Raw genomic sequence first — 54,451 nt, 5'->3', positions numbered from 1 at the left:
CGTGGCGGGGGGCGACCCCCGGGACCCGGGCGCCCGCGCCCGCATCGGCGTCACCCCGCAGGCCACCGGACTGCCGCAGACCCTCAAGGTCCGCGAGGTCGTCGACTTCGCCGCGGGCCACCACCGCGATCCCGTGCCGCGACCCGAACTGCTGGAACGGTTCGGGCTGACCGACCTCGCCGGCCGGCAGTGCGGCGGGCTGTCCGGCGGTCAGCAACGCAGGGTCGCGGTGGCGCTCGCCTTCGTCGGGCGGCCGCGCGTCGTGCTCCTCGACGAACCGACGACCGGGCTCGACGTGCCGGCCCGCCTGTCGCTGTGGGAGGCCGTGCGCGGGTTCGTCGCCGACGGCGGCACGCTGCTGCTGACGTCGCACCACCTCGAGGAGGTCGAGGCGCTCGCCCACCGCGTGGTCGTCGTCGACCACGGCCGGGTGCTGGTGTCCGGCACGGTCGAGGAGGTCCGCGGCCGCACCGAGGTGCGCCGCGTCCGCTTCCGCGCCGACTCCGTCCCCGACGACCTGCTGGTGGGCGCGGAGGTGCTCGTCCGCGACGGCGACCGCGTCGAACTCCTCGTCCCCGACGCCGACGGTCTGGTCCGCGACCTCGTGCGCCGCGAGGTCTCCTTCCGGGACCTGGAGGTGGCGACGGCCTCGCTCGAGGAGGCGTTCCTCGCCCTCACCTCCGGGGCGACGACGCCGGAGGAGGTCTCCCGGTGACGCACGCCGCCGCCCCCTCGCGCACGGTCGGTCCCGCCCGGCTCACGTGGTTGCACACCCGCTACCAGGTGCTCGAAACCCTGCGGGTGCCCGTCGTCGTCGTCAGCACCGCGGTGTTCCCCGCCCTCATCTTCACGGTCTTCGTCGTGCCGCAGGCGGGGGCGATGAGCCCCCTCGCCGCGACGGCCGCGACGGCGCAGCTCGCGGTGTTCTCGGCCATGAGCACGGCCCTGTTCACCCACGGCGCGGGGATCGCCGAGGACCGGGCGCTGCCGTGGGACACGCACCTGCGCACCCTGCCCGTCGGTGCCGCGCCGCGGTTCCTCGCGCGCGTCCTCATGGGGGCGTTCTTCACCCTCCTCGGGCTGGTGCCGCTCGTCGCGCTCTCGGCCCTGCTCACGGACGCGACCGTGTCCGTGGCCCGGTTCCTCGAGGGCCTCGTCGCGCTGCTCGCCGCCGGTGTCCCGTTGCTGGCGCTGGGGTTGGCGATCGGCTACTCGCTCCCCGCCAAGGCCGCGCTGGCGCTGGCGCAGGTCGTGCTGCTGCCGCTCGCGTTCGCCGGCGGGTTGTTCCTGCCGCCGGAGACGATGCCGGACTGGTTGCAGTCCATCTCCGTCTGGACCCCGACCCGCGCCGGACGCGACCTGGTGACCAGCGCCGTCACGGGGCTGGACGTCGGGACCCGCGTCGTGCCCGTCCTCGTCGGCTGGGCCGTCGTGTTCGGCGCCGTCGCCGTGTGGGCCATCCGCCGGGACCAGGGCCGCCGGTTCCGCTGACGCGCCGGCGCGAGGGTCACTGCGGTTCGCGCGCGACCCCGCCGTCGCCGCACGTCGTCCCCCGCCCCGCCTGCACCCGCGGGTCGTCGGCGGACAACCCGGTGCCCACCGTCGTCCGTGCGCCGTTCTGCGCCACGGAGTGCTCGGCGCTCACGGTCACCTCGGTGCGCGTCACCGTGAACGTGTTCCCCGAACCCGCGACGGCGTTCTCCCCGAACAGGTGCAGACCGTCCGCCTCCGGCCGGCAGGTCAGGCCCGTCCCGTAGTCCGTGAACCCCAGGCTGAACGAGTACGGGTCACCCGTGACGCCGCGCACGACGCCCAGGCTCGGGCCCTCGACGCGGTAGACGTACAGCTCGACCGAACGTCCGGTGTCCAGGAACACGACCGGAGCCCCGGACGCGAGGACGGCGGCCGTCGCCGACGCCGCCTGCGGTGCGGCGGAGGTGAAGCCCGTGAAGACCGTGCCGTGCGACGTCGTCGTGACGCCGAGGTTTCGGTGCCCCTCGGCGTCGTCGGCGATCCACACCGTGTCCGGTCGCCCGTCCCCGTCGAGGTCGACCGTCGTCGCGGTACCGGCCCCGTCGGGAACCCCCGCGGTGGGTCCCGCGGACCGGGTGGTGGAAGTGCTCGACGGGGACGCGCTCGACGGGGACGCGCTCGACGGGGACGAGCTCGTCTCCGAGCCCACGCTCACGGACGCGGTGTCGGAGCACCCCGCCACCACCGCTGCGACGGCCAGCGACGCCAGGGCGAGTCCTCGCGTGCGAGCGGTGCGCATGTCGTCCTCCCGTGTCCTCGAGCAACGGTTCCAGTGTGCTCCGCGACGCGCGTCCAGGCACCCGGGGCACCCCTGGGGGCGGAGGGAGTGTCCTCCACGGGGGACCAGCGGGGTGGGAGGGTGGTGGGGTGAGCGAGGAGAACGTCCGCACCGACCGGCTCGTCCTGACCCGGCCGGTGCCCGCCGACCTCGACGACGTGTTCACCCTCTACTCCGACCCGGCGGTGTGGGAGCACTTCCCCAGCCGCCGCCACACCGACCCCGCGACGACGCGCGGACTGCTCGACGCCGTCGACGAGAGCTGGCAGCTCGTGGGGCTGGGCAGCTGGGTGGCGCGCGACGCCGACGGGGCCCTCGTGGGCACCGGGGGGTGCGACCTGCGCCTCGGCCTGGCGTGGAACCTCGGCTACCGGCTGGCCCGGGCCTCCTGGGGCCAGGGGTACGCGCAGGAACTCATCCGCGCCGCCGTCGCCGCCGCCCGGCGGGTGCGGTTCGACCTCCCGATCACGGCGTACCTGCTGGAGCACAACGTCCGCTCCAAGGCCGCCGCGGAGCGCGCGGGCTTGCACCTCGTGTGGCAGGGGCCGGACGCGGGGAACCCCGATCCGGCCGCCGTCCGCCTGCTCTACGCCGACCGACCGCTGAGCACGGTCGTCGTGCGGGAACTCACCGCGACCTGACGCGCGGGGCGCGGGGCCGCGCCCGCACGTGCATCCGTTCCCCCTGCCGACCGAACAGGACGAGGCACTCCGTCGGGACCGTGCCGGGGTTGCTGACGCGGTGCGGCAGCCGGGTGTCGAACTCGGCCGCCTCCCCGGCCGCCACGACGAAGTCGTCGTCCCCGAGGCGCATCCGCAACCGCCCCGCCATGACGTAGATCCACTCGTACCCCTCGTGGACGTTCTGCTCGTCCGACTCCTCCCCCGCACCGGGGTCGAGCACCTGCTTGTAGGCCCGCAACCCACCCGGGGCCGCCGTGAGCGGCAGGTACGTCATCCCCCGGTGCACCGTCCGCCGAGCGGCCCGGGACGCCGGACGCGCGGGGCGCACGAGTTCGTCGAGCCCCACCTCGAAGTGCTCGGCGAGCGGCAGCAGGAGTTCCAGGGTCACCTTCCGGCCGCCCGACTCCAGCCGCGACAGGGTGCTCACGGAGATCCCCGTCGCCGCGCCGACCTCGGCGAGCGTGCGGCCGGCGTCCGTCCGCAACCGCCGCAGCCTCGGCCCCACCGCGGCGGTCGTCGCCGCCACGTCGTCCACCGCCACGTCCTCGAGTCTCCCGGTCACACCGGACATCCGACCCCGTCGTTGCCGGATCGGCAAGCGAGCTGGTCGTCGCGGTCGTCCCCGGGCGACCCTCCTGCCATGCCTCGTCCCGTGCCTGGAACCCCGAACCCCGACCTGCTCGACGTCCTCGTCGTCGGCGGTGGCGCCGCCGGCCTGTCCGCCGCCGTCGCCCTCGGCCGCGCCCGGCGGCGCGTGACCGTGCTCGACGCGCAGAACCCCCGCAACGCCCCCGCGCACGGCGTCCACAACTTCCTGACCCGCGACGGCGTCGACCCGTTCGAGCTGCAGCGCAGCGGTTCCGAGGAGGTCCGCCGCTACGGCGGGACGGTCGTGGCGGCCACCGCGACCGGTGCGACCCGGAACTCCGACGGCTCGTTCACCGTCGTCGGCTCCGCCGGGGAGTTCCACGCCCGCCGCCTCGTCGTCGCCACCGGGCTCGTCGACGACCTGCCCGAGGTCCCGGGCCTGCGGGAGCACTGGGGAGGTGACGTCGTCCACTGCCCGTACTGCCACGGGTACGAGGTCGCCGACCGCGCGATCGGCGTCCTCGCCACGTCGGCCCTGTCGGGCCACCAGGCCTGGTTGTTCCGCCAGTGGAGCGCCGACCTCGTGTACTTCTCGCACACCGCTCCCCCGCTGACGGCCGAACGCCGTGCGGAACTCCTGGCCCGCGGAACCCGGATCGTCGACGGGGAGGTCCGCGAGGTCCTGGCGGCCGACGGGCGGGTGCGGGGCGTCCGCCTGGCGGACGGCACCGTCGTCGACCGCGAGGTCCTCGTCGTCGGCGCGCCCGTGCGCGTGTCCTCCCCCGTGCTGGACGACCTCGGGATCGTGCGGGAACCCGTCGTGGTGGGCGGCGTGGAGGTCGGGGACCGCTACCCCTCCGGCCCCGGCGGCGAGACGAGCGTGCCGGGCGTGCACCTGGCGGGGAACGTCACCGACCCGCAGGCGCAGGTCGTCACCGCCGCCGGCGCGGGACTCCTGGCCGGGGCCGCGGTGAACGCGGACCTGATCGCGGAGGAGACGGCGGCCGCCGTCGCCACGTTCCGGGCCTGAGCCCGTGACGTGCGGGCAGGAGAACGCGCGACTCGTCCCCACGCCGTTCGAGCCCGGGTTACGGTCGGAGGGAGGACGTCACGAGGGGGTGCGGGGTGCGGCGACGGTGGTTGCTGGCGGCCGGGGGTGCCTCCGTGCTCGGCGTGGGGACGGTGGGCGCGACGATGCTGCCGGACCGCACCGAGGCCGCACCGCTGCCCCGGCTCCTGTCCGGACCCGGGTGGTACGACGCCGACCCGCGGGCCGAGTCGGCCTGGCTGGCCACGGGCCGGGTCCCCGGCGACGCCGGCCCGTACGGCGGTCTCGTGCGACGGGCGCTGCTCGACCTGCGGGCGCTGACGGGCCCGGACGGGGCCGTCGCGGCCGGCCCGGCGCCGTCCTGGGCGTACGCCTGGCCGCGCGACTCGGCCTTCGCGGCCGCCGCGCTGGCCCGCACGGGACACCTCGACGACGCCGACCGGATCCTGCGGTTCCTGTCCCGCGTCCAGCTGCCGGACGGCGGTTTCGAGGCCCGCTACCTGCTCGACGGCCGCGGCACCCCCGACGACCGCCGCCGCCAGGACGACGGGGCCGGCTGGTCGCTGTGGGCGCTGCGGGCCGCGCTCGACGCCGACCCCGACGCCGCCTCCGCCCGGGACCGGGCGCAGGAGCACCGGGGGCTGCTCGAGCGCGCGCTGGAGTTCACCCTCGACCGGACGGCCGACGGGACGCGGTTGCCGGACCCCTCCCCGGACTACTGGGAACGGTCCGAGCGGCTCCTCACCCTCGGGGCCGTCGCGCCGCTGGTCGCCGGCCTGCGCGCGGGCGCCGCCGTCCTGTCGCGGCTGCGGGACCGCCGACGCGCCCGCACGGTCTCGGCGGCCGCCGGGACGCTCGCAGGACTCGTCCGCGAGCGCTTCGCGCCGGCGGGGTGGACCCGTTGCGCCGGGGGGCGCGGTGACGCCGTGGACGCCGCCGTGACGTTCTGCCTCCCGCCGTTCGCGCCGCGGGCCGACCACGACGTCCTGCAGGCCCTGGAGGTCTACGAGGTGGCCGCGCGGCGGCCGGCCGGTGGGCTGGCGCCCGGGGCGGGGTGGCGTCAGGACGGGATCTCCTGGACGCCCGAGACGGCGCTCGTCGCACTGGCCGCGGCGTCGTGCGGCCGCACCGCGCAGGCCGAGGCGTGGCTGACCTGGCTGGGCGCGCACCTGACCGCGTGGGGCAGCCTGCCGGAGAAGGTGCTGCCGGACGGCTCCCCGGCCGGTCCGGCGCCCCTGGGGTGGACCGCGGCGTGCGTCGTGCTGGCCGTCGACACGCTCGGCCGCGGGTGAGGGGCACCGCTGCTCCACAGGTGATCAAGGCGCGTGAAGGTCTTGCGCACGGTTGCACCTTGCGTGTTAGCTTCCCCACGGCTGCAGCTCACCGCAGCTCCTCGATCGTTCTGAACGCCCGCGGAGTGTGTTGCGGGCGTCGCGCCGGCCGGGTGACCGGTCGGCGTGGCGTTCCACTCAGCCCGAGTCCCGCAGACGCGTGGGACTTGACCGACTGGAAACGTGTTGGAGAAAGCATGGCTCAGGGCACCGTCAAGTGGTTCAACGCCGAGAAGGGCTACGGGTTCATCGAACAGGACGGCGGCGGCCCCGACGTCTTCGTGCACTACTCCGCCATCGGCGGCAACGGCTACCGCTCGCTGGAGGAGAACCAGCGCGTGGAGTTCGAGGTGACCCAGGGCCAGAAGGGTCCGCAGGCCGAGTCGGTCGTCGCGCTCTGACCTGCTGACGGCAGTGCACGCGAAGGGCTCCCACCCCGTCCGGGTGGGAGCCCTTCGTCGTCCCTGACGGGGTTCACGGGCTCCCGGACGGGTTCCGCGCACCGGGACGCCCTTGCAGGAACCCTCCGATCCCCCGCGTGACGACGACCACCGCGACGGTCTCGGCGGCCAGCAACCCCACGAGCACCAGCAGCTGGACGCGGGCCGCCTCCCAGGGGCTCGCCCCGCCGAGCAGCAGCCCCACGAACGCGCCGGGCAGCGTCACGAGCCCCACCGTCCGCGTCTGGTCCAGCGCCGGGGCGAGGGCGCGAGCCGCCGCGGTCCGGCCCAGCGGAGCGACCGCCTGGGCGGTCCGGGCCCCGATCGCCAGCCAGCCCTCGACCTCGTGCCACCCCGCGTCGACGTCGTCGAGCATCCGGCGGCCGGCGAGCGTCGTGGCGGTCATCGACCCGCCGATCAGTTGCGCGGTGAAGGGCACCACCTGCAGCACGTGCGGCGGCAGGGCCCCGACGGCGAACACGATCCCGGCCGCGCTCCCGGCGCCCGCGCCGATCGCCAGGACGGTCACCGGCCACACCCGCCGCACGCCGACGCCACCGCTGCCCAGCCGGCGCGCGGAGGTCCAGCTCGCCACCCCGAGCGCCAGTGCGAGGTAGAACGGGGCGAGCGCGGGCGTGCGCAGCACCAGCCCGAGCACGAGGCCCACGACGACGATCTGCACCACCGCCCGGAGCACCGCGGTGACGACGTCCCGGCCCTGCCGGATCCCGCCCAGGGCACCGACACCGACGGCGACGCCGGCCAGCAGCACCACCGCCAGCGCGACCGGCACCACCGAGCGGTCCACGTCAGCCCCGCGCGCTCACGAGGAGCTGACCCGCGCCAGCACCTCCGGGGCGCGGCGGTCCAGGACGGCCCCGCCCTGGACGATCCCGACCCACGGCAGGACGATCCCCGTCACCAGCCCCACGGGCAAGGCGATCCAGCCCACCCACGACGGCCCGACGAGAGCGACGACGGCCGGCACGAGCGTCGGCAGCGCCAGCACGGTCGTCGCGGCCGACGTCCCGAACTGCACGCCGACCGTGGCGGCCGAGGCGCCCTTGGGGGTCTGGAACGGGTTGGCGCCCGGCGCCGGGGCCGGGTACGGCACGAGGGCGCTGGCCACCGAGGACACCCCCAGCGAGGCCCCGAACAACGCCAGGCTCACCCCGACCACGGCGGGCAGGAGGTCGCCGCGACCGGTCAGGAGGCACCCGGCGACGCCGGCGACGAGCAGCAGCGGCAGCTGCCACAGCCCGGCCGCGAGGACCCGGCCCGCGCGGTCGTCGCGGCCGCGCAGCCCGGTCGCGACGTGCAGGGCGAACGCCGAGTGGTCGTACGCGACGTCGTTGTGCAGGGACCAGCCCATGACGAAGGCGATCGCCGGGCCCGCCGCCACGGGCCAGAGCCCGACCGAGCCGCCCTGGGAGAGCGGGAGCACGACGAGGAGCAGCGGGATGACGACGAGCGAGGCGGCGCTCACGAGGTAGCGCGGGTCCCGGCGCCAGTAGCGCGCGCACCGGACGGCGACGGCGGTCACGGGCGCCCACACCGGGGTGTCCGGCAACCGGTCCAGGAGCGGGTGGCGGCGCTCGTCGGCGGGCGCCGAGGCCGCGGCCTGCCCGGCCGGTCCGGTCCCGGCCGGTCCGAGGGCGACGGCCCAGACGAGGACGACGAGCGCGAGGACGACCAGCGCCAGGAGCAGCCGCAACGCGGCCAGGCCCCAGCGGCCGGCGGCCGCGTCGGCGGCGGCCGCCACCCCGTAGCCCGGCGGGGTCCAGCCGGCGACCCCCGCCACGGTGCGGCCCAGCCCGGCCAGCCCGGTGCTCGCGCGGCCGACGACGACGTTGAACAGCGGCCCGAAGGACACCAGCAGCAGACCGCCGAGGACGACGAGGGCGTCCCGCGTGCGACGGCGGCGCAGCAGCGCCGCGGCGGCCGTGGTCGTCATCCGCGAGGCGGCCACCGCGGTCAGCACGGTGACCGCGAGCGCCGGGACCGCGAACGCCGTGGCGGCCGGCGTCCTCGAGAACGTGACGACCGCCCCGGCGCCGAGGAGCACGGTGACCGCGCCCGGGAGGCCGAGCAGGCCGGACACCAGCAGGCCCGGGACCAGCCGGCGGCGTTGCACCCCGAACGTCGCGAACCGGGAGGGGTCGAGGGTCTCGTCGACGCCGAACGCCACGAGCGGGACGAGGGCCCAGCCGAGGACGAGGAGCGCGCCTCCGCCGACGACGACCGGCCCGGCCACGTCGGTCGCGCTGAACCGCAGGGCGACGAGGCCGGCGCCGACGAGCGCGACGACGCCCGCGGCCCACACGGCGCCGAGGACGAAGGCCACGACCTGCCACGGGCTGCGCCGGAACCCGTTGCGCAGCAGCGTCAGCTTGAGGCGGACGAACGTCCCGACGCCGGGCTGCGCCGTCGCGGGGGCGGGTTCCGCGGTCGCGGTCACCGCAACCAGTCCAGCCCGGTGACGTCGCGGGTCCCGCCGACGAGGTCGACGAACCGCTGTTCCAGGGTTCCCGTCCCGCGGACGGTGGCGAGGTCGCCCGCGGCGAGCACGCGGCCGCCGGCGATGACGGCGACGTGGGTGCAGAGCCGTTCGACGAGGTCCATGACGTGGCTGGACAGCACGACCGTGCCACCGCCGCCGACGTACCCGGTGAGGATGCTGCGGATGGTCGCCCCGCTCACGGGGTCGACGGCCTCGAAGGGTTCGTCGAGGACGAGGACGCGGGGCGCGTGGACCAGGGCGCAGGCGAGCGCGACCTTCTTCGTCATGCCCGCGGAGTAGTCGACGACGAGGGTGTTGCCGGCCTCGGTGAGACCGAGGGCGTCGAGGAGTTCACGGGAACGTTCCTCGACGACCGCGCGCGGCATGCCTCGCAGCAGGCCCGAGTAGCGCACGAGTTCCAGCCCGGAGAGGCGGTCGAACAACCGGACCCCGTCGGGCAGGACGCCGAGGGCGCGTTTGGCTCCGACCGGGTCGGCCCACACGTCGGCGCCGGCGACGAACGCGCGGCCGGCGTCGGGGCGCAGCAGCCCGGTGGCCATCGACAGCGTGGTCGTCTTGCCCGCCCCGTTGGGGCCGACGACGCCGTAGAAGGAGCCCGCGGGCACGTCGAGGTCGAGGTGGTCGACGGCCACCTTCTCGCCGAAGCGCTTGCACAGGCCGCGCAGGACCAGCGCCGGTTCCGCGGCGGTCACCGGACACCCCCGCGCGCCAGCCGGTACCGCAGGTCGGTGCGGACGGCGGGCCACTCGGCGGCGGTGATGGAGAACACGACGGTGTCGCGCAGGGAACCGTCGGGCAGCACCTGGTGGCTGCGCAGCACCCCGTCCTGGCGGGCGCCGAGGCGCGCGATCGCCGTGCGGGACTGGTGGTTGTGCCAGTGCGTGCGGAACTCCACCGCGATGCAGCGCAGGTCCTCGAAGGCGCGCGTGAGCAGCAGGAGCTTGGTCTCGGCGTTGATCCCGGTGCGCTGGGCGCTCGGCGCGTAGAACGTCGAGCCGATCTCGAGCCGCGGCACGTCGGCCTGCACGTTCATGTACGTGGTGGCGCCGCAGACCGCACCGGTGTCGAGCCGGCGCACGGCCCAGGGCGCCATCACCCCCTCGCGCTGCAACCGCAGCCGCCGCTCGACCTCGGCGTCGACCTGCTCGGGCGCGGGGACGCTCGTGTACCAGGTGCGGTGCAGGTCCCCCTCGGCGACGACGGCCCGCAGGCCCTCGGCGTGGGCGGCCGACAGGGGCTCCAGCGCGACGCGCTCTCCGGACAGGGGCACGGGGGTCGCGATCTCGCTCACCCCGCGACCCTACCGACGCGACGCTCCCGCCCTACCGGTCGATCACTTGAGGAACTTGCGCAGCTTCTTGCGGTTCGCGGCGTCCCACGCCTCCTCGACGTCGTGGAAGGCCACGGCGGAACGGACCTCCTCGAGCGCGTGCAGGCGCCCGAGGACGAAGGCGCCGGAACCGAACTCCTCGACGAGACCGGCGAGGAACTCGCGGGCCAGGACGGTGTCGGCGTGCTCGTCGAGCAGGTCGAGCAGTTCCTTCAGGACGTCGACGTACTCCTCCGCGGCCTCGCCGACCTTGGGGGCGACGACACCGGCCGCGTCCCGGGCGGCGGCGACGGCGTCGCGCAGGCGCGCCAGGGCGTCGGCGTCGTCGGCGGTCACGTGGTCGACGTCGTGGTCGATCTCGAGGTCGGTGTCGAGGTCGACGTCCCGGTAGGCGTCGCGCGCGGCGCGGTGGGCGTCGGCGACGAGGGGCAGCAGCACCTTGCGGGCCTCGCGGCGGGCGGCCTTGAGGGTCGGCGGGTCGGCGACGAACGCCTCGAGCGTGGCGACGAGGTCGCGGTAGCGCTGGGAGTCCAGGGCCTCCAGCACCGCGGCGTGCGCGGCGACGGCCCGGTCGGCGAGGACGGCGCGGACGCGGTCGGCGACGACGGCCGGGTCCCCCGTCCCGGAGCCGGCCGTGTGCCCGGCGGCCTCCTCGTCGAGGTCCTCCAGCAGCTTCTCGGCCAGCACGTCGAGGTCCCGGACCGGCGTGGTGACCCCGGTGATCCACGCGAGCTCGGTCCGCAGCTCCTCCGTGGCGCCCTCGGCGAACAGCGGTGCCGTCGTCGTCAGGACGCTGTGCAGGCGGCGGGCGGCGATGCGCAGGGAGCGGACGGCGTCGGGGGCGTCGATGCGGGCCAGCGGGTCCTGCGACAGGAGCCAGCCGACGTCCTGGGCGAGGCGGGCCAGGACGACGGCACCGGCGCTGTCGTCGACCGACACGGCGTCGAAGCCGTCCTCGTCGTCGGGGCCGTCGAGGACGGTGCGCAGCTGCGCGGTGCGGTCGGACTCCTCGGCGCCGAGGGCCTCCCACGCGTCGGTGATGGCGTCCAGCAGGTCGCGGCGACCGTCGACGACCTCGACCTGCCACTCGGCCCACGTCTGCGGGGAGGAGTCCTCGGGTGCCAGGGCGCGCGCCTGCACCTGCCGGGTCGTCAGCCGCGCGACGACGTCGCCCTCGGCGTCGAGCAGGTCGCGCTGCCGCGCGCTCGTCGACAGCTCCAGGACCGGGCCGAGCGAGCGCCCGCGGGCCGCGGCCCACGTGAGCCGCTGCAGCGCAGCCGGTGCGGTGCGGACGGCACGACCCAGCGCCTGGCGGACCTCGTGCGTGCGGGGGCCCCGGCCCGGCAGTTCCAGCACCCAGCCGCGCGGGGCCGGGCTCGTGCGCTCAGCGGTCTGGCGGCGCACGGAGACACCGGCGGCGGCCAGCGCGAGGTCGCTGGTGTCCCAGTGCGTCTCCTCGCTCGTGACCTCGACCTCGGGGCGCACGTCGGCGACGCCGGGCAGCTCCCCGCCGCCGGGCGCCGACTCGAGCGCCGACTCCGGTGCCGACCCGGGGGTGGGCGCGAGGTAGGTGCGGGTGAGGGCCAGGCGAGGGGACGGCATGGGCAAAGACCTACCACGGAGGGGTGAACGGACCACCATCGCTGCAGGTCAGGGGCTCGTCAGGGCCGGGGTACCGGAATCACCGGCGGTCCAGGCGCAGGACCCCGTCGCGCCAGACGCCCTCGCTGCCGTCCTCGAACGTCGTCGTGCGCTCGAGCAGTTCCTTGCGGGCGACCGTCCAGTCCTGCGACGGCAGGGCGAGCGTGGAGAGGAGTTCGTCCGGGTCCGGCAGCGCGACGTCCGCGCCCGGGAAGTCCTCCCCCAGCGGACCGAGCTGCTCGGGGCGGCTGACGTGCCCGACGACGAGGAGGGACCCGCCGGCCGCGACGGCCTCCGCGGCCCGGCGCAGGACGGCGGCGCGGTCGAGGAAGGCGTAGGAGTGCAGGAAGGAGGCCGCCACGAGGTCGAAGGTCCCGTCCGGGAAGGAGACGCCGAGGTCGTGCCGCTCGAACCGCGTGCGGTCGGCGACGCCCGCCTCCTCGGCGTGGGCGCGGGCCCGGTCCAGGGCGGTGCCCGAGACGTCGACGCCCGTCACGCGCCACCCGCGGGAGGCGAGGAACAGGACGTCGCCGCCCTCGCCGCAGCCGAGGTCCAGGGCGGTGCTGGTGGTGGTGTCCGGCGTGAGGTCGGCGGTGGCGTCCACGAGGGCGGCGTTGGGGCGTCCCGTCCAGACGTGCCCGCCGTGGGCGGCGTACATGCGCTCCCACAGTTCCTCGGCGTCGCGGGCGGTGGGGTCGAAGCGGCTCATGCCCCGATCCTGCGCAGGCACGGGGCGGGCGTCGAGGACCGTTGCCGCTCCGGCAACGGGCGCCGGACGTGACGCGGCTCGCGTTGACGGGCCCGGGACCCCGCGTACACTAATGATTCATGCGCGAACAATCGTCTGCGCCGGATCCCCGGGACGCCCGGACCCCGGCCCGGCTGCGCCGGCCGACGTCGAAGAACAAGTGGGTCGACCTCTTCCTGGACGCCGTGTTCAGCTTCACCGGCCCCGCGCAGGTCTCGCACGAGGAGGGCCCCCAGCGCGGCCCGCGCACCGAGGCCGAGGCGCAGGCCGGGTACGCCCAGTGGGAGCGCGTCACGCGGAACGGCCACACCTACCTGGTGGAACGACCGGCCGACCGCCCGGCCGAGCGCAAGGACCCCCAGAGCTGAGCCGCCTGCCGGGCGATCGCCACCCCGTCGACCGACCCCGGCAGCAAACGCACCTCCAGCACGTCCGGCCCCGGCCGCACTCGCAGCACCCGCGTCACGTCGACGTCGGCGTACTTCGTCACCGCAGTCCGTGCCGCCGCGGCGCGCAGGGACTCCCAGTCCGGCCAGTCTCGCCCCACGAGGTCGACGAGGTCGGCGGGCAGCGGTCCCAGCCGGCGGCAGTGCGGGTTCGTCGCGAACCGCCGGTGCAGGTCCTCCCGCGCCGCGAAGAACTCCACGACCTGACGGAACCGCGCGACGTCACGGAAACCCGCGGCGTCGAGGTTCACGTGGACGGCCGCCTCCCGCGGCACCGAGAAACCCAGGTCGCGAGCCGCTGCCAGCAGTTCCTCGAGGCGTTCGTCGTGGCGGTCGGTGAACGGCGGCGTCACGAGTTCGCACGGACGTTCACGTTCCCCCGGCAGGGGTGCGGCGAGGGCGATCGTGGCCCCGGCGGAGTCGTCGAGCCGGTGCACGCCGGCGACCTCGACCACCTGCGAGCCGAACACCGCCGCGACCGGGGTGAGCACCGACCCGATCCCCTCCGCCGGGTCGGCGTACCGCAGGACGAGGCGCAGCAGCCGCGGGTCGTCGCTGAGCACGCGGAACCACCCCGGCCGCGCCGGTGCGCTCGCGTCGAGGTCGGCGACGATCGTGGTGTCGTCCACGAGGGAGCAGCGCAGGTTCCCGGCGTCGTCGACGACGTCGAACGCGGGTGTCAGGTGCCAGAACGCACGGACGCCCGGGGTCGCGGAGGACTCGGTGTCCACGTGGAACCGCCGGACGACCCGTCCGCCGCAGCGCCGGGCCAGGTCGACGGCGAGGTCGAGCCTGCTCGCCCCCCGAGGGGCGAGCAGCTCGACCTCGAACCCGGTGCGGGGCAGCTCGTTCAGGGCGCCACCGGCAGGGTCTCCCCGGCCAGGATCCGCTGCCCCGCGGTGACCTTGGCCTCGAAGGGGTCGACGTTCCAGACCGCCGCCAGCGCGACCGCGTCGTCGTAGTCGTGCCCCGCCGCGAAGAACGCGTCCACCGCCGCTGCGGACCCGTCGTCCTCCACGGGGGCCGGTTCCGCGACGGGGCTCGAACCCGGGGCGACCGGCAGGGTCTGGCCCGCCGCCAGCTTCCGCCCGGCCTCCGCCTTGGCCTCGAACGGGTCGAGGTTCCACTGGGCGCCGAGGACGACGGCGTCGTCGTAGGTGTAGCCCGCGGCGAAGTACGTCTGCCGGGCGGCGTCGTCGGCCGGCAGCGGGGCGGCGACGGGTTCCGCGACGGGTTCCGCGACGGGTTCCGCGGCGGGTCCTGCGACGGGTTCCGCCGCGACCGGCACGGGCCGGTCCGTCGAGGAGTCGCGGGCCTGGGCGTAGGCGCTGCCGCCGGCCAGGGCCAGGCCGCTCGCGACGACGGTGGCCGTGACGACGCGGGCGGCGCGGCGCTGGGCGGGGGTGCGGTGCGGAGTTTCGCTCATGCCCGTCCAGACGACGGGGCGCCGTCCTGGGTTGCCCGCCGACGTCACGACGTCGCCGGGATCTCGGCGCCCGACAGCAGGAGCCGACCGCCCTTGACCTTGGCCTCCCACGTGTCCACCTTCCACAGCTCCGCCAGTCGCTCCGCGTCGGCGTACCGGTACTCGTCCAGGAACCGGTCGACGGCCGTCATCTCGGCGGCCGCCGCGGCCGCCTGCGGGTCCGGCGTCGTGGGGACGGGGACCTCGGGCGAGACCGGCGGCTCGGACGGGGGTGGGGACGGGGGTGGGGACGCGGACGGGGCGGCGGGGGTCACCGGCTCCGGGGTCCGGCCGGCCCACCCGGCCCACGCCGCCCCGCCCGCGGCGACCACCACCGGGACGGCCACGAGGGCCCGCCGGCGACTCACGCGCCGCCGCCCGCCCGCACGCGCCGAGGCGACGAGGTCGTCCGGGGCCCGCACCTCCCGCACCGCCTGGTCGAGCTCGCGCCGCAGCCGCTCCTCCCAGGCGCTCAGCTGGTCGTCCACCGTGCACCCACCTCCTCCCCGACGAGGGTCCGCAGGGTCCGCAACCCCTTGGACGCCTGGCTCTTGACGGTCCCGCGCGACACGTCGAGCTGGTCGGCGATCTGCTCCTCGGACCAGTCCTCGAAGTAGCGCAGGACGATGACCGCGCGCTGCCGCGGCGGCAGGGCCCGCAGCGCCTCGACGACCCGGGACCGTTCGGCGCGCGCGGCGGTGCCGTCCGCCACGGGCTCGCCGTGCCAGTCCTCGAGCTCGACCTCGCGCGGGCGCCGGCCCCGTTGCCGCCAGCGGTCGGTGACGCGGCGCGCCAGGGCCGTGCGCGCGTAGGCGTGCGGGTCCTCGATGCGCCGCCACCCGACGTACATGCGTTCCAGCACGTCCTGCAGGAGGTCCTCCGCGAGCACGCGGTCGCCCGTGAGCAGCAGCGCGAGCCGCAGCAGGCGGTCGCTGCCGGCGCTCACGAACTCCTCGAACTCCTCCCCCACACCGGGGAGGACGACGGGGGCGGCCGTCCGGTTGCCTCTCCGGTGCACGGATCTGCGCTCAGAGGAGGACGGCCAGGCCGAGCCCGAAGGCGGCCGCCGTGACCGTCGCCCCCAGCGTCCCGAGCAGGTTCAGGAGACCGAGGCGCACGGAGCCGTCCCGGGCGAGGCGCACGGTGTCCGTCATCGCGGTGCTGAACGTCGTGAACCCGCCGCAGAACCCCACGCCGAGCACGAGCCGCCACTGCGGGTCCGCCCCGTTCAGCACCAGCCCCGTGAGGAAGCCCAGGACGAGGGACCCCAGGACGTTGACGAGGAGGATCCCCCAGGGGAAGCGCGACGGCCACCGCGTGCGGACCGCTCCGTCGAGGACGAACCGGGCCGCCGCCCCCAGGCCGCCGGCGAGGGTGAGGAGGAGGATCACCGGGCCCTCCGCGCGGCGAGCGCGATCCCCGCCACGACGGCGAGGAGCCCGGCTGCGAGGGAGACGAGCACGTACCCGGCGGCCGTCCCGACCGATCCGGTGCTCGTGAGCCGGTCGACCTCGACGGCGAAGCTCGACCACGTCGTCAGTCCGCCGCAGAACCCCGTCCCCACCCCGAGGCGCCAGCGCAGCGCGGCGGGGGTCTCGGGGCCGCGGCGCGACAACCGTTCGAGCAGCAGGCCGAGGACGAAGGACCCGACGACGTTGACCGCCAGCGTCGCGAGGGGGAACCCGTCGGCGGCGGGCACGACCTCCGAGACCGCCCAGCGCAGCAGCGTCCCGGCCGCACCACCGGCGCCGACCAGCAGGACGAGGCGCGGATCTCGGTGCGGTGCCCTCACGCGCGCCAGGTTCCCACAGGCCGGTCCGACCGGACCGTCCCCTGGGCCGCGGGACGACGGAGCCCCCTCCCGCGGGCGGCGGGAGGGGGCTCGGTGGACGGGTGGCGGTGCCGGTGGGCCGGTCAGGAGGGCCGGTCAGGTGGGCCGGTCAGAAGGGACGGTCGGCCAGCGGCCAGCCCCCGGCGGCCAGGTGCGAGGAGACGCGGGCGACGTCGGCCTCGGACGGGTCGTCGAGGGTCGCCGCGTTGACGAGGCGCTCGACGTCGGCGACGGTCGTCACCTCGCCCTGCCGGGCGAGGCCGACGATCTCGGCCGCGATCTCGCGCACCTCGGTGTCGGTGAGCTTGCGGCGCAGCAGGCCGAGCAGCACGACGTAGTCCTGCTGCGGGACGCCGCTGGGGTAGCCGGCGCGCAGCCAGTCCAGGACGCGACCGGCGAGGGTCGGGGAGGTCATCAGGCTGCCCTCACTTGTCGACGATGGTCGGGTAGACGTGCTCGAAGCTCAGCGCCTTGCCGAAACCGCTGGCGACGATGAACGTGATGCCGAGGGCCACGGCCGCCACCACGACGGCGAAGCAGACGACGGCCAGGACCTTGCCGACCGGGTGGCCCGGGGCGTGGTCCGTCTCGGCGTCACCGCCTGCGCCGTAGGCCATGGCCCGGACCCCGGCGGAGAACAGGACCGGCAGGCCCGCACCGAGCACGAGGGCGGCCAGCAGGATCTTCCAGAGGGCGTCCCCGACGAGGACGAGGTTCTGCGTCACGTGCGTTCCTCCTGCTCGGGTCAGACGGCAGCCGGGGTGCGCTCGGCACCCGCGGTCGCGTCCCACTCGTCGTTGACGTTGTCCGCGTGGACCGGGTTCTTGCGCGAGTGCCGCATGACGACGACCGCGAACCCGAGCAGCGCCAGGCTGATGACCAGCGCACCGACGACGCCGCCGCCGAGCGTGTGGCCGATCCACCACATGAGGGCGCCGACGAGACCGGCGGCCGGGATGGTGGTGACCCAGGCGACGACCATGCGTCCGGCGACCCGCCAGCGGACGGTGGCCCCGGGCTTGCCCAGGCCGGAGCCGAGGACGGAACCCGTCGTCACGTGGGTCGTCGACAGGGCGAAACCCAGGTGGCTGGAGATGAGGATGACCGCGCCGGAGGACGTCTCCGCGGACATGCCCTGCGCCGGGGAGATCTCCACCAGGCCCTTGCCGAGGGTGCGGATGATGCGCCAGCCGCCGAGGTAGGTGCCGGAGGCGATGGCGAGGGCGCACGCGGCCTTGACCCAGAACGGGACCGACCCGGTGTCGCTCCAGTGCCCCGAGGCGATGAGGCCGAGGGTGATGACACCCATCGTCTTCTGGGCGTCGTTGGTGCCGTGGGCGAGGGAGACGAGGGAGGCGGAACCGATCTGGCCCCACCGGAAACCCTGGTCGGTGAAGCGCTGCGCGACGCCCGAGACCACGCGGTGGACCATCCAGGTGCCGACGGTCGCCACGATGCACGCGAGCACCGGGGACGCGATGGCCGGGATGATGACCTTCCCGACCACGCCGTCGATCTTGCTGCCGTCGCCGTTCCAGTTCACGCCCGCCCAGCCCAGGCCGGCCACGGTCGAGCCGATGAGGCCGCCGAACAGGGCGTGCGAGGAACTGGACGGCAGGCCCACCAGCCACGTCAGCAGGTTCCAGACGATGGCGCCGACGAGGCCCGCGAGGACGATGAGCAGGAGGGCGGACCCGCCGCCCTGGAGGAGTTCGGGTTTCGGTGACCCGTCCTTGGCCTGGATCTTCACGACGGCGTTGGTGACGGTGAGGGCGACCTCGACCGACAGGAACGCTCCGACGAGGTTGAGGATCCCGGAGAGAGCGACAGCCGTCTTGGGCTTGAGCGCTCCGGTGGCGATGGAGGTGGCCATCGCGTTGGCGGTGTCGTGGAAGCCGTTGGTGAAGTCGAACGAGAGAGCGACCACCACGACGAGCACGAGGATGACGGTTGCGGTCTCCACGAGGAGAAGGCTGCACCCGTTCCGGGGGCCCCGGGGGCCGGGATCCGGGTTCCCGGGGAGAGTTCACCGGCTGTTCACCCGGGTCCGGGAACTCCGGGTGAACGGCCGGCTGCGCGGTGACGTCAGAGGGCGGGAGTCTCCGGGCGGCGGTCCGCCTCGAGGATCGTCCGGGCGTGCACGACGAGCAGCGGGTCGGGCTGCCCGACGACCTCGGTGTCCTTGTCGGTGTAGTCGAACCGCGCCAGCACGTGACGCATGGCGGCCAACCGGGCGCGCTTCTTGTCGTTGGTCTTGACGACCGTCCACGGCGCGACGTCGGTGTCCGTGCGTTCGAACATCGCCTCCTTGGCCGCGGTGTAGTCGTCCCAGCGGTCCAGACTCGCGAGGTCCATCGGCGACAGCTTCCACTGCCGCACCGGGTCGATCTGCCGGATGAGGAAGCGCGTGCGCTGCTCGGCGCGCGTCACCGAGAACCAGAACTTCACGAGGTGGATCCCGTCGTCGACGAGCATCCGTTCGAACAACGGGACCTGCGCTGTGAACCGGTCGTACTCCTGCGGGGTGGCGAACCCCATGACGCGTTCGACGCCCGCGCGGTTGTACCAGGACCGGTCGAACAGGACGAACTCCCCGGCGGCCGGGAGGTGCTGCACGTAGCGCTGGAAGTACCACTGCGTGGACTCGCGCTCCGACGGTTTCTCCAGGGCCACGACCCGCGCCCCGCGGGGGTTCAGGTGCTCCATGAACCGCTTGATGGTGCCGCCCTTGCCGGCTGCGTCGCGCCCTTCGCACAGGACGACGAGCCGTTCGCCGGACTCCTTGAGCCAGCGCTGCAGCTTGAGCAGTTCGATCTGCAGGAGCCGCTTGTCGTGCTCGTACTCGGCGCGGCCGAGCCTGGCGTCGTAGGGGTAGTCCTCCCGCCAGGTGTCGACCGCACGGCCGTCGGCCAGCAGGAGTTCGGGTTCGTCCTCGTCGTCCCGGACGGACATGCCCAGGTCAGGGGTCAGCTGCACGGCCAGCATGGAACTCCCGGACGGGCGTCGCGGGAGGGCGCCGAGGTGGCCGGTGGGTGAACACGGGGCGAACTCCTGCCTGCCGACGCGGTCTCACGCCGCGTCCTCGCGGCGGTCCTTCGCGAGCAGGAACCCACCGGCCGCGACGCCGGCGAGCAACGGCAGGCCGTGGACGTCGTGCAGGACCACGCTGGCGACGGAGGCGGCGAGCGTCACCACAGCGGCGGTGCGCACCCGGGGAACGAGGACCGCGGGCAGGACGCGCGCCGCCGGGGAGAGGCTCCACGCGACCAGGACGCCCAGGAGCCCGGCCGCTCCCACGGACGACCCGGCACCCCGGGGGAGCCACGCGTACCCGACGGCCTCCCCCAGCAGGCCGGTCACGACGAACAGCCCCACGACGGTCCGGCCGCCCCAGAACCGCTCCACGACCGCCCCGAGCCCGAGGGTCAGCGGCCCGAGGACGGCCCACTGCCACGGCGGGTCCTGGACGACGAGCGGGGTCGCGACGCGCCACCACTGCCCCGCCGCCAGAGCCGGAGGGTCGCGGCGCAGCGCCTGCAGGAGTTCGGGGTGCACGAGCTGGGCCACCCAGCAGGTGGTCACCACCAGCACGAGGCCGAGCGTCGCGACGGGTGTCCCACGCCCACTGCGGAGTCGAGGGTCGTCCGGCGTCGTCACCGCGGCTCCTTCCCGTCCTGGTCGCCGCCCCCTGGCACCCGGGCGGGTCCTCTCGCCAGGATGGCCCGGACCCGGCGGGCACGGACCGCGCCGGACCCGCGGATCCGCCGGGAGAACCCTGGGACCCCGCTGAGACGCGGCGGCGCGGGTCGCCGCGGGGCAGCCCCGTCCACGGTCGGAGCACCCTCTAGATTGTCCTGACATGGAACCCACCACGCCCGGCGAGGACGACATCAACTTCCGGACGCGGAAGTGGGTCCGGCCCGAGGACCTGAACGCCAACGGCACCCTGTTCGGCGGCAGTCTGCTGCGCTGGATCGACGAGGAGGCCGCGATCTACGCGATCCTCCAGCTCGGCAACGGCAAGGTCGTGACCAAGTACATCTCCGAGATCAACTTCGTGTCGTCCGCGCAGCAGGGCGACCTGGTCGAGATGGGGCTGCGCGCCACCCGCTTCGGGCGGACGTCCCTGACGATGCGCGCCGAGGTGCGGAACATGATCACGCGCCAGAGCATCCTGACCATCGAGAAGATCGTCTTCGTCAACCTCGGCCCCGACGGGCAGCCGCTCCCCCACGGGTACTCGACGATCACCTACGACCGCGACCGGATCCCCAGCACGATGACGACGGCCTGACCTCGCCGACGCTCGGCGCGAGCCGGGCGTGGGGGCGGCGTGGGACCGGGCGTGGGGACGGTGGGGGCGTCGCGATCACGACCGGCGAGCCGGTCCCACGGGTGCACCCACGTCGGACCGGGCGTGGGGGCGGACACGAGCGTGGGACCACCCGTGGGTGTCCCCTCGACGTCGTCAGGGCGACGTGATCGGGACACCCACAGCTCACTCCACGTGGTGACACCGATGGGTGTCCCCGGGCGGTGCCCCCGGAGGTCCCCGACGTCACCCCACCGGACCCGACCCCACGACGTCGACCCCGCGGCTCCGCAGCCCGAGGCGGTCGGCCTCGAGGTGGGCGAGGAGGCGGTCGCGGGTCCCGCGGGCGTGCTCGCGCACGAGCTCCACCGCCCGGTCGGCGTCGCCCGCCCGGACGGCGGCCAGGATCTCGAGGTGCTCGCTGCGCGCCTGCTCCCGGGACGCCCCCGACCGCACCTCCAGCCACCGCGTCCGGGCCAGCCTGGTCAGCGCCCCCTCCACGGCGTCGGCGAGGAAGTCGTTGCAGGACAGCCGGGCCAGGGCGACGTGGAATTGCGCGCCGTCGCGCAGACCGGTGTCGGCGTCGTCGGCGGCGGACTCCGCGAGCACCTGGACGGCGTCGAGCCCGGCAGGGGTGGCGCGTTCGACGGCGAGGGCGACGGCGCCGCACTCGACGACCTCGCGGTGCTCGACCACGGCGCGCACCTCGTCGAGGTCCAGCGGTGCGACGCGCCAGCCGCGGCCGTCCCGGACGGTCAGCCCCTCGTGCGCCAGCCGCACCAGCGCGGCGCGCACGGGCGTCCGGGAGGCGCCGGCCAGGGACTCCAGGCCGCGTTCGCTGAGGGCCTGCCCGGGCAGCAGCTCCATCGTCAGCACGGCCCGGCGCAGCACCTCGTACGCCTCACCCACGACGTCCTCCCCCTCGACAGAAGTGGTATACCAAGTTGGCATGCCAACCTACACCGACGTCGCCGTCCCGCGGGCCGCGTGGCGGATGCTCGGTCTCGGCGTCGCCGCGCAGGCCGCCGGGACCTTCCTCGTGAGCACGCCGGTGTACCTCATCCCGCTCCTGCACGAGCGCGACGGACTGTCGCTGTCCCGGGCCGGGACGCTGGCCGCCGCCCCGACCTTCGGGATGGTCCTGACGCTCGTCGCGTGGGGTGCCCTGGCCGACCGGTTCGGTGAGCGCTGGGTCATCGCCGGCGGCCTGGGTCTGACGGCGGTGGCCGCCCTGGTCGCCGCCCCCGTCGACGACCTCGTCCTGCTCGGCGTGCTGCTCGCCCTGGGCGGTGCCGCCTCGGCGAGCACCAACGCCGCGAGCGGGAGGGTCGTCGTGGGCTGGTTCCCGGCACGGCGGCGCGGACTGGCGATGGGCGTCCGGCAGGTCTCCCAGCCCCTCGGGGTGGCCGTCGCCGCCGTCGTCGTCCCCCCGCTCGCCGCGCGCCACGGCACCGGCGCCCCGCTCCTGCTGGCCGGTGCCGGACTGCGCGTCCTCGCCGTCGCCTGCGCCCTCGGCGTCCGGAACCCGCCGCGGGCCGCCCGCGCGGAGACGACCACGACCCCGAACCCCTACCGCCGCGACGGGTTCCTGTGGCGCGTCCACGCCGTCTCGCTGCTGCTGGTCGTCCCCCAGTTCACGCTGTCGACGTTCGGGCTCGTCTGGCTGACCGTCGGCCTGGGCTGGGACCCGACGGTCGCCGGGGTCCTCGTGGGCGCGGCGCAGTTCGTCGGCGCCGTCGGCCGCATCGCCGTCGGAGCGCTCAGCGACCACGTCGGCAGCCGGGTCCGCGTCCTGCGCTGGGTCGCGGTCGCGGGGGTGCTGGCCCTGCTCGTGCTGGCGCTCGCCGGAGCCACCCACGTCCCGCTGCTCACGGGTGTCGTGCTCGTCCTCGCGACGACGATCTCCGTCGCGGACAACGGTCTCGCCTTCACGTCCGTCGCCGAGGCGGCCGGCTCGCGCTGGTCCGGCCGGGCCCTGGGGGTGCAGAACACGGGGCAGTTCCTCGCCGCGTCCGCGGTCGGACCCGGGATCGGCGCGCTCGTCCCGCTCGTCGGGTTCGGCGGCGCGGTCGCCGTCGTCGCCCTGGCCCCGCTGGCGGCGCTGCCCCTGGTCCCCCGCCGCGACGCCCACGCCTGAGCACCCGGGGGCGTCGGGGAGGATGGGCACCGTGGAACTCCTCGGTGACGCCGTCCTGCACGGCGGGGACCGCGCGACGCTGCGGCTGGCGCGCGAGTACCCGCACTCCGTCGCGACGCTGTGGACGGCGCTCACGGACCGGACGCTCACCCGGCTGTGGTGGGCCGACCTGCGCGCCGACCTCCGCCCGGGCGGTGAGTTCTCGCTGGAGTGGCTCACCGGCCCCCCGGGGGAGCTGGAGTGGTGGCCCGGGCAGATCACCGCGCTCGACCCGCCGCGGCTGCTGGAGCACACGAACTCCGAGCACGGCCTGCTGCGCTGGGAGCTCGAACCCCTCGACGCCGGCGCGCTGCGCGCCCGCACCCGGTTGCGCCTGACGAACGACCTCGAGGGCGAGGACGCCTGGGTCCCCATGTCCCTGGCGGCCTGGCACCTGCACCTCGAGCAGCTCGAGGTGGCGCTCGACGGGGGTTCGGTCGACTGGAGCGCGTGGGGGACGGCGACGAACCTGCGACTGCGGGAACTGCGCGCGGCCTACGCCGCGCACCTGCCGCGCTGACCGGTCACCGGGGTCAGTGCACCAGCTTGAGCCCCACGACGCAGCCCACCAGCCCGAGGATCAGCAGGACCTTCACGAGCGAGACGGCCTCGACACCGGTCGCCATGGCGTAGCCGACGGTCAGGGCGGCCCCGATGCCGACCCACACCGCGTAGGCCGTCCCGGTGGGGATGGAGCGCATCGCCCACGCGAGACCGACCATGCTGAGGACGACGGTGACGCCGAACACCACGGTGGGCCAGGGGCGGGTGAAACCCTCGGACTTGCCGAGGGCGGTGGCCCACACGGCTTCCAGGACACCGGAGACCACGAGCACGATCCAGGACACGGGGAATCCTCCCCCACCGTCTTGTCGCGGACCGGGTACGGCGGGCTCGTCCGGGCGCCGGGTTCCGGCACTGCCACCACGGTAACCCGGGAACACGCCGGGGTCACCTCAGGGCAGCAACCCGTTCTCGTGCGCGAAGACCACGATCTGCACGCGGTCGCGCAACCCGAGCTTGCGCAGGATCGCCCCCACGTGCGTCTTCACCGTTGACTCCGAGGCGAACACCCGGGCCCCGATCTCCGCGTTGGACAACCCCCGGGCGACGGCCTCGAACACCTCGCGCTCCTTGGCGGTCAGGGTCGCGAACTCCGGCGGGGCGGGCGCCGGCGCGACGAGGTTCCGCTCGAGCAGCTGCGCGAGGTTCCCCGGCGACAGCACGGCGTTCCCGGCGTGGACGGTGCGGATCGCGTCGGCGAGCTGGGCCGGCGTCGTGTCCTTGAGCAGGAAACCGCTGGCGCCGTGGCGGATGGCCGTCGCCGCCCGGTCGTCGAGGTCGAACGTCGTCAGCACCACGACGCGGACGGGACGCTCGCGACGGGCGACCCGTTCGGGCAGGAACACCTGCCGGGTGGCCTCGACGCCGTCCACCTCCGGCATCCGCAGGTCCATGAGCACGACGTCGGGACGCAGTTCCTCGACGAGCCGCAGGGCCTCCAGCCCGTCGCCCGCGCTGCCGACGACCTCGATGCCGTCCTGCGCGTCGAGGATCACCTGCACGCCGGCGCGGAACAGGTCCTGGTCGTCCACCAGCAGCACGCGGATGGCGCCCGGGCCGCCCGTCACGAGCGCACCGGAACCCGCGCCGTCGCCGTGAAGCGCGTGCCGTCACCCGTCGTCGACAACCGTCCGCCGACCCCCTCGAGCCTGCGGCGCATGCCCTCCAGACCGCGGCCCCCGCTGCGCGGGGCGGTGGGTGCGAGCGGGATCCCGTTCGTCACGGACAGCTCCAGCTCCTCCCCCACCCCCTCGGGCCACCGCTGCTCCACGACGAGGGGGACGGCCCGGTCCCCGTGCTTGAGGGCGTTCGTCAGCATCTCCTGCAGGACGCGGTAGGCGACGGCCGCGAGGTCCGGCGGCAGCGGCCGGGGAGTTCCGCCGCACCGCGACTCGACCGGGAAACCCGTCGACCCGGCACTGTCCACCAGCGCCTGCAACCGCCCGGGCGGGACGGGCGTCGAGGACAGCACGGCCTGGACGTCCTGCAGGGACGAGCGTGCGGTGCCCGCGATGGTGGCCAGCGTCGTCTTCAGAGCGGCCGGATCCGTGTCGGGCAGGAACTGCCCCGACTCGGCCTGGGCGAGGATCACGGCCAGGGAGTGCCCGACGACGTCGTGCACGTCGCGCGCCATGCGCGCCTGCTCGTCGCGCAGCCGGGCGATCTCGTGAGCCTGCGCTGCTTCCCGTTGCGCCCGAGCCGATTCCCGTTCCGCCAGCTCGCGCTGACGACGGGAGACGGTCGCGTTCCCCGCGAACCGCAGGGCCAGCCCGCCGAACCAGGCGGCGGCCAGCAGGAGCAGCGCGACCGGCACGGCCGCGAGGAGGGAGAGGCTGAGGCCGTCCTGCAGGTTCCGCACGCCCTGCACGACGACGATCCCCGGTGAGTAACCGGTCGCCAGCACCGCGAACCCGCCGACGAGCACCCCGGCCGGGATCGAGGCACCGCTGAGCGCCAGCACCACGCGGTTGCCCCAGCGCGCGCCGGCGAAGGCGACGTAGGCCAGGAGCAGTTCGGTCAGGAGCACCGGGTCGCCCGTCGCGAGGTGGAGAGCCCCCGTCGACCAGACCAGCGCCAGCGCGACCCCCGGCAGCGGCCGGGCGAGGACGACGCTCACCGCGACCAGCGCGACGAACACGGCGCTGGTGGACTCGTACCCCCAGGTGGCGCGCAGCGAGAGTTCCGCGGCACCGATCCCGGCGCCGACGACCCCGGCGAGCAGGTCGGGGACGTGGTCGCGCCAGGACCACCGCGCTCCCCCGCCGGGCGCCGGTCCGTCCTCGACCCCGGGCGTGGAACCGTGCGTCACCCGGCCCACCCTAGGGGTTCCGCCGTCCAGGACCGTGGGGTCGCGAGGGCGTCGTGGACGAGCCCGGCGAGCAGTTCCGGGTGCGGGACCCCGGCCGCGGCGAACATCAGCGGTGCGGCGGAGTGCTCGGTGAGGCCCGGGGTGCTGTTCACCTCGTTGAGGACCACGCCCTCCTCCCCGTCGCTCGGCAGGAAGAAGTCGAGGCGCACCAGCCCCCGGCAGCCCAGCGCGTCGTGCACGCGCAGCGCGGCCGCGACGAGTGCGGCGTGGACGGCCTCGTCGAGGACCGCGGGCAGGACGAACCGCGCGCGTCCGGAGTACTTGGCCTCGTGGTCGAACACGCCGTCGCGCAGCACCTCCTCCACGGGGGCGACCGTCCGCGACCCGTCCGCGCGACCCAGCACCGCCACGCAGACCTCCCGGCCCACGACGAACTCCTCGACGAGGACGCGCTCGTCGAACGCGGACGCGACCGCCAGCGCCGCCGGCAGGTCGGCCGGGTCGCGGACGAGGGAGACCCCGAGGCTCGACCCCGCCGTGACGGGTTTGACGACGACCGGCCCGGTCCACGACCCCGGGTCCTCCCCGGCCCGCAGGAGGCGGCCGCGCGCCGTCCGCACGCCGACGGCCTCCGCGACGAGCTTGGTGACCCACTTGTCCATCGCGGCCGCACCGGCGGCGGTGCCGGAACCGACGTACGGGACCTCGGCGAGTTCGCACAGCGCCGCGAGCGTGCCGTCCTCGCCGAGGGTGCCGTGCAGGGCGGGGAACGCGACGTCGCAGCTCTGCAGCACGCGCACGGCGCCCGCGAGACCGAGGGGACGCAGTTCCTCGTCGCGCCAGACGCCGTCGCGGCCGACGGTGAGCGGGACGACGTCGAACTGCTCGCGGGCCGCCCGCAACCCCTCGGCCACGGCCGCGGCGGAGGCGAGGGACACGTCGTGCTCCGCGGCCCGTCCGCCCCCCACGACGGCGACGCGGGTCACCCGGTCCACCCCGCTCACGCGGCCGCGCCCGTCGAGGTCGTCCGCCGCACCCGCGGCCCGAGCCCGACGAGCAGCTCGGCCTCGAGCCGGTCGCTCCAGCGGGCCCACTCCGCCAGCCGGGGTCCGCCGGACCCGAAGAACCCTGCCGTCTCCCCCACGAGGAGGCCGGGTCGCGGGAGCGGGCCGAGGTCGACGACGGTCTGGTCCATCGACACGCGGCCGACGAGGGGGCGGTCGCGGCCGGCGATCCGGACCCTGCCGCCGGACGTGCGCGGCACACCGTCGGCGTACCCGACGGGCAGGAGCCCGAGGACGGTGTCGTGCGGCGCGGTCCAGGTGTGCCCGTAGCCGACGGGGGTTCCCGCGCGCACCGGACGCACCCCGACGAGCGGCGCCTGGAACGACACGGCCGGCTGCCACCGGTCCCGGCCCAGCGGGTCGATGCCCAGCAGAGCCGCGCCGGTGCGCACGAGGTCGAGGTGGTCCCCGGGCCGCGAGAAACCCGCGGTGGCGGCGAGGTGCACCACCGACGGCCGCAACCCGGCCGCCCGCGCGATGCGCACACCCTCGTCGAACCGTCGGCGCTGCAGGGAGTTTGCGGGGTCGTGGGGCTCGTCGGCGCACGCGAGGTGGCTCATGAGGCCGACGACGCGCAGCCGGCCGAGGCGTTCGGCGTGGGCGGCCTCGGCGCACAGCAGCGGCCACTCGGCCCCCGTGGCCCCCTCCCGCGCCAGCCCGGTGTCGAGGTGCAGGTGGACGCGGGCGCCGGGCGGCACGGCGAGCAGACCCGCCGGTGACGTGACGGCCAGGTCGACGTCGGCGGGGACGGCCCGGCGCAGGTCAGCACGCGGCGGGTGCGACCACGCCAGCACGGGGGCGGTGACGCCGGCCGCGCGCAGGGCGAGGGCCTCGTCGAGACCCGTGACGCCGCACCACGTCGCACCGTTGGCCAGGGCGGTCCGCGCGAGCGCCGCGGCCCCCGCGCCGTACCCGTCGGCCTTCACGACGGCCATCACGGCGGCCCCGGTGGCGGACGCGACGGCGCGGGTGTTGCGGGCCACGGCGTCGAGGTCGAGGTCGAGCCGGGGCCCGTCCAGGGCACGGTCGACGGGGCGGCGCTGGGGTGGTGCCACGAGGGGGATCACCGTTCCACCGTCTCGGTGCGGGGCCATCCGCGAGATCCACCGCAGGTACCGCGGAACGGTCCCCGGGGAGGAGGTGGCGGACCCGGCGGCGCGGAACCGTCGTGCCGTGCTCGCCACCACCCTGCAGCAGATCGCCCACGTCACCGGCGGCCGCGTGACCGGCGCCCCGGCCGGTGGCGTGCCCGTGCCCGGCCCCGCCTACCTCGACAGCCGCGATCCCGGACCCGGGGGGTTGTTCGTCGCCCTGGCGGGTGCGCGCACCGACGGCCACGACCACGTTCGTGACGCCCGGGCCGTGCTGGGGACCCGGCCCACGACTGCTCCCACGGTCGTCGTCCCGGACGTGACCGTGGCCCTCGGCCGGCTCGCCCGGCACGTCGTCGACACCCGCCCGGTCCGGGTGATCGCCGTCACCGGGTCGCACGGCAAGACGTCGGTGAAGGAGTTCCTCGCCGCCGTCCTGCCGGACGCCACCGCGACGCGGGGGAACGAGAACAACGAACTCGGCGTCGCGCTCACGGCGACCCGCCTGCCCGTCGGGGGCGGCGACCTCGTCGTGGAGATGGGAGCCCGGGCGGTCGGGCACCTCACCTACCTCGCGGGCATCGCGCCACCCCGCATCAGCGCCGTCACCGCCCTCGGCCACGCGCACCTGGGTCGTTTCGGGTCACCGGAACTGCTCGCGGCGGCGAAGGCCGAACTGCCGCAGGCCACGAGCGGGGAGTGCGTGCTGGCCGCCGACGACCCGCGGGTCCTGGCGATGGCCGAGCGGACGTGGGCACGCGTCACCACGTTCGGGCGGAGCGGGGACGTCGGCCCGGAGGACGTGCGCCTCGGGGCGGACGGCCGGGCCCGGTTCACCCTGCGCACCCCGGGCGGACGCGCTCGCGTCCGGCTGCGCGTCCTGGGCGAGCACCAGGTGGCGAACGCGTGCTGCGCCGCAGCCGTGGCGTTGCGGGCCGGCGCCGGGCTGGAGCAGGTCGTGGCCGGGCTGGAACGCGCGGACGGACCCGGTCCGCACCGGCTGCAACGCCGGCGACGGCACGACGGCGGCCTGCTGCTGGACGACTCCTACAACGCCTCCCCCGCCTCGGTGGTGGCCGCCCTGCGGACCCTCGCGGCGGTCGCGCCTGCGGGCCGCCGCTTCGCCGCGCTCGGGCCGATGCGGGAACTGGGCGACGCGCACGACCGGGCGCACCGCGCCGTCGCGGCCGCCGCCCGCCGGTCCGGGGTCGACCTGGTGGCCGTCGGCGAGGGCGCGCAGGTGCTGGGAGGGACGTGGGTCCCCGACCGGTCCGCGGCCGCGGACCTGGTGCGGCGCACGCTGCGCCGCGACGACGTCCTGCTCGTCAAGGCCTCGCGCCCCGAGCGCCTCGACCTCCTCGCCGACGACCTCTGCGCCCCGTGAGGTGTCCCGGCCTGCCACGATCACGAGGTGAGCGTCCTGCACCTGCGCGTCGTCACCCCCGCCTCCGCGACCGACGACGTCCTGACCGTCCTGCGCGCCGACGCCGGGGTCACCAACCTCGTCCTGCACCGCTCGGTCGTGGTCGGCGCTCGTGAGGTCGGCGCTCGTGAGGGAGGTCCGCCGGCGGACCTCGTCGAGGCCGACGTGGCGCGCGAGGCCGTCGACTCCGTGGTCGACGGGTTGCAGGCGCTGGGGTTGGAACGGTCGGGGTCGATCGTCCTGGAGGCGGTGGACACCGCGCTCGGGGACGACGTCGCGCGGGCCGAGGCGGCGGCCCCGGGCGAGGGCGACGACGCCCTCATCTGGGAACAGGTCGAGCGCGCCGCGGACGGGGGCGCCACGGCGTCCGCGACGTTCTACGCGTTCCTGGTCCTGGCGACCCTCATCGCCGCCGTCGGGCTGCTCACCGACTCGCAGGTGCTCATCGTCGGCGCCATGGTGCTCGGCCCGGAGTTCGGTCCGCTCGCCGCGCTCGCCGTCGCGGTGGTCCGGCGCCGGCGGGACCTGGTGCCCGGCCCCCTGCGCGCGCTGGGGCTGGGTTTCCCCCTGGCGATGGTCGTCACCGCGGCGGGGGTCGCGCTGCTGGACGCCGTCGGGCTCGTGCCGCAGGAGTTCCTCGACGGCCGCCGCCCGCTGACGTCGTTCGTCGCCTCCCCCGACGAGTTCTCCGTCATCGTCGCCGTGCTGGCGGGGATCGCGGGCACGCTCTCGCTGACGTCGGCGAAGTCGGGGCCCCTCGTCGGGGTGTTCATCAGCGTCACGACGGTGCCCGCCGCGGCCGACTTCGCGGCGGGCGTCGTCACGGCCCAGTACGACACCGCTCTGGGCGCCCTCGGTCAGCTCGTGCTGAACCTGGCCTGCATCCTGCTGGCCGCCGTGGTCACGCTGCGCCTGCAGCACGCGCTCTGGCGGCGGGCGCGCCGGGGGGCCCCGACCCGCTGACCGGTCAGCGCACCGACCGCGCCAGCTGCACGAGGGAGTCGGGCGCGTCGTCGCGGGGCAGGAACAGTTCCACGAAGTGCGCGTGCCCCCCGCCGGAGTCGCGGTCGGCGCGGACCTTCGCGAGGACCTCGACGAGGTCGGCGGGGGTTCGGGCCTGGAACACGGGCGTCCCGGGAGCACCGAGCGCCGCGGGGAGCCGGGTCCAGTCCCACTCGACGATGTCCTGGTACGGCGCCTCGGGACTGCGGATGGCGCGTTCGACGGTGTAGCCGGAGTTGTTGACGAGCAGCACCGTCGGGGTGAGGCCCAGGGTCAGCAACCGCCCGAGTTCCTGCACCGTCAGCTGCGCGGAGCCGTCCCCGATGACGAGGACCGTCTCCCGTTCCGGCGCAGCGAGCATGGCGCCGAGCGTCGCGGGCAGCGTGTACCCGATGGAACTCCACACCGGCTGCCCGAGCAGGTCGCAGCCGTCGGGGAGGGTGAGTTCGAGGGCGCCGTAGAAGGACGTCCCGGCCTCGGCGACGACGAGGGTCCCGGGGGTCAGCCAGTCCTGCAGCAACGGCCACAGGTCCGCGTGGGTCAGGGGGCCGTCGGGGTCGGCGGGCGTGTGCACGACCGTCGGCGCGACGGCACGGCGCGGCAGCGGCGCCGGACGCGGCGACCGGGCCTCGAGGACCTCCTCGAGGATGCGCAGCGACTCCTCGAGGAACAGGCCGTAGAACGCGGCGCCGGCGATCCGCGCGTGGTCGAGGTGCAGGTCGACGGCGGCGTCGGGGTCGAACCCGTGGGTGAAGGACCCCGTGAGGAAGTCCGTCATGACGACCCCGGCGAGCACGAGCGGCCGGGCCCCGTCGACGCGCCGCCGGGTCTCGGGGTCGCGCGTGAACGTTCCGGCGTAGACGCCGAGGTTGGCCGGGTGCGACTCGTCGAGCATCGCCTTGGACGCCGACTGCGTCGCGATCCGGACGCCGTTCTGGGCCGCGAGCGCCCGGACCCGGTCCTCGAGGTGGCGGCGGTGCAGCCGCGGCCCGGCCAGGACCGTGACCTCCTCGGCGCCCCCGAGGAACTCGGCGAGGGCCTCGCGGAAGTCCTCGGCCACGGCCGGGTCGCTGTGCAGGACGCGCAGCGGCCGGGCCAGCGGCGCCGCGGACACCTGCGCGACGGCGACGTCGGCCGGGACGCCGAGGTAGACGGGCTGGGAGGACCCGACGGCGGTCAGGAGGGCGCGGTCGACGGCCGTGCCCGCGTTCTGCGCGCGGACGACGACGGCGGACGCGCTGACCTCGGCCGCGATCCGGACGAAGTGCCCGAAGTCGCCGTCGGCGAGGGAGTGGTGCAGCAGGGCCCCGTCCGCCATCGCGCGGGTGGCCGGCAGGCCCACGACGTGCACGACGGGGACGTCCTCGGCGCGGCTGCCGGCCGTCGCGTTGACCGCGGACAGCTCCCCGACGCCGAAGGTGGTGACGAAGGCGGCGGGCCCGCGTCGCAACCGTGCGTGACCGTCGGCGGCGTACCCGGCGTTCAGCTCGTTGCTCGACCCGACCCACCGCAGACCCGATCCGCCGAGCATCTCGTCGAGCAGTCCGAGGTTGAAGTCGCCCGGCAGGCCGAAGAGGTGGCGCAGTCCGAGCTGCTCCAGCCGGCGGGCGAGGTAGGTGCCGACGGTGACGGTGGGGGTCATGGGACTGATGACACGACAGCCGGTCGGAACGCACAAGAGACACGCGTCACGTTGGTCGATCCGACCAGTCCGGCAGCGGATCATGCACCTAGGGTGGTCGACGTGACCACCCTCGACGACACGGACCGGCGCATCCTCCTCGCGCTGGACCGCGATCCGCGGGCGACCGTGGCCCAGCTCGCCCTGACCCTGGGACTGGCCCGGGGCACCGTCCACAGCCGGCTCGAACGCCTGGGCGCAGAGCGGGTGCTTCGGGCGAACTCGACCCGCCTGGACCCCGGTCGCGTCGGACTGCCCATGCGCGCGTTGGTCACAGCGGGTGTCGAGCAGAGCGAGTTCACCGGGCTCATCGAGGACATCGCGCGCATCCCCGAGGTGGTCGAGTGCCTCGGCATCTCCGGCGACTCGGACCTCATGATCCAGATCGCGGCGCGCGACGCCGACCACGTCTACGACATCACCCAGCGGATCATGCGCTGCCGCGGGATCCGGCGGACCTCCACGTCGATCGTCCTGCGCGAGCTCCTGGGGTACCGGATGGACCACCTGTTGTCGTGATCCTGGGTCGACACTCGATGTTCTAGAAAGTAGCGTCTCGGTGCTCCCGAGACAGGCGAGGCACCATGGACGCACCCGGCACCGGTACGCGGGCAGTCGGCCCCGACGACCCCGACCTGCGCCTCCACCTGCGGTCGCTGCGCGACGAGCTGGACCACCACCGCTCCCTGACGGACCGGCTGCGCGAGGAGGAGGAACGCTTCCGACTCGCCTTCGACGTCTCCCTGGTCGGCATGGCCATCGAGGGACTCGACCCGCGAGAACCCGGAGGCCCCGGTGGGATCCTGCGGGTCAACGACGCGCTCTGCTCGCTGCTCGGCCGCCGCGCCGAGGACCTCGTGGGGCACCGGACCGACGAGTTCGTGGTGCCGACCGAACGCGCCGACGTCGCCGCCGTGCTCGCGGCGCTGGCCCGCGGCGACCTCGAGAGGTGGGAGGGGCAGCGCCGCTACCTGCGGCCCGACGGGTCCGAGGTCCGGGCCCAGGTGCGCAAGGGGCGTGTGCGCACGTCCGTCGGTGCGGGCTACCTCATCACCCACTTCGAGGACGTCACCGAACGGCACCGCGCCGAACAGCAACTCCTGCACCTCGCGCTGCACGACCCGCTGACGGGGCTGCCGAACCGCTACCTGCTCGACGACCACCTCGACGCGGCGCTCGCGCGCGGGCGCCGGGACCACGCGACGACGGCCTTGCTGTTCCTCGACCTCGACGACTTCAAGGACGTCAACGACGTGCTCGGCCACCAGGCCGGCGACGAGCTCCTGGTGGTCGTCGGACAGCGTCTGCGGCGCGCGGTCCGCGAGACCGACACCGCCGCGCGCTACGGCGGCGACGAGTTCGTCGTCGTCTGCGAGGGACTGCGCGCCGAGGCCGAGGCGCAGGCGGTCGCGGACCGCGTCATGGACAGCGTGACCGCCCCGCTGCAGCTGCGCGGCAGGACGATCTCGCCGCGCCTCAGCATCGGCATCGCGATCTGCGACCACCACGAGTCGCGGACCGCGGAGGTCCTGCTGAGCGAGGCCGACTCGGCGCTGTACGAGGCGAAGACCGCCGGCAAGGGGCGCAGCGCGGGGTTCACCACCGCCTTGCGGACCGCGGCGCACCGCCGCCTCGACGTCGAGGAGGACCTGCGCGCCGCGCTGCAGGAAGAGGAACTGCGGGTGCACTACCAACCCATCGTCGACCTGAGGGACGGTTCGGTCGCCGGCGCCGAGGCCCTCGTCCGGTGGCAGCACCCCCTGCGCGGTCTGCTGCCGCCCGTCGAGTTCATCGACGTCGCCGAGCAGAGCGACCTCGTCGTCGACCTCGGTGGGTGGGTCCTGGCCGAGGCGTGCGCCTGGCTCGCCCGGTGGCAGCGCGACGGCGGGCGCGTGACCCCTGCGCTCCGCCGTGCCGCCGTCCCCTCGTCCGCACGGCTGGCCGTCTCCGTCAACGCCTCGGTGCGCCAGGTGACGAGCGGGCAGCTGCGGCCGCTCGTCGAGCGCGTCCTGGAGGACAACGAGCTGCAGCCCGGCGAGCTGCACCTGGAGATCACCGAGACGCAGTTCATGTCCGCCGCACCGGCGATCCAGCGCGAGATGGCGGCGTTGAGGGACCTGGGCGTCGGCCTGTCCCTCGACGACTTCGGCACCGGCTACTCCTCGCTGGCCTACCTGCGGGAACTGCCCTTCAACTGCCTCAAGCTCGACCGGTCGTACGTCTCGGGGATCGGCCGGGACCGCGGCGACGAAGCGCTCGTCGAAGCGGTCCTGGCGATCGCGCGGGCGCTCGACCTGCACACCGTGGCCGAGGGCGTCGAGACGGTCGAGCAGGCGGACTTCCTGCGGGACCGGGGCTGCGGCTACGCGCAGGGGTTCCTGTGGTTCCGGCCCGTCCCGGACCTGGCACCACCCCGACCCCGCGCCTGACCCGTCCGAGTTGCTCGGGGCACCCACCGTGCACCCGGCGTTCGCGGTGAGTTCGCCCACCATTTCCGGTGCCCTGTCAGCTTGTGCCTGCCCCCGGAGCCGGCGCCCAGCGCCGGGTGAACCCCAGACGAGAGGACCCTCGTGTCCGACACGCAGAACACCCCCACCGAGGACGGAACGCAGGAACGGCGCGGGTTCTTCACCCGCCGCGGCCTGCTCGGCACCGGCGGTCTCGCGACCGCCGTCGTCTTCGGCAAGGGTCTGGTGGACGCCTCCTCGGCGTCGGCCGCGCCGGCGTACGTCCCGGCCCAGCTCCACGTCAAGGACGCCCACTTCGGCACCACGGTGCGGCGGATCGTCCAGGCCGCGACCTCGACCGGCTCCGCCGTGCGGATCCTGCCCATCGACCGTGCGAAGTTCCAGGTCGGCGCCACCTTCGACCTGCGCATCGAGGCGACCGGCGTCGACCCGGAGACGACCAAGATCGTCATCAAGGTCAGCGACGGCAGCGGCCCCGCCCCGCTCCTGAGCCCCGCCCCGGTCCGCACCAGCTCGGCATCCGACTCGGTCGAGGTGACGTTCAAGAACCTCGTCTACCCCGCCGCGGGCACCTACCGCATCGCCGCCGCCGTCAGCTCCTCGAAGGGGTCGGCCTCGCAGGAGGTCGTCCACGAGGTCGTCCTGTCCGACGCGAAGGGGAAGACCGCCAAGAACGTCGTCTTCCTGCTCGGCGACGGCATGGGCCAGGCCGCCATCACCGGCGCGCGCATCCTGTCCAAGGGCATCGTGGAAGGCAAGTACAAGGCCCTGCTCGAGATGGACACCATGGAGCACCGTGGGAACGTCACGACGTCGGGCTGCGACTCCATCGCCACCGACTCGGCGAACTCCATGTCCGCCTACATGACCGGCCACAAGTCCGCGGTCAACGCGATGGGCGTGTACCCCGGGAACTCCGAGGACCCCGCCGCGAGCCCGCACGTCGAGACGATGGCCGAGGTCCTCAAGAGGGCCCGCGGCATGTCCGTCGGCATCGTCACCACCGCCGAGGTGCAGGACGCCACCCCGGCCGCGGTGTTCGCGCACACGCGTCGCCGGTCCGAGTACGTCAGCATCATGGACCAGGCCCTCGAGCCCGGCCAGATGCCCGACGTCTTCATGGGCGGTGGCCGGGCGACCTTCCTGCCGCAGTCGGAGAAGGGCTCCAAGCGCAAGGACGACCGGAACCTCATCGAGGAGTTCAAGGACAAGGGCTTCGCCTACGCCGGGACCCGGACCGAACTCGCCGCCGTCATGGCGGCCGGGACCCCCGACAAGCTGCTGGGCACCTTCACCCTGAGCCACCTCAACGTCTACATCGACCGCCAGGTCACGCCGAACCCGCAGGTCCTCGGCGACTTCACCGACCAGCCCGGCCTGGTCGAGATGACACAGGCCGCCCTGAAGGTCCTGGAGAAGAACGACAAGGGCTTCTTCCTCATGGTGGAGGGTGCGTCCATCGACAAGTCCGAGCACCCGCTCGACGGCCCCCGCGCGGTCTACGACACGATCGAGCTGGACCAGGCGCTCGCCGCCGTCAAGGAGTGGGCGAAGGACCGCGACGACACCCTCATCGTCATCACCGCCGACCACAACCACGCCATGAGCATCGCCGGGACGCACACCCTCTCCAAGGAGGGTTCGCCCGCACGCCAGCAGAACGGCGTGTACGCCGACGCCGGGTTCCCGACGTACGTCGACTCCAACGGCGACGGGTTCCCCGACGACCCGAACCCCGACGTGCAGCTGTTCTTCGGCTGGTCCAACCACCCGGACCACCCGGACGACTTCGCGCACAACGCCGTCCTGGAGCAGCCGGCCCTGGAGGACCCGGTGACCGAGCGGGCCTACCCGAACCCCGCCCGCGACCCCGGTTCGGTCGTCCAGATCGGCAACCTGCCGCTCGACGAGACGAACTGCGTGCACACGGTCGAGGACGTCTTCATCGGTGCCTCCGGCCCCGGTTCGCAGGGTTTCGCCACGCTGCTCGACAACACCGAGGTGTTCCACACCATCTGCGCTGCGCTGGGGCTGCAGATCCCCACGTACTCGCTCAAGAGCACCGCCGGCAAGCTCGCCGAGACCGAGGTGGCCGCCGCCGAGACCACGACGTCCGCCCCCGCCGCGACGACGGGCGCGCTCGTCAGCTGACGCACCGCCGTTCCGCTGGGGCCTCGTCGCCTCCCCGGGGTCGATGACCGACCTCGGGGAGGCGACGAAGCCCTTCCGCGTGACCGGGGTGAACCCTCGCGCGGTCGCGGACCCGGCGGCAGGCTGGTCGCGTGGCCACCGCGTTCCTCCTGGTCGGGCTCCCCGCCGCCGGCAAGACGACCCGCGCCCGCGTCCTGGAGCGCGAGAGACCCGCGCTGCGCCTGACGACCGACGCGTGGATGGTGCGGCTGTTCGGCGGGGCCAACCCCGCACCGGAACGCGACGCCGTCGAGGGACTGCTGCTCACCACGGGTCTGCGGGCCGCGGCGCTCGGCGTCGACGTGGTCCTCGACTTCGGGTTCTGGTCGCGCGACGAGCGCGACGCCCTGCGGCACGTCTTCGGCGCCGCGGGGGTGGCCTGCGTCGTCGAGCACCTGGCCGTCGAGGCCGACGTCCAGCGCGAGCGCGTGGCGCGCCGGTGGCGGGAGCGACCGCAGGACACCTTCCCCATCTCCGGCGACGAGCTCGTCGCGTGGCGGGCCTCCTTCGAGGCGCCCGAGGAGTCCGAGCTCGGCGGCGGGCCGGTCCCCGCACCTCCCGCCGGGCAGTCCTGGGCCGGCTGGGCGAGCCGTCGCTGGCCCGGCTTCGACCCGTCGGCAGGGTCGTTCCTGTGTGTGACCCAGGACACGTCCGAACGGGTGTAACGCTCGCGGTGCGTGCAGCGATGTCGCGGGTGAGTCCGGGGGGCGTGTCCTGGTCGGGGGGCCTGGTGGCGCGACGGACTCGGGGGGAACGCAGTGCGCAAGGCCTGAGTCCGGCGGTCGGGGGGTCGACAGCCGGGCAGCTGGACCCGGGAGTCCGGGGGGTGCGTCTCGACCGGGGGGTCGGAGAGGACGCATCGGACTCGCGGGCGTAGGGGTGACAGCCTGGTGGCCGGGGGGTCGGCCACCAGGCAACCCCCCTCGACGCGTCAGCCTCCCTGGTCAGTCCGGCAGGTAGAGGCAGAACAGGTGCCCGTGCGGGTCCCGCACCACGCGCACCGTCTCCTGCGGCTGGAACTCCTCCACCTGAGCCCCGCCCGAGACGGCGTGCGCGACAGCAGCTTCCAGGTCGTCCACCGCGATGTCGAGGTGGTCCTGCATCTGCTGCTCCCCCTGCGCCGCCGGCCAGGCCGGCCGGGAGTACCCGGACTCGCGCTGGAACGACAGCCCCTGCCCGTCCGGGCCCCGCAGGACCACCCAGTCCGGGTCCTCCGACACCGTCTCGAAGCCGAGCAGGTGGCGGTAGAACCGCGCCAGGGCCGGCGGGTCGGGCGTGTCGAGGACGGTCGCGGTCAGCCGGAGCGTCGTCACCCCGCCAGCGTGGGCCGTCAGCGCCCGACGCGCACCTTGCGCCAGACGTCGCGCAGCGCCCACGGCAGGACGACGGCGATCCACAGGATCGCGGCCACCAGGCTCCCCGGCCCGCCCCACACCAGCACGGCCGGACCGACGCACAGCAGCAGCAGGGTCACCACCACCCGGCCGACGGGACCGAAGGTGACGCTGCTGCCGGCCCACCGCGACGTCCGGTGCTGCACCCGCGCCACCGGCGCGGGGTCGTCGGAGCGGTGCGTCGCCAGGGGCCCGCTGAACGTCCGGGACGGGGCGGGTGCGAAGCAGAGGGAGCACCACGCGTCCCCCGGGCGCAGGACGCGACCGCACTGCGGGCAGTCCGGGGCGGACGCGAGGGGATCCACCCCCTCCCATCGAGCGTCGCGGGGTGCGCCTTGAGCGGTCCGGGCCTGGTCACCGCCCGCCGAGGAGGCCCAGACTGGCTCCACGCCCACCGGAGGGTCCACAGGAGGGAGGACACCGTGGCGCGACAGCGGATCTTCGGCGTGCCGTTCGCCGACATCCACCCCCTCCACGTCGCGAAGGTGCAGCGCAAGGGACGCGACGCCCGGGACGTCGACCAGGTCATCACCTGGCTCACCGGCTACGACGCCGACCGCCTGCGCCGCGCGGCCGCCGAGGGCGTCGACCTGGAGACCTTCTCCGCCCGGGCACCGCGGATGAACCCGGACGCCTCGCTCATCACCGGCGTCGTCTGCGGCCACCGCGTCGAGGAGATCGAGGACCCGCTCCTGCAGCGGATCCGCTGGATGCACGAGCTCGTCGACGAGGTGGCCCGCGGCAAGCGCACGTCGTCGATCCTGCGCGGGGGCGCGCCGAACGCCGCCCCACCCGCGCGGGCCGGCGGTCGATGGTCCACCATCGTGCCGTGATCGCCCGGTCGGTGCCCTCGTCGGTGCCCCCCTCGGTGGACCTGGAACGCGACCGCCGCGCCGTGGCGCGAGCGCGCGCGTTCGTGCGGGACCACTGCGCGCAGTTCCAGGTCGCGGAGACCGTCTGCGACACCGCGGTGCTGCTGGTGAGCGAACTCGTGACCAACGCGGTGGAGCACGCCCGCAGCCGGGTGCGGCTGGCCGTGGCGGTCAGCTCGGTGCGGGTGCACGTCGAAGTGGGCGACCAGAACGCGTCCCTGCCCGCCGTCCGGCACCCCGACTCCTCCGCCGTGCACGGACGGGGCATGGCGATCGTCGACGTGCTCGCCGGGGACTGGGGCGTGCGGCCGGACGCGCGCGGGAAGACGATCTGGTTCGACCTGCCGCGGTAGCGCCCCGGCGGCCGTGGGTGGCACCTGACGGGTCAGGCTCGCCGGACGGCTGTCACGAACAGCCGGTCCCACCGCCCGCCGACGCCGGGGCCCGTGACGACGTCGGCGAACCCGGCGCGGCCCAACCTCTCGTGCACCTCCTGCTCCGTCCACGGGCGCATGCGGAACGTGAACTCCTGCACGTCGACCGAACCGTCAGGGCTGCGTTCGCGGTGTTCCTCGGCCACGACGAGGAGTCCGTCCTCCCACCGCGACCGGTGGGTGAACGTCACGGCGCTGCCCGTGTCGCGGTGGACGGTCGTGCTGCGCGGCGTGTCGTCCGTCCTCTCCCGGGAGCGGCCGACGTCCCGCACGTCGAGAGCCAGCATCCCACCGGGCCGCAGGAGCCTGGCCGAGGAGCGAACCGCGGCGTCGCGGTCGGCGTCCCCCAGGAGGTCGTTGAGGACCCCGCGGCAGGTGAGCACGTCGAAGGACCCGGGCAGGTGGGGATCGCGCACGTCGCCGAGGTGGGCCGGGGCGCCCGGACAGCGGGTGGACGCCACGGCGAGGAGTTCGGCCGAGGCGTCGAGGAGCGTGACGCGGTGGCCGAGGGCCGCGAACGCCGCGGCGTGCCGTCCCGTGCCGCACCCGGCGTCCAGGAGGGTTCCCCGCTCCACGCCACGCGACGCGAGCGCCCCCTCGACGGCCTCGGTCCACGGGCCGACGGGGTCCGTGACGACGTGGTCGTACAGATCGGCGAAGGTGCTGTAGAACGGGCGGGCGACCGAGGGTCTCGACTCCACGTGAGGATGGTCGCAGCGCCCCGACCGCCTGGGAACTCGCCGTGGGCACGGTCTCGACGGGCATGTGGTTCCTCGCGGACGCGGGGGCGGCCGAGGCGGAAGACACCGAGGCAGACGGCCACGACGAGGCTGGCGGCGATGGTGCTCGGCCGGTGCGGCAGCCAGAGGTCGGTGACGTACCGCCCGGTGAGCGCGATCGCCACGGCGGCCACGACGGCTGCGCGCGTCACCGACGCCCCGCGAAACGCTCTCGACGGACAGCCGGACGTGTCCCTACAGTTGTCCCCGCGGCGTCGACGAGCGTGACGACCTCCGAGCCGCACGATTGGTCCCCGTCACCGGACCGACGAGGCCGGCCCGACCCGGGCCGGTGAAGGTGTGGTGGCACCGCGAGCAACCCGATCGCCCACACCTCCCGGGGCTGGAACTCCTGGAGGTGCCCGTGCCACGACGACCCGTGAGAACTCTGAACGCCGCTCTCCCCACCCACGCCGGAGGACCCGTGCGGGTCGAGGGCTGGGTCCACCGGCGCCGCACGTTCGCGGACCGCACGTTCCTCGTGCTGCGCGACCGGTCGGGGCTGTCCCAGACCGTCGTCACCGACGGCGCCGCGCGCCGGCAGATCGCAGCGCTGCCGGAGGAGACGGTCGTCCGCGTGGAGGGCACCGCGACGGCGAACTCGCGGGCCCCCGGCGGAGTGGAGGTGACGGCACCCGTCATCACCGCCCTCAGCCCACCGGCGGCCCCGTCGCCCCTGGAGCTGTGGCGTCCCGAACTGGACGCGTCCCTGCCCACGCTGCTCGACCACGGCGCCCTCTCCTGGCGGCACCCGGCGCAGAACGCGGTGTGGCAGGTGGCGGCGGCGTCCCTTCGGGGTTTCCGGCGCACCCTGGACGCCGCGGGTTTCACGGAGATCGCCACGCCGAAGGTGACCGCCACGGCGACCGAGTCCGGCGCCGGCGTCTTCGCAGTGGACTGGTTCGGGCGTCCCGCGTTCCTGGCGCAGTCGCCGCAGTTCTCCAAGCAGGCCCTGGTCGGCGTCTTCGAGCGGGTGTACGAGACGGGCCCGGTGTTCCGCGCCGAACCCCACGACACCGTCCGGCACCTCGCGCAGTACACCTCGCTGGACGTGGAACTCGGTTTCATCGACGACCACCGCGACGTGCTGGCCGTGCTGCGCGAGGTGCTCGCCGGGATGGTCGGCGCGGTCGGGGAACTGACGGGGACGAGTCCGGCCGGCCTGGACCTGCCCGTCGTCCCGGAGGAGGTCCCGGTCGTGCACTTCAGCGAGGCGCTCCGCCTCGTCGGCGCCTCCCCCGACGAACCCGACCTCGCGCCCGAGCACGAGCGCGCACTCAGCCGGTGGGCGGTGCAGGAGCACGGCAGCGAGTTCCTCGCTGTCGAGGGCTACCCGTCGGCGAAGCGGCCGTTCTACACCCACCCCCAACCGGGCGACCCGCGGTGGACGAACTCGTTCGACCTGCTGTTCCGAGGGCTGGAACTGGTGACGGGTGGGCAGCGTCTGCACGAGCACGCCGCCTACGTCCGCGCGCTGACGGAACGGGGGATGGACCCGGAGGACTACCGCGGCTACCTCGACACGTTCTCCCACGGCATGCCCCCGCACGGGGGTTTCGCCCTGGGGCTCGAACGGTGGGTGGCGCGGCTGACCGGGCTCGACAACATCCGGCGCAGCACGTTGTTCCCCCGCGACCTGCACCGGCTGACCCCGTGACCGGGCCGCTGGACCCGGGGACGGTCGAACGACTGTGCCGCGAGGCCCTCGGCCGGCCGGTGCGCGTCCACGACGTGCACCGGCTGCGGGGCGGGACGAAGAAGGGCGTCTTCCGGGTCACGACCTCGGGCGGTCCGCCGGTGGTCCTCTACGTGTGGCACGAGGACGAGGACTGGTGGCACGGGTCGGAGGACCCCGCCGCGGACGTCGAACCGTTCACGGCGGCCAACGGGCTCGAACTCCTGACGGGAGCTCACGACCTGCTGACCGGCATCGGCGTCCGGGTTCCGCGGATCCTGCACGTCGAACGTCGCGGTGCGGAGCTCCCGGTGGACTGCGCGGTCGTCGAGGACGTCGCCGGAGGTTCCCTGCAGGACCTCCTGGCGTCCGACGCGGAGGCGGCGGTTCCCGCCCTGGCGGAACTGCACGGCCACCTGAGCCGGATGGCCACGACGACGGCCACGCGCTGGGGCAAGGTCCTGCACACCGGCTCCCCCGCCGGGCCGCAACCCCCGTTCCACGAGGTCGTCGCCCACCAGGCGCGCCGGCACCTCACGGCCGCTTCGGCCCACGAGCCCCGGTTGGCGGCCGCAGCCGACCGGGTCGAGGCGCTCCTGCTGGACCGCGTCGCAGCGGTGGGCGTCCGCGAACCCGTCACCCACGGCCTCGTCCACGGGGAACTCGGCCCGGACCACGTCCTGATCGACGCGACGGGACGCCCGGTGCTCGTCGACCTCGAGGGGCTGATGTGGGCGGACGTGGAGTGGGAGCACGCCTTCCTGGACCTGCGGTTCGGCGAGCACTACGCGCGACTGCGGCTCCCAGGCCTCGATCCGGCGCGCCTGGCGCTCTACCGGCTGGCCCTGCACCTGTCGCTCGTCGAGGGTCCGCTCCGGCTCGTCGCCCAGGGCTTCCCCGACGCCGGGGTCATGGAGGAGATCGCCGAGCACAACCTGGGGAAGGTGCTCGCGGACGTTCCCGGCTGACATCCTCGGTCGGTGACCGCCCCCCGCCTCCCCGTCTGGGCCCACCGCCTCGAGGTGACCGGCTGGGCCCTGCTGACGGGCAGCACCGTCGTCCTGGCCATCGGGTACGGCCACGACCGGGAGTGGATCCGGGCCGCCCTGGCGGTCGCGGCCTTCGGCGTCGCCGTGCGTGGACTGCGGAGAGTTCTCCGGCGCGGGCCCTCCACCGCGGACGAGCAGCGCCGCAGGGTGTCCCGCGCCGCCGCTCTGGAGTGGCCCGCCGAGCGGCTCCTGGGCCTCGCCCGGGACCGGGGAGTGGACATCGGGACCCGCGACGACCGGGTCGCACTCATCAAGGCCCTCCGCACGGCCGACCCGCGGCTGAGCCTGCTGGACGCGAAGAACCTGGTCGACGGCCTCGACACCCGGGGCCCCGGAGGAAACCCGCTGTCCGGTGGCCCGACGAGTTCCTAGGGTGGCGGGGTGTCGAGCATCCTCAGCGTCAACGTCGGCGAGCGCCGGGCCATCGCGGCGAAGTCGGGCACGAGCGGCATCGACAAGCGCCCCGTCGACGGGCCGGTGGAGGTGCGGGCACCGGGCCCCAAGGGGGTCGGCGGCAGCGGGCTCGTGGGCGACCACATCAGCGACACCGCCAACCACGGCGGTGACGACCAGGCCGTCTACGCCTACGCCCGGGAGGACCTCGACGCCTGGGAGCGGGAACTGGGTCGCCCGTTGGCGAACGGCACCTTCGGCGAGAACCTGACGACCGCGGGGATCGACGTCACCGGGGCGGTGATCGGCGAACACTGGGTGGTCGGCGACGTCGTCCTGCAGGTCTCGTGCCCGCGGATCCCGTGCGTGACGTTCGCGGTGTGGCTCGGCGAGCAGAAGTGGGTACCGCGCTTCACACGGGCCCGGGTGCCGGGGGCGTACCTGCGGGTCCTGAACCCGGGCACGCTCACCGGCGGCTCCCCCGTCCGCGTCGTCGACGTGCCCGCGCACGGCGTCACCGTCGCGACGGCGTTCGCCGCCTTCACGACCGAACCCGCGCTGCTGCCGTTGCTGCGCGACGTCCCCGAACTGCCCCGCGAGGACGCCGAGGCGGTCGAGCAGCGGCTGGAGCGCGGCTGACGGGCCGGTCTCAGTCGGACCGCGGCGGCAGGTCCTCCCGCGCCGGCCACGGCGGAGGCTCGTGGAGGGTTCCGGGGGCGGAGTGGTCGAGCTTCCGCGACGCCCTCGCCCGGCGCGGCGCCCGCACCGGGAACACCCGCTCGACACGCGGGGCCGCACCTCCAGGCGCTGGGGACACGCGGTGCACGTGGTCGGGTGGCCCCGGGGTGTCGGCGCCGGTCCACGTCCGCACCGTCCAGGCGCCGTCGTCGGTGGCGGTGATGTCGTTGCGCCACGGCTCCCCACGAACGACGCCCCGTGCGCGCAGCACCGCCTGCACGGCGTCCAGGGCCTCCTCGGCGCTGAGCGGCTCCATCCCCCCACACTGCCCGCCGACCGGTCCCGGGGAAACCGTGCCAGACCGATGAGTTCCCCGGGTCCGGACGGTCCACCCGGCATGCACACGACCCTGCGCCACGACCCGACGGTCGAGGACCGTCCCGCCGTCCCCTACCTCGGCTCCCGACGAACCGTCACCATGACGTCGATGCACCTGGTGGCCGACCGCATCTCCGGCCTCGTCGACGTCGTCCTCGCGCACGACGTGGTCCCGACGGGGCCCGTGCTCCTGCGCTACGAGGTCATCGACATGGCGCACGAGATGGTCGTCGTGGCGGGGGTCCCCGTCCCCGAGGACGCGCTCGACCTGGCCGCCCGCGTCGACGACGTGCACCGGGACGTCCTGCCCGCCGGGCGCTACGTCACGGTCGTCCACCGCGGCCACCCGGACACCCTCGTCGGGGCCACCGCGGACCTGCTGGCCTGGACGCAGGCCCAGGGCCTGCGGTTCGACGTCCGTCCCTCCCCCGAGGGCGAGGTGTGGGGGTGCCGGGTGGATCACTACCTCACCGACCCGGCGGAGGAACCGCGGATGGACCTGTGGGACACCGAACTGGCGTTCCGGTTGGCCGACTGACCGACCTCAGGCGCCCTGGCCCTGCAGCAGGCCCGCCGGCCCCACGACGCGGTTGCGGCCGCCGCGCTTGGCGTCGTAGAGCCGCTCGTCGGCGCGCGCCATGAGGTCCGACCAGGTCGAGCACGACTCCTCGGTGCTCGCGAAACCGATGCTGACGGTCACGGGCAGACCCGTGGTGCAGCCGTACCAGTCGTGCGCGGCGACGAGACCGCGCAACGTCTCGGCCGACGCCACGACGGATCCGGCGGCCCAGCCGTCCCAGACGACGACGAACTCCTCCCCGCCCAGGCGCGCGACGAACTTCCCGGGGGAACCGACGACGTACTCGGTGAGCAGGTGGCCCAGGTCGCGCAGGACGGCGTCGCCGGCGTCGTGGGAACGTTCGTCGTTGATGCGCTTGAAGTGGTCGAGGTCGACGATGGCGACCGCCACCGGCCCGGGACCCTCCAGCACCTCGCGGACGTGGTCCTCCACGGCGCGGCGGTTGGGCAGGCCGGTGAGGGAGTCGGTGAACGCGAGCGTCCGGAACCGGTCGCGGTCGCGGCGGGCCGTGACGGCGTCGAACTGGGCCTGCGCGAGCATCGCACGGGCCGCGTCCTGCCGACCCTGCAACCGCACGTGCTCGTCGTGGAAGCGCACGTGGGCGCGGTAGGCCCCCTCCCAGTCCCCCTGCGCCGCACGGTAGGTCGCGTCCGCCTCCTCCACGTCGGCGAGGACGCCCGGCAGGTGCCGCTCGGTCCCGACGGTGCGGGCGAGGTGGAGCTGTTCGAGCGCCTCCTGGGGGCGGCCGAGGCCGATGAGGATGCGGAACGCCGTGAGCCGGACGATGGGCTCGTGGTCGGCGCCGACGTCGGGGGTTCCCGGCAGGAACGCGTGGCTGATGGTGTCCCAGGCGTCCTCGAGCCGCCCGGCGCGCATCTCGATCGTGGCGATCGTGTCCAGGTCGGCGCTGCGCAACCGCAGGCCGTTCTGGAGGGACACCCGCCGCATCCGGCCGGCCAGCCGCACGGCCTCGTCGACGAACCCGCGGTCCACGTGGTCCCACGCGGCGTTGTTGAGGGCGAAGAGCTCGAGCCAGTGGTCGTCCTCGGTCGCCGCGATGGCCAGGACCTCGGCGATGACGTTCTCGTAGGAGTCGGTGGAGCGGTCCAGGACGACGCTCAGGCCCAGCAGGTGCTCGGCCCGCAGCCAGGCGGGGGCGTCCGGAGGCAGCTCCTCCAGGGACCGCACACCGTGCCAGCGCGCCTCGGCGAGGTCACCGGCCTGCAGGTGCATGAGGGAGCGGATGTAGTGGGTGCGCGCGAGGAGCTCACCGTCGCCGGACTCCTCGGCGACGCGCAGCGCCGCGGTCACGATCGTGCTCGCCTGGTCCAGCGCCCCCGCCGAGCACGCGACGTCGGCGCGGACGAGGGTCGCGCGGGCGGCCGTCACCAGGTCCCCGACCGCGAGGGCCTGCTCCTCGAGGTCGGTGGCGTGGGGCACCTGCTCCAGCAGGTCGTACCCGCGGGATCGCTCGAGAGCGCGCACCTGGTCCAGGAGCGCGCTCCCCACCGGCGGACGCGTCATCTAGAACACATCGGCGGCGGCGGGCGGACCCTTGAGGAAGATCACCCGCCCGCCGCGTCGTGCCTCACCAGCGGTGGTGCACGTGCTCCGCGACGAGGTCGCGGTAGACCTCCTCGACGGCGTCGAGCTGCGCCGCGGTGGGCGCGGGGAGGTCCGCCGCCGCGGCGTTGCCGCGCGCCTGCTCGGGCGAGCGGGCGCCGGGGATGACGACGCTGACGCCGGGCTGCTCGACGATCCACCGCAGCGTGAAGGCCGCGAGCGGCGTGTCCCCGGCGACCTGCGCGAGGCGCTTCGCCGCGGCGACCCCGGCGTGCAGCGGGACGCCCGCGAAGGTCTCCCCCACGTCGAAGCTCTCACCGTTGCGGTTGAAGTTGCGGTGGTCGTCGGCGGGGAACGTCGTCGACTCGTCGATGCGCCCGGTCAGCAGCCCGGAGGCGAGCGGGACGCGGACGACGACACCGACCCCGGCTTCGGCGGCGGCCGGCAGGAACTCCGTCACCGGCTTCAGGCGCAGGGGGTTGAGGATGATCTGGACGCTCGCGACGTGCGGGCGGGCGACCGCGGCCAGGCCCTCGGCGACCGTCTCCACCGACACCCCGTAGGCGCGGGTGCGGCCCTCCTGCACCAGGGTGTCGAGCGCGTCGAACACGGCGTCGGTGTGGAGGACGTCGCTCGGCGGGCAGTGCAGCTGGACGAGGTCGAGCGTGTCGACGCCCAGGTTCTCGCGGCTGCGGTCGTTCCAGGCGCGGAACGCGTCGAGCGTGTAGGCCTCGGCGACGTGCGGGTCGGCGCGCCGGCCCATCTTCGTCGCGACGACGACGCCCTCCGGTGCGGTCGGCAGGAAGCGCCCGAGCAGCTGCTCGCTGCGGCCGTCGCCGTAGACGTCCGCGGTGTCGAAGAACGTGACGCCCGCGTCGGCCGCGGCCTGCAACGTCCCGAGCGCGGCGTCCTCGTCGACCGTCCCCCAGCTGCCGCCGATCTGCCAGCAACCCATCCCGACGACGCCGACGTCGCGGCCCGTCCTGCCCAGTGTCCTCGTCTGCACGTCCCGACCCTACGAGGGCTCACGCCGGGTCGCGCGACCACTCCACCAGGGCGGGGACGCAGCGGTCGGCGAAGTCGGCGTAGTCGTCGAGGGTGTTGTACGCGTGGGCGGACAGCCGCAGGAACGCCTCGTCGCCGAAGGCCGTGAACGCGCACTCGACGGAGAACTCGGCCAGGACCCGGTCGCGCAGCGCGTTCCCCCCACCGGGGCCGAACCCGAGCCGGCCCGGCAGCCGGACGAGCCGGAACGGGACCGCCGGGGTTCCGACCTCGACGCGGTGGTCCTGCCCCGTCCGGGCCGCGAACGCGTCCGCGACGAGGTCCGCGGCGCGTTCGACGAGCTCGGAGGCGTCGGCGCGGACGCGTTCCCAGCCGATCTCGCGCTCGACCGCGTCGAGGGCGTCGGGGGCGGCGAGCCAGCTCGTGAAGTCCTGCGTTCCCTGCTCGTCGAAGTTCGCCGGGTACGGTTTCCCGACGCCCCACGAGTCGACGAGCGGGTCGAGTTCTCCGCGCAGCGGACCGCGGGCGACGAGCACCCCCGAACCCCGCGGCGCGCAGCCGAACTTGTGCAGGTTCCCGACCCACACGTCGCAGTCGACGCCCGCGAGGGGATCGTCGAGCATGAGCGGGACGTGCGCGCCGTCGACGAGGACGGGGATGCCGCGGGCCCGAGCCGCGGCGCTCACCCGGTCCACCGGGAGGAACCGGCCCGTCGGGGACGTGACGTGGTCGACGACGACGAGGACCGTCCGGTCGGAGAACTCCGCGGTGACCGCCTCGGCCGCCTCCTGCGGGCCGGCCGCCAGCGGGACGTGCGCCGTCCGCACCGTGCACCCCCAGCGCCGCGCGAAGCGCTGCGCGCCCATCGTCACCGCGCCGTACCCGTGGTCGGTGACGACGACCTCGCCACCGGCCTCGGCCCGCAACGAGGAGAACACGACCGTCGCGCCGGCGCTGGCGTTGGGCACGAACGCGAGGTCGTCCGCGTCGACCCGCAGGTGCGGCGCGACGCGCTCCCGCGCCGCCGCGATGCGGTCGGGAACCCCGACGAACCAGCGCACCGGCGCGCCCTCCATGAGGTCGCGGTACGCGCTCTGCGCGTCGAGCGCGGGCTGCGGGACGGCGCCGAACGAGCCGTGGTTGAGGTGCCGGACGGACGGGTCGAGGGCCCAGGTGAGCGTCACGGTGCGCATCCAACCAGGCCCGGCGCGGGGAACACGGGTCCGGTCAGAGGCGCAGGAGGCCCGCGACGCGGAGGACGGCCGTGCCGGCCTCGTCGGAGGCGTCGAGGTCCACCTCGGCGACGATCCCCCAGTCGCGGTCGCCGGCCGGGTCCTCCAGGACCTGCCGCACGTACCAGTTCCGGGCGGAACCCTTCGGGTCCGGGCCGGACCCGTCGTCGACCTGCAGCAGGTGCGGGCCGCGCGCGTCGGGGCCGGTCCCGATCGTCTCGTGCTCCTCGTAGTACGCGTCGAGCTGGTCGGCCCACGTGTCCTCGTCGGGGGACCCGTCGAGCGCGGCGAGGGCGGCGGGGCGGTCCAGGGCGCACAGCTCGACGAACCGGAACATCCCGTTGCGCACCAGGACGCGGAAGGCGCGCGCGTTGGCGGTGACGGGCGGGGCCTCGTCCTCCTGCGGCGCGACGACGTTCTCCACCTCGGCGACGTCGACGCCGTCGCGCAGCGCCTCCCACTCGGCGAGGAGCGAGGAGTCGGTCTGCCGCACCACTTCCCCGAGCCACTCGACGAGGTCGGTGAGCTCCTCGGTGCGGGCGTCGTCGGGGACGGTCTGCTTGAGCGCCTTGTAGGCGTCGGACAGGTACCGCAGGACGAGGCCCTCGGAACGGGCGAGCTGGTAGTACGCGACGTAGTCGCCGAACGTCATGGCCCGCTCGTACATGTCGCGCACGACGGACTTGGGGCGCACCTCGTAGTCGCCGACCCAGGGGTTCCCGGACCGGTACGTCTCGTACGCCGCGCGCAGTTCCTCGGCCAGCGGCTGCGGCCACTCGACGTCCTCGAGGAGTTCCATGCGCTCCTCGTACTCGATGCCGTCGGCCTTCATGCGCTGCACCGCATCGCCCTTGGCCTTCGACTTCTGGGCCAGCAGCACCTTCATCGGTTCGTCGAGCGTCGCCTCGATGACGGACACGACGTCGAGCGCGTACGTCGGTGACGCGGGGTCCAGCAGGTCGTCGACGACGGCGAGCGCGAACGGCGACAGCGGCTGGTTGAGGGCGAAGTCGAGCTGCAGGTCGGCGACGAGCCGCACCTGCCGGCCGTCGGCCAGGGGTTCGGGCAGCGTCTCCACGATGCCGGCGTCGAGCAGCGCGCGGAACAGCTCCACGGCGCGGCGGACGTGCTTGAGCTGGTTCTTGCGGGGTTCGTGGTTGTCCAGCAGCAGGTGCCGCGCGGCCTCCACGGGGTTCCCCGGCCGCTGCAGGACGTTCAGCAGCATCGAGGTGGTCACCCGGAAGTGGGAGGTGAGCTGCTCGGGTTCCCCCGTGACGAGCTTGTCCATCGTCTGCTGCGACCAGGAGATGAAACCCTCCGGCGCCTTGACCCGCTGGACGCGCTTCTGCTTCTTCGGGTCGTCCCCGGCCTTGGCGACGCGGCGCGCGTTCTCGACCTCGTGCTCGGGGGCCTGCACGACGACGGTACCGGCGGTGTCGAACCCGGCGCGGCCGGCGCGGCCGGCGATCTGGTGGAACTCCCGCACCCGGTAGTGCCGGTTGCGGCGGCCGTCGAACTTCGTCAGCCCCCCGAACAGCACGGTGCGGATGGGGACGTTGATCCCGACGCCGAGCGTGTCGGTGCCGCAGATCACCTTGAGCAGCCCGGCCTGGGCCAGCGTCTCCACGAGCCGGCGGTACTTGGGCAGCATCCCGGCGTGGTGGACGCCGACGCCCATCCGCAGCAACCGGGACAGGACCTTGCCGAACCCGGCGGCGAACCGGAACGCGCCGATGGCCTCGGCGATGGCGTCGCGCTGCTCTCGGGTGGCGATCTTCGCGCTCGTGAGGGCCTGCGCCTGCTCGACGGCCGCGGCCTGCGTGGAGTGCACGACGTAGACGGGGGCGCGGTCGGTCTGGAGGAGTTCCTCGACCGTCTCCTGCAGCGGCGTCGTGGCGTAGGAGTAGTGCAGCGGGACGGGCCGTTCCACCGACGTCACGAGCGCGGTCGCGCGGCCCGTGCGGCGGCTGAGGTCGTCGCGCAGCGCGGTGACGTCGCCGAGGGTCGCGGACATCAGGAGGAACTGCGCCTGCGGCAGCTCGATCAGCGGGACCTGCCAGGCCCAGCCGCGGTCGGGGTCGGCGTAGAAGTGGAACTCGTCCATGACGACCTGGCCGACGTCGGCGAAGGCGCCCGAGCGCAGCGCGAGGTTCGCGAGGACCTCGGCGGTGCAGCAGACGATCGGCGCGCCCGGGTTCACGGACGCGTCGCCCGTCATCATCCCGACGTTCTGCGCGCCGAAGACCTCGATGAGGGCGAAGAACTTCTCGCTCACCAGCGCCTTGAGCGGCGCCGTGTAGAACGAGCGGATCCCCGCCGCGAGCGCCGCGGCGTGGGCGCCGGCGGCGACGAGGGACTTGCCGGACCCGGTGGGGGTGGCGAGCACGACGTTGGCCCCGGAGACCACCTCGAGCAGCGCCTCCTCCTGCGCGGGGTAGAGCGCGATGCCGCGACCGCTGACCCACTCGGTGAAGGCCTCCAGGACGGCGTCGGGGTCGGCGGCCGTGCCGTCGGTCGGGGTGGGCAGGAGCTCGGGGAGCGTGGGCGCGAGGGTCGTCATGGCCCTCCCATGCTCCCACCGGGGGACGTGCATCACCCGGACGCACCAACCGCGGGGCCTCAAGGGTCCTCTCCGGCCGACCGAAGCCCACAGTGCTTCTAGAAGTCATCTAGTCATGGAGGTGGTCCCGGTGGTCGTCGTCCCCGTCGCTCCGCGGGCCTCCGCCCGGCGCACGCTGCGTCCCGTGGGCCGAGCCCTGCTGACGACCGTCCAGGTCGGTCTGCTGCTCTTCGCCACGACGCTGGTGTGCGCGCACCTCGTCACCGGCCTGACGCTGCACGCGGTCCTGTCCGACTCGATGAAGCCCAGCTTCGCCGCCGGCGACCACCTCGTGACCGTCGAGCGCGACGCCCTGTCGCTGCGGGCCGGGCAGGTGCCGCTGCTGACCTTCGCCGACGGCACCACCCGCGCCCACCGCATCCTCCAGGTCCTGCCCGAACGCGGCATCGTCCGCGTCCTGACCCGTGGTGACGCCAACACCGCGACCGACCTGTGGACGTCGATCGACGCCGAGGCACCGGTCCCCGTGGTCCTCGCGACGGCACCCGCCGTGCCCGCCCCCGTCACCGCCGCCGTGGCCGCCCTGCACGCCAACCCCCTGCCCGCGGCCCTGGCCATCGGCCTCGGCGGACTGGGGCTGACGGCGTGGGCCGTCCGCCGGCAGTACGTGCGGCTGCGCGACTGCACCTGCGAGCGCTGCCGCGACCGGCACGCCCCCCAGCACCTCGACCCCGCCCTGCACACCGAGGAGATCCGATGAGCCGCAAGCAGACCGCGACCGGCGCCGCCCGTCACGCGGGCGTGCTCAAGACCGTCGCCGGCATCGCCGCCACCGCGGTCGCCGGCATCGCCATCACGTCCAGCGGGGTCTACGCCCTGCTCAAGGCGGAAGCCTTCAACAGCACCGCCGAGCAGGTCAGCGCCGGAACCCTGCTGCTGACCCTCGGCTCCAGCGGCAGCAGCGTCGGTTTCTCGCAGGCCATCGCGAACCTCGCCCCCGGGGACGTCGCGACGCGCTTCGTCCAGGTCGCCAACACCGGGACGCTCGACGGCGCCAACCTGAACCTCGCCCTGTCGGACCAGTCCACGGTGACCGCCTTGACCACCGACGCGGTGAAGGGCCTGCAGGTCACCGTCCAGTCCTGCACGGTCGCCTGGACGTGGACGCCGTCCGGCACGCCGGCGTGCAGCGGGACGGCCGGCGCCGCCATCGCCCAGCCGGCCGCGACCTTCAAGGCGACCGCTCAAACCCTGGCGCCCACCTTCGCCGCGGGCGGCACGCAGTACTACAAGGTGTCCCTCGGCCTGCCCGCGAGCATCTCCGAGGTGTCGACCAACGGTGTCGTGGCACCGGGGTCCGTCCAGGGCCTGTCGTCCTCGCTGCGGTGGACCTTCACCATGGACCAGCGCGCGTCCGTCTCGCTCAACAGCTGAGCCGTCGGTGGCCGCCACCCGCCGACGGTGGGCGGCCGCCGCCGGTGTGGTGCTCGCCTTCCTCGGCGCCGCACCGGCGTCGGCCGCCCCGAACGCCCGCGCGCACAACACGACGGCCCAGGTCGTCGGCGTGGCCACCTGGTCGGTCGTCGTCGTGCCGGGCACGTCCCCGGCGACCGGTCCGACCGCGGCCGTCCCCTTCAGCGTCACGGTACTGACCCCCGCCTACCTGACGTTGACGAACACCGGGTCGGTCGTGCCCGGGTCCATGACCCTCACGGCGGGCGTCGACCTGGACCTCCTGGCGAGCTTGTCGATCTGCCGCGTGCCGTGGGTGCTGGGCAACTGCACCCAAGTGGTCCCGTTCTCCAGCACGAACCCGACCTACACCGCCGGCGGGAGCACGCCACCACCGAGCCCCGGTCAGACTTGGTACCTCAAGGTGAGCGGCCTCCTGGCTACCGGCGTCACACTGCAGGCCCTCGCCACCGCCCCTGCGGCCCGTTCGGTGAACTCGTGAGGTTCACCGTGGTGCGAGAGCGCTCTCTGCGACATCCTGTGCGCTAGGTGGGAGCGTTCACGGGGGGTGGGTCCGATCAGCGACGACGACAGCCTGTCGCGCGAGCACCACGTCCGGCGACGGGCGGAACAGGTGCGGGCGGACCTCGCCGACCTCTGGGGGGACGAACCACCCCCCGGACCGGACCCCGAGATGACGTCGCTCGTCGACAGCCTCGCCCTCGACGACGACCACGGCCGCCAGCTCGGGCTGCTCGTGCAGGGGGACGCCGTCCCCTTCCACGTGCTCGTCCGGTTGATGCTGACGAGCCCGCTGGGGCAGGCCGTGATCCCCGAGCTGCCGGCCTCGGTGCGCGCCCGCATCGACCTCGCCGCCGCGACCGTCGACCCGGTCGGCTTCCGCGCGTGGACGGCGACGCGGGGGTTGCCCCAGACCCCCTCCGGCGCCTTCGCCATGCACCTGTCGCCCGAGGTCGTCGACCTCGACGAACGCGTCAGCGGCCTGCTCGGGTTCCCCTCCCGCCAGCACCGGTTGTCCTGGGACGACACCCTCCGGCACGTCCACCCGGAGGACCAGGAGCGGGTGTCGAAGACGACCCGCGAAGCGTTCGCCAAGGCGTCCTCGCTCAGCCTGCGCTTCCGCGTGCTGCAGTCCGACGGCTCGGTCCGGTGGCTGTCCACGGTCGGGCACGCCCTCACCGGGGAGGACGGCGACACCGAGCAGATCGTCGGTTTCACGATGCCCAGCCCGTAGGTCCGGCAGTCAGGCGATGGAACTCACCGCGCGAACGCGCGGAACGGGTTGCGGACGCAGAGGTCGTCGACGACGTCCGGGCCCACACCCGCCGCCCGCAGCGCCGGCAGGAACGTCGTCGTCAGCTCGGTGAACGGGCGGGGAGCCCCGCCACCCGGCAGGGCCGGGTCGAACCACCCCGCGTCGTGGGAGACCAGCAACCGGTCCCCCTGCCCCGCCGCCAGGCTGCCGAGCACCAGTTCCAGCGTGCGGGTGTCGTCGCCCTGCCCGACGTCGTCGAACTCGATCCACGCACCGCGGTCGACGATCTCCTGCCGCACCGCCGCGTCCCCGACGGTCTGCGTGTGGATGGACAGGAACCGGTCCGGCGGCAGGCCCTCGGCCACGGCGAGGTCGATCTGCCCCAGGACGACCCGCCCGTCCGTCGTGTGCGACCCGACGAGGGCGCCGGTGCGTGCGGCGGGCCCGGCCGCCGCACGCACGACGCGGT

62 protein-coding genes and 1 riboswitch (1 of these 63 cut by a window edge) are annotated in these 54,451 nt (G+C 74.5%); of the genes, 27 read left to right on the top strand and 35 right to left on the bottom strand.

Translation table 11 applies throughout. The features are described from left to right. Together AB1207_RS06330 and AB1207_RS06325 are read left to right on the top strand one after the other, a co-directional pair. Positions 1 to 715, top strand: the 3' portion of a protein-coding gene (locus tag AB1207_RS06330) for an ABC transporter ATP-binding protein (protein ID WP_367637033.1). Its footprint begins 194 nt before the window's first position; the window shows 715 of its 909 coding nt (coding positions 195-909); the start codon falls outside the window, past its left edge; the stop codon is at positions 713 to 715. Beyond that, positions 712 to 1,491 (top strand): ABC transporter permease, encoded by a 780-nt coding sequence (locus AB1207_RS06325; protein ID WP_367637031.1) that lies wholly within the window; start codon positions 712 to 714, stop codon positions 1,489 to 1,491. Before AB1207_RS06330 ends, AB1207_RS06325 begins: the two co-directional genes overlap by 4 nt. A gap of 16 nt (positions 1,492 to 1,507) precedes the next feature. On the opposite strand, the gene AB1207_RS06320 is transcribed toward AB1207_RS06325, so the two are convergent. Next, the gene (locus AB1207_RS06320) at positions 1,508 to 2,272 is read right to left on the bottom strand and encodes a hypothetical protein (protein ID WP_367637029.1); all 765 of its coding nucleotides are present in this window, start codon (positions 2,270 to 2,272) and stop codon (positions 1,508 to 1,510) included. Between the two features lie 128 nt (positions 2,273 to 2,400). Here AB1207_RS06320 and AB1207_RS06315 point away from each other — a divergent pair, with 128 nt between their 5' ends. Then, a complete protein-coding gene (locus AB1207_RS06315) occupies positions 2,401 to 2,952 on the top strand; it encodes a GNAT family N-acetyltransferase (RefSeq protein ID WP_367637027.1) in 552 nt (183 codons plus the stop codon). Here the strand turns inward: AB1207_RS06315 and AB1207_RS06310 are convergent. After that, positions 2,939 to 3,565 carry a helix-turn-helix domain-containing protein gene (locus AB1207_RS06310; protein WP_437178880.1) on the bottom strand — a complete coding sequence of 209 codons (627 nt, stop codon included), beginning with the start codon at positions 3,563 to 3,565 and terminating at the stop codon, positions 2,939 to 2,941. The two genes, AB1207_RS06315 and AB1207_RS06310, sit on opposite strands and share 14 nt — an antisense overlap. Before the next feature lie 69 nt (positions 3,566 to 3,634). Here AB1207_RS06310 and AB1207_RS06305 point away from each other — a divergent pair, with 69 nt between their 5' ends. From AB1207_RS06305 to AB1207_RS06295, 3 genes are all read left to right on the top strand, one after another. Continuing rightward, entirely contained in the window at positions 3,635 to 4,612 is a 978-nt protein-coding gene (locus AB1207_RS06305; protein WP_367637024.1) for an NAD(P)/FAD-dependent oxidoreductase, read from the top strand. Between the two features lie 95 nt (positions 4,613 to 4,707). Continuing rightward, positions 4,708 to 5,922, top strand: coding sequence for a glycoside hydrolase family 15 protein (locus AB1207_RS06300; RefSeq protein ID WP_367637022.1), 1,215 nt, complete (start codon positions 4,708 to 4,710; stop codon positions 5,920 to 5,922). Between the two features lie 236 nt (positions 5,923 to 6,158). Then, positions 6,159 to 6,362 (top strand): cold-shock protein, encoded by a 204-nt coding sequence (locus tag AB1207_RS06295; protein WP_367637021.1) that lies wholly within the window; start codon positions 6,159 to 6,161, stop codon positions 6,360 to 6,362. A 73-nt stretch (positions 6,363 to 6,435) separates the two neighbouring features. Here the strand turns inward: AB1207_RS06295 and AB1207_RS06290 are convergent, their stop codons facing one another. The 6 genes from AB1207_RS06290 to AB1207_RS06265 all read right to left on the bottom strand — a co-directional run bounded on the left by AB1207_RS06290 (position 6,436) and on the right by AB1207_RS06265 (position 12,602). After that, positions 6,436 to 7,209 (bottom strand): ABC transporter permease, encoded by a 774-nt coding sequence (locus AB1207_RS06290; RefSeq protein WP_367637019.1) that lies wholly within the window; start codon positions 7,207 to 7,209, stop codon positions 6,436 to 6,438. Positions 7,210 to 7,224: 15 nt separating this feature from the next. Continuing rightward, entirely contained in the window at positions 7,225 to 8,859 is a 1,635-nt protein-coding gene (locus tag AB1207_RS06285; RefSeq protein ID WP_367637017.1) for a hypothetical protein, read from the bottom strand. Beyond that, positions 8,856 to 9,614 carry an ABC transporter ATP-binding protein gene (locus tag AB1207_RS06280; RefSeq protein WP_367637015.1) on the bottom strand — a complete coding sequence of 253 codons (759 nt, stop codon included), beginning with the start codon at positions 9,612 to 9,614 and terminating at the stop codon, positions 8,856 to 8,858. Before AB1207_RS06280 ends, AB1207_RS06285 begins: the two co-directional genes overlap by 4 nt. Then, entirely contained in the window at positions 9,611 to 10,213 is a 603-nt protein-coding gene (locus tag AB1207_RS06275) for a GNAT family N-acetyltransferase (protein WP_367637013.1), read from the bottom strand. Before AB1207_RS06275 ends, AB1207_RS06280 begins: the two co-directional genes overlap by 4 nt. A gap of 42 nt (positions 10,214 to 10,255) precedes the next feature. Further along, positions 10,256 to 11,854: a CYTH and CHAD domain-containing protein gene (locus AB1207_RS06270; protein WP_367637012.1), complete on the bottom strand. Its 1,599-nt coding sequence runs from the start codon at positions 11,852 to 11,854 to the stop codon at positions 10,256 to 10,258. Between the two features lie 79 nt (positions 11,855 to 11,933). Further along, positions 11,934 to 12,602 carry a class I SAM-dependent methyltransferase gene (locus tag AB1207_RS06265; RefSeq protein ID WP_367637011.1) on the bottom strand — a complete coding sequence of 223 codons (669 nt, stop codon included), beginning with the start codon at positions 12,600 to 12,602 and terminating at the stop codon, positions 11,934 to 11,936. Between the two features lie 119 nt (positions 12,603 to 12,721). On the opposite strand from AB1207_RS06265, the gene AB1207_RS06260 reads away from it, so the two are divergent. Next, positions 12,722 to 13,009, top strand: a complete 288-nt coding sequence (locus tag AB1207_RS06260; protein ID WP_367637010.1) for a hypothetical protein — start codon at positions 12,722 to 12,724, stop codon at positions 13,007 to 13,009. Here AB1207_RS06260 and AB1207_RS06255 read toward each other — a convergent pair. The 11 genes from AB1207_RS06255 to AB1207_RS06205 form a co-directional block, all read right to left on the bottom strand. Next, on the bottom strand, positions 12,952 to 13,932 hold the full coding sequence (locus AB1207_RS06255; RefSeq protein ID WP_367637406.1) for an amidoligase family protein: 981 nt from the start codon (positions 13,930 to 13,932) through the stop codon (positions 12,952 to 12,954). The genes AB1207_RS06260 and AB1207_RS06255 overlap by 58 nt on opposite strands. A gap of 5 nt (positions 13,933 to 13,937) precedes the next feature. Next, complete coding sequence (locus tag AB1207_RS06250) at positions 13,938 to 14,513, bottom strand: hypothetical protein (RefSeq protein WP_367637008.1); 576 nt, start codon at positions 14,511 to 14,513, stop codon at positions 13,938 to 13,940. A gap of 44 nt (positions 14,514 to 14,557) precedes the next feature. Then, a complete protein-coding gene (locus tag AB1207_RS06245; RefSeq protein WP_367637007.1) occupies positions 14,558 to 15,040 on the bottom strand; it encodes a hypothetical protein in 483 nt (160 codons plus the stop codon). After that, positions 15,025 to 15,570 (bottom strand): SigE family RNA polymerase sigma factor, encoded by a 546-nt coding sequence (locus AB1207_RS06240; RefSeq protein WP_367637005.1) that lies wholly within the window; start codon positions 15,568 to 15,570, stop codon positions 15,025 to 15,027. Before AB1207_RS06240 ends, AB1207_RS06245 begins: the two co-directional genes overlap by 16 nt. 10 nt (positions 15,571 to 15,580) lie before the next feature. Further along, a complete protein-coding gene (gene crcB, locus AB1207_RS06235; protein WP_367637004.1) occupies positions 15,581 to 15,943 on the bottom strand; it encodes a fluoride efflux transporter CrcB in 363 nt (120 codons plus the stop codon). Continuing rightward, on the bottom strand, positions 15,940 to 16,344 hold the full coding sequence (gene crcB, locus AB1207_RS06230; RefSeq protein ID WP_367637003.1) for a fluoride efflux transporter CrcB: 405 nt from the start codon (positions 16,342 to 16,344) through the stop codon (positions 15,940 to 15,942). Before crcB (AB1207_RS06230) ends, crcB (AB1207_RS06235) begins: the two co-directional genes overlap by 4 nt. Before the next feature lie 148 nt (positions 16,345 to 16,492). After that, entirely contained in the window at positions 16,493 to 16,798 is a 306-nt protein-coding gene (locus tag AB1207_RS06225) for a DUF3349 domain-containing protein (protein ID WP_367637002.1), read from the bottom strand. Positions 16,799 to 16,808: 10 nt separating this feature from the next. Next, positions 16,809 to 17,108, bottom strand: a complete 300-nt coding sequence (locus tag AB1207_RS06220) for a hypothetical protein (RefSeq protein WP_367637000.1) — start codon at positions 17,106 to 17,108, stop codon at positions 16,809 to 16,811. Between the two features lie 20 nt (positions 17,109 to 17,128). Continuing rightward, a complete protein-coding gene (locus AB1207_RS06215; RefSeq protein ID WP_367636999.1) occupies positions 17,129 to 18,346 on the bottom strand; it encodes an inorganic phosphate transporter in 1,218 nt (405 codons plus the stop codon). Positions 18,347 to 18,468: 122 nt separating this feature from the next. Then, the gene (ppk2, locus tag AB1207_RS06210) at positions 18,469 to 19,368 is read right to left on the bottom strand and encodes a polyphosphate kinase 2 (protein WP_367636997.1); all 900 of its coding nucleotides are present in this window, start codon (positions 19,366 to 19,368) and stop codon (positions 18,469 to 18,471) included. An 84-nt stretch (positions 19,369 to 19,452) separates the two neighbouring features. Further along, complete coding sequence (locus AB1207_RS06205; protein ID WP_367636996.1) at positions 19,453 to 19,974, bottom strand: rhomboid family intramembrane serine protease; 522 nt, start codon at positions 19,972 to 19,974, stop codon at positions 19,453 to 19,455. 268 nt (positions 19,975 to 20,242) lie between these two features. Here AB1207_RS06205 and AB1207_RS06200 point away from each other — a divergent pair, with 268 nt between their 5' ends. After that, on the top strand, positions 20,243 to 20,677 hold the full coding sequence (locus AB1207_RS06200; protein ID WP_367636995.1) for an acyl-CoA thioesterase: 435 nt from the start codon (positions 20,243 to 20,245) through the stop codon (positions 20,675 to 20,677). Positions 20,678 to 20,941: 264 nt separating this feature from the next. On the opposite strand, the gene AB1207_RS06195 is transcribed toward AB1207_RS06200, so the two are convergent. Beyond that, entirely contained in the window at positions 20,942 to 21,604 is a 663-nt protein-coding gene (locus AB1207_RS06195) for a GntR family transcriptional regulator (protein WP_367636994.1), read from the bottom strand. 40 nt (positions 21,605 to 21,644) lie between these two features. Between AB1207_RS06195 and AB1207_RS06190 the strand changes: the two genes are divergently transcribed. Both AB1207_RS06190 and AB1207_RS06185 read left to right on the top strand, forming a co-directional pair. Continuing rightward, positions 21,645 to 22,832 carry an MFS transporter gene (locus AB1207_RS06190; RefSeq protein ID WP_367636993.1) on the top strand — a complete coding sequence of 396 codons (1,188 nt, stop codon included), beginning with the start codon at positions 21,645 to 21,647 and terminating at the stop codon, positions 22,830 to 22,832. A gap of 31 nt (positions 22,833 to 22,863) precedes the next feature. Then, positions 22,864 to 23,391, top strand: coding sequence for an SRPBCC domain-containing protein (locus AB1207_RS06185; protein ID WP_367636991.1), 528 nt, complete (start codon positions 22,864 to 22,866; stop codon positions 23,389 to 23,391). 13 nt (positions 23,392 to 23,404) lie between these two features. On the opposite strand, the gene AB1207_RS06180 is transcribed toward AB1207_RS06185, so the two are convergent. From AB1207_RS06180 to alr, 5 genes are all read right to left on the bottom strand, one after another. After that, complete coding sequence (locus tag AB1207_RS06180) at positions 23,405 to 23,719, bottom strand: DMT family transporter (RefSeq protein ID WP_367636990.1); 315 nt, start codon at positions 23,717 to 23,719, stop codon at positions 23,405 to 23,407. 10 nt (positions 23,720 to 23,729) lie between these two features. Further along, a riboswitch (guanidine-III (ykkC-III) riboswitch) is annotated at positions 23,730 to 23,793 on the bottom strand. Positions 23,794 to 23,827: 34 nt separating this feature from the next. Next, positions 23,828 to 24,502 carry a response regulator gene (locus AB1207_RS06175; RefSeq protein WP_367636988.1) on the bottom strand — a complete coding sequence of 225 codons (675 nt, stop codon included), beginning with the start codon at positions 24,500 to 24,502 and terminating at the stop codon, positions 23,828 to 23,830. Next, the gene (locus AB1207_RS06170; protein WP_367636987.1) at positions 24,499 to 25,743 is read right to left on the bottom strand and encodes a sensor histidine kinase; all 1,245 of its coding nucleotides are present in this window, start codon (positions 25,741 to 25,743) and stop codon (positions 24,499 to 24,501) included. Before AB1207_RS06170 ends, AB1207_RS06175 begins: the two co-directional genes overlap by 4 nt. After that, positions 25,740 to 26,747 carry a D-alanine--D-alanine ligase family protein gene (locus AB1207_RS06165; RefSeq protein ID WP_367636986.1) on the bottom strand — a complete coding sequence of 336 codons (1,008 nt, stop codon included), beginning with the start codon at positions 26,745 to 26,747 and terminating at the stop codon, positions 25,740 to 25,742. Before AB1207_RS06165 ends, AB1207_RS06170 begins: the two co-directional genes overlap by 4 nt. Further along, entirely contained in the window at positions 26,744 to 27,874 is a 1,131-nt protein-coding gene (gene alr / locus AB1207_RS06160) for an alanine racemase (RefSeq protein WP_367636985.1), read from the bottom strand. Before alr ends, AB1207_RS06165 begins: the two co-directional genes overlap by 4 nt. Before the next feature lie 106 nt (positions 27,875 to 27,980). On the opposite strand from alr, the gene AB1207_RS06155 reads away from it, so the two are divergent. After that, entirely contained in the window at positions 27,981 to 29,282 is a 1,302-nt protein-coding gene (locus AB1207_RS06155; protein ID WP_367636984.1) for a UDP-N-acetylmuramoyl-tripeptide--D-alanyl-D-alanine ligase, read from the top strand. A gap of 27 nt (positions 29,283 to 29,309) precedes the next feature. Then, the gene (locus AB1207_RS06150) at positions 29,310 to 30,284 is read left to right on the top strand and encodes a DUF389 domain-containing protein (RefSeq protein ID WP_367636983.1); all 975 of its coding nucleotides are present in this window, start codon (positions 29,310 to 29,312) and stop codon (positions 30,282 to 30,284) included. Between the two features lie 4 nt (positions 30,285 to 30,288). On the opposite strand, the gene AB1207_RS06145 is transcribed toward AB1207_RS06150, so the two are convergent. After that, complete coding sequence (locus tag AB1207_RS06145) at positions 30,289 to 31,965, bottom strand: alpha-keto acid decarboxylase family protein (RefSeq protein WP_367636982.1); 1,677 nt, start codon at positions 31,963 to 31,965, stop codon at positions 30,289 to 30,291. 102 nt (positions 31,966 to 32,067) lie between these two features. On the opposite strand from AB1207_RS06145, the gene AB1207_RS06140 reads away from it, so the two are divergent. The 4 genes from AB1207_RS06140 (at position 32,068) to AB1207_RS06125 (ending at position 37,327) form a co-directional block, all read left to right on the top strand. Continuing rightward, positions 32,068 to 32,523 carry an Lrp/AsnC family transcriptional regulator gene (locus AB1207_RS06140; protein ID WP_367636981.1) on the top strand — a complete coding sequence of 152 codons (456 nt, stop codon included), beginning with the start codon at positions 32,068 to 32,070 and terminating at the stop codon, positions 32,521 to 32,523. A gap of 65 nt (positions 32,524 to 32,588) precedes the next feature. After that, positions 32,589 to 34,433: a putative bifunctional diguanylate cyclase/phosphodiesterase gene (locus tag AB1207_RS06135; RefSeq protein WP_367636980.1), complete on the top strand. Its 1,845-nt coding sequence runs from the start codon at positions 32,589 to 32,591 to the stop codon at positions 34,431 to 34,433. A 141-nt stretch (positions 34,434 to 34,574) separates the two neighbouring features. Beyond that, entirely contained in the window at positions 34,575 to 36,623 is a 2,049-nt protein-coding gene (locus tag AB1207_RS06130; RefSeq protein ID WP_367636978.1) for an alkaline phosphatase, read from the top strand. A 131-nt stretch (positions 36,624 to 36,754) separates the two neighbouring features. Continuing rightward, complete coding sequence (locus AB1207_RS06125) at positions 36,755 to 37,327, top strand: P-loop nucleotide/nucleoside kinase family protein (protein WP_367636977.1); 573 nt, start codon at positions 36,755 to 36,757, stop codon at positions 37,325 to 37,327. Between the two features lie 279 nt (positions 37,328 to 37,606). On the opposite strand, the gene AB1207_RS06120 is transcribed toward AB1207_RS06125, so the two are convergent. Then, positions 37,607 to 37,975 carry a VOC family protein gene (locus tag AB1207_RS06120; RefSeq protein WP_367636976.1) on the bottom strand — a complete coding sequence of 123 codons (369 nt, stop codon included), beginning with the start codon at positions 37,973 to 37,975 and terminating at the stop codon, positions 37,607 to 37,609. Positions 37,976 to 37,992: 17 nt separating this feature from the next. Continuing rightward, entirely contained in the window at positions 37,993 to 38,361 is a 369-nt protein-coding gene (locus AB1207_RS06115; protein ID WP_367636974.1) for a hypothetical protein, read from the bottom strand. 117 nt (positions 38,362 to 38,478) lie between these two features. Between AB1207_RS06115 and AB1207_RS06110 the strand changes: the two genes are divergently transcribed. Together AB1207_RS06110 and AB1207_RS06105 are read left to right on the top strand one after the other, a co-directional pair. Further along, positions 38,479 to 38,889 (top strand): DUF2200 domain-containing protein, encoded by a 411-nt coding sequence (locus tag AB1207_RS06110; RefSeq protein ID WP_367636973.1) that lies wholly within the window; start codon positions 38,479 to 38,481, stop codon positions 38,887 to 38,889. Beyond that, positions 38,886 to 39,281, top strand: coding sequence for an ATP-binding protein (locus AB1207_RS06105; protein ID WP_367636972.1), 396 nt, complete (start codon positions 38,886 to 38,888; stop codon positions 39,279 to 39,281). The genes AB1207_RS06110 and AB1207_RS06105 overlap by 4 nt, the downstream gene beginning before the upstream one ends. 32 nt (positions 39,282 to 39,313) lie before the next feature. Here AB1207_RS06105 and AB1207_RS06100 read toward each other — a convergent pair whose 3' ends face one another. Next, the gene (locus AB1207_RS06100; protein WP_367636970.1) at positions 39,314 to 40,063 is read right to left on the bottom strand and encodes a class I SAM-dependent methyltransferase; all 750 of its coding nucleotides are present in this window, start codon (positions 40,061 to 40,063) and stop codon (positions 39,314 to 39,316) included. Between the two features lie 457 nt (positions 40,064 to 40,520). Between AB1207_RS06100 and aspS the strand changes: the two genes are divergently transcribed. The 4 genes from aspS to AB1207_RS06080 are packed head-to-tail and all read left to right on the top strand — an operon-like array spanning position 40,521 to position 43,897. Further along, positions 40,521 to 41,798, top strand: coding sequence for an aspartate--tRNA(Asn) ligase (aspS, locus tag AB1207_RS06095; protein ID WP_367636969.1), 1,278 nt, complete (start codon positions 40,521 to 40,523; stop codon positions 41,796 to 41,798). After that, positions 41,795 to 42,784 carry a phosphotransferase family protein gene (locus AB1207_RS06090; protein WP_367636967.1) on the top strand — a complete coding sequence of 330 codons (990 nt, stop codon included), beginning with the start codon at positions 41,795 to 41,797 and terminating at the stop codon, positions 42,782 to 42,784. Before aspS ends, AB1207_RS06090 begins: the two co-directional genes overlap by 4 nt. A gap of 12 nt (positions 42,785 to 42,796) precedes the next feature. Further along, complete coding sequence (locus AB1207_RS06085; protein WP_367636965.1) at positions 42,797 to 43,237, top strand: hypothetical protein; 441 nt, start codon at positions 42,797 to 42,799, stop codon at positions 43,235 to 43,237. Between the two features lie 9 nt (positions 43,238 to 43,246). Then, complete coding sequence (locus AB1207_RS06080) at positions 43,247 to 43,897, top strand: MOSC domain-containing protein (RefSeq protein ID WP_437178879.1); 651 nt, start codon at positions 43,247 to 43,249, stop codon at positions 43,895 to 43,897. Between the two features lie 10 nt (positions 43,898 to 43,907). On the opposite strand, the gene AB1207_RS06075 is transcribed toward AB1207_RS06080, so the two are convergent. Beyond that, positions 43,908 to 44,252 (bottom strand): hypothetical protein, encoded by a 345-nt coding sequence (locus AB1207_RS06075; protein WP_367636964.1) that lies wholly within the window; start codon positions 44,250 to 44,252, stop codon positions 43,908 to 43,910. 81 nt (positions 44,253 to 44,333) lie between these two features. On the opposite strand from AB1207_RS06075, the gene AB1207_RS06070 reads away from it, so the two are divergent. Continuing rightward, a complete protein-coding gene (locus tag AB1207_RS06070; protein ID WP_367636962.1) occupies positions 44,334 to 44,852 on the top strand; it encodes a GyrI-like domain-containing protein in 519 nt (172 codons plus the stop codon). 6 nt (positions 44,853 to 44,858) lie between these two features. On the opposite strand, the gene AB1207_RS06065 is transcribed toward AB1207_RS06070, so the two are convergent. The 4 genes from AB1207_RS06065 to AB1207_RS06050 form a co-directional block, all read right to left on the bottom strand. Beyond that, the gene (locus AB1207_RS06065) at positions 44,859 to 46,418 is read right to left on the bottom strand and encodes a diguanylate cyclase (RefSeq protein ID WP_367636961.1); all 1,560 of its coding nucleotides are present in this window, start codon (positions 46,416 to 46,418) and stop codon (positions 44,859 to 44,861) included. 64 nt (positions 46,419 to 46,482) lie between these two features. After that, a complete protein-coding gene (locus AB1207_RS06060; protein WP_367636960.1) occupies positions 46,483 to 47,463 on the bottom strand; it encodes an aldo/keto reductase in 981 nt (326 codons plus the stop codon). Between the two features lie 19 nt (positions 47,464 to 47,482). After that, entirely contained in the window at positions 47,483 to 48,655 is a 1,173-nt protein-coding gene (locus tag AB1207_RS06055) for an aminotransferase class V-fold PLP-dependent enzyme (RefSeq protein WP_437178878.1), read from the bottom strand. A gap of 34 nt (positions 48,656 to 48,689) precedes the next feature. Continuing rightward, positions 48,690 to 51,254 (bottom strand): DEAD/DEAH box helicase, encoded by a 2,565-nt coding sequence (locus AB1207_RS06050; protein WP_367636957.1) that lies wholly within the window; start codon positions 51,252 to 51,254, stop codon positions 48,690 to 48,692. A gap of 115 nt (positions 51,255 to 51,369) precedes the next feature. Here AB1207_RS06050 and AB1207_RS06045 point away from each other — a divergent pair, with 115 nt between their 5' ends. The 4 genes from AB1207_RS06045 (at position 51,370) to AB1207_RS06030 (ending at position 53,961) form a co-directional block, all read left to right on the top strand. Continuing rightward, on the top strand, positions 51,370 to 52,014 hold the full coding sequence (locus tag AB1207_RS06045) for a S24/S26 family peptidase (protein WP_367636955.1): 645 nt from the start codon (positions 51,370 to 51,372) through the stop codon (positions 52,012 to 52,014). Next, a complete protein-coding gene (locus AB1207_RS06040; RefSeq protein ID WP_367636953.1) occupies positions 52,011 to 52,688 on the top strand; it encodes a TasA family protein in 678 nt (225 codons plus the stop codon). Before AB1207_RS06045 ends, AB1207_RS06040 begins: the two co-directional genes overlap by 4 nt. A 7-nt stretch (positions 52,689 to 52,695) precedes the next feature. Continuing rightward, positions 52,696 to 53,208, top strand: coding sequence for a hypothetical protein (locus tag AB1207_RS06035; protein WP_367636952.1), 513 nt, complete (start codon positions 52,696 to 52,698; stop codon positions 53,206 to 53,208). Positions 53,209 to 53,274: 66 nt separating this feature from the next. Further along, a complete protein-coding gene (locus tag AB1207_RS06030; protein WP_367636951.1) occupies positions 53,275 to 53,961 on the top strand; it encodes a PAS domain-containing protein in 687 nt (228 codons plus the stop codon). A 23-nt stretch (positions 53,962 to 53,984) separates the two neighbouring features. Here AB1207_RS06030 and AB1207_RS06025 read toward each other — a convergent pair. Then, the coding region (locus tag AB1207_RS06025) for a phosphotriesterase family protein (protein WP_496204299.1) at positions 53,985 to 54,451 on the bottom strand (467 nt) is incomplete at its 5' end.

It is taken from the genome of Kineococcus endophyticus (assembly GCF_040796495.1).
GTDB lineage: Bacteria > Actinomycetota > Actinomycetes > Actinomycetales > Kineococcaceae > Kineococcus > Kineococcus endophyticus.
The sequence above is the reverse complement of the archived record's forward strand: the minus strand, read 5'-3'. Positions and strand labels throughout refer to the sequence as shown.

Bases quoted from the DNA above. Each gene is read 5' to 3' on its own strand.
- AB1207_RS06320 (WP_367637029.1), bottom strand. From the start codon at position 2,272: ATGCGCACCGCTCGCACGCGAGGACTCGCCCTGGCGTCGCTGGCCGTC.
- AB1207_RS06310 (WP_437178880.1), bottom strand. From the start codon at position 3,565: ATGTCCGGTGTGACCGGGAGACTCGAGGACGTGGCGGTGGACGACGTG.
- AB1207_RS06305 (WP_367637024.1), top strand. From the start codon at position 3,635: ATGCCTCGTCCCGTGCCTGGAACCCCGAACCCCGACCTGCTCGACGTC.
- AB1207_RS06295 (WP_367637021.1), top strand. From the start codon at position 6,159: ATGGCTCAGGGCACCGTCAAGTGGTTCAACGCCGAGAAGGGCTACGGG.
- AB1207_RS06270 (WP_367637012.1), bottom strand. From the start codon at position 11,854: ATGCCGTCCCCTCGCCTGGCCCTCACCCGCACCTACCTCGCGCCCACC.
- AB1207_RS06265 (WP_367637011.1), bottom strand. From the start codon at position 12,602: ATGAGCCGCTTCGACCCCACCGCCCGCGACGCCGAGGAACTGTGGGAG.
- AB1207_RS06260 (WP_367637010.1), top strand. From the start codon at position 12,722: ATGCGCGAACAATCGTCTGCGCCGGATCCCCGGGACGCCCGGACCCCG.
- AB1207_RS06250 (WP_367637008.1), bottom strand. From the start codon at position 14,513: ATGAGCGAAACTCCGCACCGCACCCCCGCCCAGCGCCGCGCCGCCCGC.
- AB1207_RS06225 (WP_367637002.1), bottom strand. From the start codon at position 16,798: ATGACCTCCCCGACCCTCGCCGGTCGCGTCCTGGACTGGCTGCGCGCC.
- ppk2 (WP_367636997.1), bottom strand. From the start codon at position 19,368: ATGCTGGCCGTGCAGCTGACCCCTGACCTGGGCATGTCCGTCCGGGAC.
- AB1207_RS06200 (WP_367636995.1), top strand. From the start codon at position 20,243: ATGGAACCCACCACGCCCGGCGAGGACGACATCAACTTCCGGACGCGG.
- AB1207_RS06190 (WP_367636993.1), top strand. From the start codon at position 21,645: ATGCCAACCTACACCGACGTCGCCGTCCCGCGGGCCGCGTGGCGGATG.
- AB1207_RS06145 (WP_367636982.1), bottom strand. From the start codon at position 31,965: ATGACCCCCACCGTCACCGTCGGCACCTACCTCGCCCGCCGGCTGGAG.
- AB1207_RS06135 (WP_367636980.1), top strand. From the start codon at position 32,589: ATGGACGCACCCGGCACCGGTACGCGGGCAGTCGGCCCCGACGACCCC.
- AB1207_RS06075 (WP_367636964.1), bottom strand. From the start codon at position 44,252: ATGGAGCCGCTCAGCGCCGAGGAGGCCCTGGACGCCGTGCAGGCGGTG.
- AB1207_RS06070 (WP_367636962.1), top strand. From the start codon at position 44,334: ATGCACACGACCCTGCGCCACGACCCGACGGTCGAGGACCGTCCCGCC.
- AB1207_RS06065 (WP_367636961.1), bottom strand. From the start codon at position 46,418: ATGACGCGTCCGCCGGTGGGGAGCGCGCTCCTGGACCAGGTGCGCGCT.
- AB1207_RS06055 (WP_437178878.1), bottom strand. From the start codon at position 48,655: ATGCGCACCGTGACGCTCACCTGGGCCCTCGACCCGTCCGTCCGGCAC.
- AB1207_RS06050 (WP_367636957.1), bottom strand. From the start codon at position 51,254: ATGACGACCCTCGCGCCCACGCTCCCCGAGCTCCTGCCCACCCCGACC.
- AB1207_RS06045 (WP_367636955.1), top strand. From the start codon at position 51,370: ATGGAGGTGGTCCCGGTGGTCGTCGTCCCCGTCGCTCCGCGGGCCTCC.
- AB1207_RS06040 (WP_367636953.1), top strand. From the start codon at position 52,011: ATGAGCCGCAAGCAGACCGCGACCGGCGCCGCCCGTCACGCGGGCGTG.